The 55,431-nt window shown below is 65.6% G+C and carries 55 protein-coding genes and 1 tRNA gene; 16 read left to right on the top strand and 40 right to left on the bottom strand.

Annotation, left to right across the window (positions count from 1 at the left end; translation table 11 throughout):
- Positions 1 to 428 precede the first annotated feature (428 nt).
- Entirely contained in the window at positions 429 to 743 is a 315-nt protein-coding gene (locus ACO1P8_RS07430; RefSeq protein ID WP_094839506.1) for a hypothetical protein, read from the top strand.
- A gap of 255 nt (positions 744 to 998) precedes the next feature.
- Positions 999 to 2,273 (top strand): hypothetical protein, encoded by a 1,275-nt coding sequence (locus ACO1P8_RS07425; protein WP_486295251.1) that lies wholly within the window; start codon positions 999 to 1,001, stop codon positions 2,271 to 2,273.
- Between the two features lie 310 nt (positions 2,274 to 2,583).
- On the opposite strand, the gene ACO1P8_RS07420 is transcribed toward ACO1P8_RS07425, so the two are convergent.
- The 7 genes from ACO1P8_RS07420 to petA form a co-directional block, all read right to left on the bottom strand.
- The gene (locus ACO1P8_RS07420) at positions 2,584 to 3,342 is read right to left on the bottom strand and encodes a GAF domain-containing protein (RefSeq protein ID WP_486295250.1); all 759 of its coding nucleotides are present in this window, start codon (positions 3,340 to 3,342) and stop codon (positions 2,584 to 2,586) included.
- Between the two features lie 165 nt (positions 3,343 to 3,507).
- Positions 3,508 to 3,583 (bottom strand) — tRNA-Thr (locus ACO1P8_RS07415).
- A gap of 115 nt (positions 3,584 to 3,698) precedes the next feature.
- Positions 3,699 to 4,163 carry a ClpXP protease specificity-enhancing factor gene (locus tag ACO1P8_RS07410; protein WP_486295249.1) on the bottom strand — a complete coding sequence of 155 codons (465 nt, stop codon included), beginning with the start codon at positions 4,161 to 4,163 and terminating at the stop codon, positions 3,699 to 3,701.
- A gap of 10 nt (positions 4,164 to 4,173) precedes the next feature.
- Complete coding sequence (locus ACO1P8_RS07405; protein ID WP_066342981.1) at positions 4,174 to 4,785, bottom strand: glutathione S-transferase N-terminal domain-containing protein; 612 nt, start codon at positions 4,783 to 4,785, stop codon at positions 4,174 to 4,176.
- A 128-nt stretch (positions 4,786 to 4,913) separates the two neighbouring features.
- On the bottom strand, positions 4,914 to 5,768 hold the full coding sequence (locus ACO1P8_RS07400; protein WP_486295248.1) for a cytochrome c1: 855 nt from the start codon (positions 5,766 to 5,768) through the stop codon (positions 4,914 to 4,916).
- Between the two features lie 19 nt (positions 5,769 to 5,787).
- On the bottom strand, positions 5,788 to 7,176 hold the full coding sequence (locus ACO1P8_RS07395; RefSeq protein WP_486295247.1) for a cytochrome b: 1,389 nt from the start codon (positions 7,174 to 7,176) through the stop codon (positions 5,788 to 5,790).
- Between the two features lie 60 nt (positions 7,177 to 7,236).
- Positions 7,237 to 7,857, bottom strand: a complete 621-nt coding sequence (gene petA, locus ACO1P8_RS07390; protein ID WP_094839512.1) for a ubiquinol-cytochrome c reductase iron-sulfur subunit — start codon at positions 7,855 to 7,857, stop codon at positions 7,237 to 7,239.
- A 238-nt stretch (positions 7,858 to 8,095) separates the two neighbouring features.
- On the opposite strand from petA, the gene mscL reads away from it, so the two are divergent.
- A complete protein-coding gene (gene mscL, locus ACO1P8_RS07385; protein ID WP_486295246.1) occupies positions 8,096 to 8,554 on the top strand; it encodes a large conductance mechanosensitive channel protein MscL in 459 nt (152 codons plus the stop codon).
- Positions 8,555 to 8,589: 35 nt separating this feature from the next.
- On the opposite strand, the gene ACO1P8_RS07380 is transcribed toward mscL, so the two are convergent.
- A complete protein-coding gene (locus tag ACO1P8_RS07380) occupies positions 8,590 to 9,366 on the bottom strand; it encodes a Nif3-like dinuclear metal center hexameric protein (RefSeq protein WP_486295245.1) in 777 nt (258 codons plus the stop codon).
- Between the two features lie 18 nt (positions 9,367 to 9,384).
- Here ACO1P8_RS07380 and ACO1P8_RS07375 point away from each other — a divergent pair, with 18 nt between their 5' ends.
- On the top strand, positions 9,385 to 10,551 hold the full coding sequence (locus ACO1P8_RS07375; protein WP_486295244.1) for a S1C family serine protease: 1,167 nt from the start codon (positions 9,385 to 9,387) through the stop codon (positions 10,549 to 10,551).
- Here the strand turns inward: ACO1P8_RS07375 and ACO1P8_RS07370 are convergent.
- The 7 genes from ACO1P8_RS07370 to hisI form a co-directional block, all read right to left on the bottom strand.
- The gene (locus tag ACO1P8_RS07370; protein WP_486295243.1) at positions 10,517 to 10,918 is read right to left on the bottom strand and encodes a helix-turn-helix domain-containing protein; all 402 of its coding nucleotides are present in this window, start codon (positions 10,916 to 10,918) and stop codon (positions 10,517 to 10,519) included. The genes ACO1P8_RS07375 and ACO1P8_RS07370 overlap by 35 nt on opposite strands.
- 78 nt (positions 10,919 to 10,996) lie before the next feature.
- A complete protein-coding gene (tatC, locus tag ACO1P8_RS07365) occupies positions 10,997 to 11,731 on the bottom strand; it encodes a twin-arginine translocase subunit TatC (RefSeq protein WP_486295268.1) in 735 nt (244 codons plus the stop codon).
- 44 nt (positions 11,732 to 11,775) lie between these two features.
- Positions 11,776 to 12,591, bottom strand: coding sequence for a Sec-independent protein translocase protein TatB (tatB, locus tag ACO1P8_RS07360; RefSeq protein ID WP_486295242.1), 816 nt, complete (start codon positions 12,589 to 12,591; stop codon positions 11,776 to 11,778).
- A gap of 119 nt (positions 12,592 to 12,710) precedes the next feature.
- Positions 12,711 to 12,944, bottom strand: coding sequence for a Sec-independent protein translocase subunit TatA (gene tatA, locus ACO1P8_RS07355; RefSeq protein ID WP_094839519.1), 234 nt, complete (start codon positions 12,942 to 12,944; stop codon positions 12,711 to 12,713).
- A 15-nt stretch (positions 12,945 to 12,959) separates the two neighbouring features.
- Positions 12,960 to 13,328, bottom strand: a complete 369-nt coding sequence (locus ACO1P8_RS07350; RefSeq protein WP_486295241.1) for a histidine triad nucleotide-binding protein — start codon at positions 13,326 to 13,328, stop codon at positions 12,960 to 12,962.
- Between the two features lie 32 nt (positions 13,329 to 13,360).
- On the bottom strand, positions 13,361 to 13,711 hold the full coding sequence (locus ACO1P8_RS07345; protein WP_094839521.1) for a phosphoribosyl-ATP diphosphatase: 351 nt from the start codon (positions 13,709 to 13,711) through the stop codon (positions 13,361 to 13,363).
- On the bottom strand, positions 13,708 to 14,112 hold the full coding sequence (gene hisI / locus ACO1P8_RS07340; protein ID WP_094839522.1) for a phosphoribosyl-AMP cyclohydrolase: 405 nt from the start codon (positions 14,110 to 14,112) through the stop codon (positions 13,708 to 13,710). The genes ACO1P8_RS07345 and hisI overlap by 4 nt, the downstream gene beginning before the upstream one ends.
- Before the next feature lie 323 nt (positions 14,113 to 14,435).
- Between hisI and ACO1P8_RS07335 the strand changes: the two genes are divergently transcribed.
- Positions 14,436 to 15,389, top strand: a complete 954-nt coding sequence (locus ACO1P8_RS07335) for an IS110 family RNA-guided transposase (protein WP_486295240.1) — start codon at positions 14,436 to 14,438, stop codon at positions 15,387 to 15,389.
- A gap of 78 nt (positions 15,390 to 15,467) precedes the next feature.
- Here the strand turns inward: ACO1P8_RS07335 and hisF are convergent, their stop codons facing one another.
- The 22 genes from hisF to ACO1P8_RS07225 form a co-directional block, all read right to left on the bottom strand.
- Entirely contained in the window at positions 15,468 to 16,271 is an 804-nt protein-coding gene (gene hisF / locus ACO1P8_RS07330; protein ID WP_486295239.1) for an imidazole glycerol phosphate synthase subunit HisF, read from the bottom strand.
- Entirely contained in the window at positions 16,268 to 17,011 is a 744-nt protein-coding gene (gene hisA, locus ACO1P8_RS07325; protein ID WP_094839524.1) for a 1-(5-phosphoribosyl)-5-[(5-phosphoribosylamino)methylideneamino]imidazole-4-carboxamide isomerase, read from the bottom strand. The genes hisF and hisA overlap by 4 nt, the downstream gene beginning before the upstream one ends.
- An 85-nt stretch (positions 17,012 to 17,096) precedes the next feature.
- Entirely contained in the window at positions 17,097 to 17,771 is a 675-nt protein-coding gene (gene hisH, locus ACO1P8_RS07320; protein ID WP_486295238.1) for an imidazole glycerol phosphate synthase subunit HisH, read from the bottom strand.
- A gap of 34 nt (positions 17,772 to 17,805) precedes the next feature.
- Entirely contained in the window at positions 17,806 to 18,393 is a 588-nt protein-coding gene (gene hisB, locus ACO1P8_RS07315; protein ID WP_066631458.1) for an imidazoleglycerol-phosphate dehydratase HisB, read from the bottom strand.
- Positions 18,394 to 18,475: 82 nt separating this feature from the next.
- Positions 18,476 to 19,606, bottom strand: coding sequence for a histidinol-phosphate transaminase (hisC, locus tag ACO1P8_RS07310; protein ID WP_486295237.1), 1,131 nt, complete (start codon positions 19,604 to 19,606; stop codon positions 18,476 to 18,478).
- On the bottom strand, positions 19,603 to 20,907 hold the full coding sequence (gene hisD / locus ACO1P8_RS07305; RefSeq protein ID WP_486295236.1) for a histidinol dehydrogenase: 1,305 nt from the start codon (positions 20,905 to 20,907) through the stop codon (positions 19,603 to 19,605). Before hisD ends, hisC begins: the two co-directional genes overlap by 4 nt.
- An 89-nt stretch (positions 20,908 to 20,996) precedes the next feature.
- Positions 20,997 to 21,692 carry an ATP phosphoribosyltransferase gene (gene hisG, locus ACO1P8_RS07300; protein ID WP_486295235.1) on the bottom strand — a complete coding sequence of 232 codons (696 nt, stop codon included), beginning with the start codon at positions 21,690 to 21,692 and terminating at the stop codon, positions 20,997 to 20,999.
- 24 nt (positions 21,693 to 21,716) lie between these two features.
- Positions 21,717 to 22,979, bottom strand: a complete 1,263-nt coding sequence (gene murA, locus ACO1P8_RS07295) for a UDP-N-acetylglucosamine 1-carboxyvinyltransferase (RefSeq protein WP_486295234.1) — start codon at positions 22,977 to 22,979, stop codon at positions 21,717 to 21,719.
- Entirely contained in the window at positions 22,979 to 23,221 is a 243-nt protein-coding gene (locus tag ACO1P8_RS07290) for a BolA family protein (RefSeq protein ID WP_094839531.1), read from the bottom strand. Before ACO1P8_RS07290 ends, murA begins: the two co-directional genes overlap by 1 nt.
- 342 nt (positions 23,222 to 23,563) lie before the next feature.
- On the bottom strand, positions 23,564 to 24,343 hold the full coding sequence (locus ACO1P8_RS07285; protein WP_486295267.1) for an ABC transporter permease: 780 nt from the start codon (positions 24,341 to 24,343) through the stop codon (positions 23,564 to 23,566).
- A gap of 17 nt (positions 24,344 to 24,360) precedes the next feature.
- A complete protein-coding gene (locus ACO1P8_RS07280; RefSeq protein WP_486295266.1) occupies positions 24,361 to 25,158 on the bottom strand; it encodes an ABC transporter ATP-binding protein in 798 nt (265 codons plus the stop codon).
- 119 nt (positions 25,159 to 25,277) lie between these two features.
- Positions 25,278 to 25,904 carry an MlaC/ttg2D family ABC transporter substrate-binding protein gene (locus ACO1P8_RS07275; RefSeq protein WP_486295233.1) on the bottom strand — a complete coding sequence of 209 codons (627 nt, stop codon included), beginning with the start codon at positions 25,902 to 25,904 and terminating at the stop codon, positions 25,278 to 25,280.
- An 87-nt stretch (positions 25,905 to 25,991) separates the two neighbouring features.
- Positions 25,992 to 26,858: an MlaA family lipoprotein gene (locus ACO1P8_RS07270; protein WP_486295232.1), complete on the bottom strand. Its 867-nt coding sequence runs from the start codon at positions 26,856 to 26,858 to the stop codon at positions 25,992 to 25,994.
- A 112-nt stretch (positions 26,859 to 26,970) separates the two neighbouring features.
- Complete coding sequence (gene mlaD, locus ACO1P8_RS07265) at positions 26,971 to 27,477, bottom strand: outer membrane lipid asymmetry maintenance protein MlaD (protein WP_486295231.1); 507 nt, start codon at positions 27,475 to 27,477, stop codon at positions 26,971 to 26,973.
- Positions 27,478 to 27,549: 72 nt separating this feature from the next.
- Complete coding sequence (gene mlaE / locus ACO1P8_RS07260) at positions 27,550 to 28,350, bottom strand: lipid asymmetry maintenance ABC transporter permease subunit MlaE (RefSeq protein ID WP_486295230.1); 801 nt, start codon at positions 28,348 to 28,350, stop codon at positions 27,550 to 27,552.
- The gene (locus tag ACO1P8_RS07255; RefSeq protein WP_486295229.1) at positions 28,347 to 29,183 is read right to left on the bottom strand and encodes an ABC transporter ATP-binding protein; all 837 of its coding nucleotides are present in this window, start codon (positions 29,181 to 29,183) and stop codon (positions 28,347 to 28,349) included. The genes mlaE and ACO1P8_RS07255 overlap by 4 nt, the downstream gene beginning before the upstream one ends.
- 69 nt (positions 29,184 to 29,252) lie before the next feature.
- Complete coding sequence (locus ACO1P8_RS07250; protein ID WP_486295228.1) at positions 29,253 to 29,783, bottom strand: chromate transporter; 531 nt, start codon at positions 29,781 to 29,783, stop codon at positions 29,253 to 29,255.
- Positions 29,780 to 30,373 carry a chromate transporter gene (locus ACO1P8_RS07245; RefSeq protein WP_486295227.1) on the bottom strand — a complete coding sequence of 198 codons (594 nt, stop codon included), beginning with the start codon at positions 30,371 to 30,373 and terminating at the stop codon, positions 29,780 to 29,782. Before ACO1P8_RS07245 ends, ACO1P8_RS07250 begins: the two co-directional genes overlap by 4 nt.
- 118 nt (positions 30,374 to 30,491) lie before the next feature.
- Complete coding sequence (locus ACO1P8_RS07240; protein ID WP_486295226.1) at positions 30,492 to 31,127, bottom strand: OmpW/AlkL family protein; 636 nt, start codon at positions 31,125 to 31,127, stop codon at positions 30,492 to 30,494.
- Between the two features lie 191 nt (positions 31,128 to 31,318).
- On the bottom strand, positions 31,319 to 32,785 hold the full coding sequence (locus tag ACO1P8_RS07235; protein ID WP_486295225.1) for a glutamate synthase subunit beta: 1,467 nt from the start codon (positions 32,783 to 32,785) through the stop codon (positions 31,319 to 31,321).
- A gap of 9 nt (positions 32,786 to 32,794) precedes the next feature.
- Positions 32,795 to 37,534 carry a glutamate synthase-related protein gene (locus tag ACO1P8_RS07230; protein WP_486295224.1) on the bottom strand — a complete coding sequence of 1,580 codons (4,740 nt, stop codon included), beginning with the start codon at positions 37,532 to 37,534 and terminating at the stop codon, positions 32,795 to 32,797.
- 210 nt (positions 37,535 to 37,744) lie between these two features.
- The gene (locus ACO1P8_RS07225; protein WP_486295223.1) at positions 37,745 to 38,470 is read right to left on the bottom strand and encodes a transposase; all 726 of its coding nucleotides are present in this window, start codon (positions 38,468 to 38,470) and stop codon (positions 37,745 to 37,747) included.
- Between the two features lie 145 nt (positions 38,471 to 38,615).
- Between ACO1P8_RS07225 and ACO1P8_RS07220 the strand changes: the two genes are divergently transcribed.
- The 4 genes from ACO1P8_RS07220 to rpoH all read left to right on the top strand — a co-directional run bounded on the left by ACO1P8_RS07220 (position 38,616) and on the right by rpoH (position 42,445).
- Positions 38,616 to 39,722: an S-(hydroxymethyl)glutathione dehydrogenase/class III alcohol dehydrogenase gene (locus ACO1P8_RS07220; RefSeq protein WP_486295222.1), complete on the top strand. Its 1,107-nt coding sequence runs from the start codon at positions 38,616 to 38,618 to the stop codon at positions 39,720 to 39,722.
- Positions 39,722 to 40,609, top strand: coding sequence for an S-formylglutathione hydrolase (gene fghA, locus ACO1P8_RS07215; protein WP_486295221.1), 888 nt, complete (start codon positions 39,722 to 39,724; stop codon positions 40,607 to 40,609). The genes ACO1P8_RS07220 and fghA overlap by 1 nt, the downstream gene beginning before the upstream one ends.
- Before the next feature lie 48 nt (positions 40,610 to 40,657).
- Positions 40,658 to 41,350: a hypothetical protein gene (locus ACO1P8_RS07210; protein WP_486295220.1), complete on the top strand. Its 693-nt coding sequence runs from the start codon at positions 40,658 to 40,660 to the stop codon at positions 41,348 to 41,350.
- Positions 41,351 to 41,557: 207 nt separating this feature from the next.
- Positions 41,558 to 42,445, top strand: a complete 888-nt coding sequence (gene rpoH, locus ACO1P8_RS07205) for an RNA polymerase sigma factor RpoH (protein WP_486295219.1) — start codon at positions 41,558 to 41,560, stop codon at positions 42,443 to 42,445.
- Between the two features lie 246 nt (positions 42,446 to 42,691).
- Here the strand turns inward: rpoH and ACO1P8_RS07200 are convergent, their stop codons facing one another.
- On the bottom strand, positions 42,692 to 43,540 hold the full coding sequence (locus ACO1P8_RS07200) for a phosphodiesterase (RefSeq protein ID WP_486295265.1): 849 nt from the start codon (positions 43,538 to 43,540) through the stop codon (positions 42,692 to 42,694).
- Positions 43,541 to 43,840: 300 nt separating this feature from the next.
- On the opposite strand from ACO1P8_RS07200, the gene ACO1P8_RS07195 reads away from it, so the two are divergent.
- Complete coding sequence (locus tag ACO1P8_RS07195; RefSeq protein ID WP_486295218.1) at positions 43,841 to 46,351, top strand: cation:proton antiporter; 2,511 nt, start codon at positions 43,841 to 43,843, stop codon at positions 46,349 to 46,351.
- Between the two features lie 81 nt (positions 46,352 to 46,432).
- Here ACO1P8_RS07195 and gntR read toward each other — a convergent pair whose 3' ends face one another.
- Positions 46,433 to 47,413: an HTH-type transcriptional regulator GntR gene (gene gntR, locus ACO1P8_RS07190; RefSeq protein WP_486295217.1), complete on the bottom strand. Its 981-nt coding sequence runs from the start codon at positions 47,411 to 47,413 to the stop codon at positions 46,433 to 46,435.
- Between the two features lie 184 nt (positions 47,414 to 47,597).
- Between gntR and ACO1P8_RS07185 the strand changes: the two genes are divergently transcribed.
- From ACO1P8_RS07185 to ACO1P8_RS07170, 4 genes are all read left to right on the top strand, one after another.
- Positions 47,598 to 48,140, top strand: coding sequence for a TRAP transporter small permease (locus ACO1P8_RS07185; protein ID WP_486295216.1), 543 nt, complete (start codon positions 47,598 to 47,600; stop codon positions 48,138 to 48,140).
- Positions 48,141 to 48,258: 118 nt separating this feature from the next.
- Positions 48,259 to 49,542: a TRAP transporter large permease gene (locus ACO1P8_RS07180; RefSeq protein WP_486295215.1), complete on the top strand. Its 1,284-nt coding sequence runs from the start codon at positions 48,259 to 48,261 to the stop codon at positions 49,540 to 49,542.
- Between the two features lie 38 nt (positions 49,543 to 49,580).
- On the top strand, positions 49,581 to 50,600 hold the full coding sequence (locus tag ACO1P8_RS07175) for a TRAP transporter substrate-binding protein (RefSeq protein ID WP_486295214.1): 1,020 nt from the start codon (positions 49,581 to 49,583) through the stop codon (positions 50,598 to 50,600).
- Between the two features lie 156 nt (positions 50,601 to 50,756).
- Positions 50,757 to 52,538, top strand: a complete 1,782-nt coding sequence (locus ACO1P8_RS07170) for an IlvD/Edd family dehydratase (protein WP_486295213.1) — start codon at positions 50,757 to 50,759, stop codon at positions 52,536 to 52,538.
- 13 nt (positions 52,539 to 52,551) lie between these two features.
- On the opposite strand, the gene ACO1P8_RS07165 is transcribed toward ACO1P8_RS07170, so the two are convergent.
- Positions 52,552 to 53,394, bottom strand: coding sequence for an NUDIX hydrolase (locus ACO1P8_RS07165; RefSeq protein WP_486295212.1), 843 nt, complete (start codon positions 53,392 to 53,394; stop codon positions 52,552 to 52,554).
- Positions 53,395 to 53,769: 375 nt separating this feature from the next.
- On the opposite strand from ACO1P8_RS07165, the gene coxB reads away from it, so the two are divergent.
- The gene (coxB, locus tag ACO1P8_RS07160; protein ID WP_486295211.1) at positions 53,770 to 54,930 is read left to right on the top strand and encodes a cytochrome c oxidase subunit II; all 1,161 of its coding nucleotides are present in this window, start codon (positions 53,770 to 53,772) and stop codon (positions 54,928 to 54,930) included.
- 105 nt (positions 54,931 to 55,035) lie between these two features.
- On the top strand, positions 55,036 to 55,431 hold a 396-nt coding region (locus ACO1P8_RS07155; protein ID WP_486295210.1), incomplete at its 3' end, for a cbb3-type cytochrome c oxidase subunit I.

The raw sequence follows: 55,431 nt of genomic DNA, 5'->3' as shown, positions 1-55,431 counted from the left end.
CTACGGTATATAGCGTTGGTCGGCAACCTTGCCCGCTGCCTCAGGTTCGCATAGACCCTGCGCTTCGCCCGTACTGTTTGCCCGCGGCTGGTTCCGCGGGCTCGCGGTTCGTTTCTCAGCAGCTTCGCCAGTTACCAGGCTAAAACCAGTCCAACCGAACCCTGGTAATCCGGCTTGGCGAACACTTTCCGTGGCGTGCCGGGCCCAGGCCCGCTTTTTGCTCTCGGCCACGGCCTCGATGTTCTCGTCCATACGACTGAGCACATCTGAACCTTATGCAGCAATGATTCGGTCATCAGTTTGGGCCACGATGTCATATCGCGCCCATGGCCGGTTCCCGCTGTGTGCAGCATGTCCGTTCCAGGGCCGCAAGCCCGTGGCTCCGTCCTTGGCGGCATGCTTATCAATTGCTTTGGAAAATAATCACAATGACGATTACGACTCAACCCACTCTCGTGCCCCGCGTCGATCATGCGCTGGACGGCACGCCCATCCACGTCGGCGATATCGTGCATCTGCGTCCCGCCGACGGTTCCGTCATCAAGGCGCGTGTCATCTACAACGCGCCGCTGAACGGCGCCACGACCTACACCACCGATGTGGTGACGCGCGCCGCCGACAACGGCCGCATGCTGAAGCTGCGCTTCCGGTTCCGCCACGAACACGTGCATGGCATCGAGCCGGTGTGCGGCCGCGTGCGCGCACCTGCGCAAGGCACGGCGGTGCAGGCGTCCGCCCGCTAGTACGCCTCGCGCGACGGGCGGCCGGTCCGGCCGCCATGCTCGTGCCCTAGTGCTCCGTCCGCGCTCGCGCGGGTTGGTTAGTTCGTCCGTTTCTCCCCTCCGGCCGGAACCTGCCTACAGGCGTAGAGACCGAAAGGCCTTGCGCACGCGGCTCGACGGCCGCCGCGCTCTGGGCCGCCCGATCCCTCGTGGCGTCATGCAAGGGACGCCATCGCACCATGAGGCCGCGTCCCATCCAGACCAGGAGACGCGAATATGTTCGCCGGCAAACCCGACGGAACCGACCCCTCATACGTTGTTCGTACGGCATCGTCCGCCGAAGCCGCCTTGGGCGTCACCCAAAACGGGCACGCGTTCAAGCCGCAGGCGGGCGATCGCGCGGATGTACATAGCGGCAACGCCCAGCCACGGGCCCGCGCCACGCTGGCGCGCCGCGATACCTTCGGTCCGTTCCGGTTTGGCTGGGGTCTGCGCGGACATCGGCCGGCCGACACCGTGGCCCGGCGGGCCAGCGATGCCAGCCCGGCCTCGCAACGGTCGCCCAGTACCTGCACCACGGGCACCGAGGCATCGGCCGGCGGCACGCCTGCCATCCCGCTGCCCTTGCGTTTCCTGCCGTTGATCCAAGATACGCCGGTGCCTCCGGTGGTCCTGCCCCATGTCCTTGCCCCGGGCAATGCTACGCACAAAGTGCCGGCGCGCGACGCGCCCTGGCCGGCCCCGCGCGCGCCGTCCTGGCCGCAGCGCATGCTATCGGCCGTCGCGTATCGCGTGCGCTACCTGGCCGCGCCTGGAGAACATCGCAAGGCGCTGCGCATGGCACACACCCGGGAAAAAGTGGTCGGCGCAACCTATGTATTCCTGAACGCGATCCAATCCGGCGAGCCGCTGCTCAGGCACTTCGCCGAATTGCGCCGCCAGGTCCGCCGGCTGGACCGGCGCGCAGGCGTGTATTCCGGGATCAGCGATGAGAGCGTGCGTGTGCTGATGGATGCCGCCGATCGCACCGCCAGCGCGCGTCGCCAAGTCAGGGACAACGTCCTGGCGTTTCATCGGGATGAGCTGCTGTACGACGTCGTCGCGGGCGACGAATTCCGTCGCGCGGACGGCATCCTGCTGGTGGTGGAATCCCGCATGGCGACCGGGATTGCTTTGTACGGAGACGCATTGCGCTGTCTTGCCGCCGCCGATATCGCGGAAAACGCCGTATGCGAGTCGATCGGCCAGATACTCGAAACCGTGTTCGCGCGGGAGGCCTCTGCCGGGGATATACGGCCGCGCGAATGGCTGGGCAGCGCGGTGGGCCGGCTGCCCTATCGCACCCTGGTGCGCTTGCACGCCGTGCTTTCCGCGGGCCTGGCTTGCGGCGGCGCGTACCAGGCATTCCAGGACGAATTACTGCGCATCGTAGAAGCCCGGGTCGGCATCCCGCCGCGCGCTTCGGCCGGCGATGCCCATGCCGCCGCTGCCGTGGATCGCACCGTATCCAATCCGGCGGCAAGGTCTTCTACGATGTCTGGTGCCGGCTAGAGGAATCGAACCCCCGACCTTCGCATTATTGAAAGTGGGTAGAAACGCGGGTTCGGCGAATCGCCGGGCAATGAAAAAGGAAGCATTCGCTTCCTTTCGTAATCAAGCCGGGACCATCTTCTTTAATGGTGCCGGCGGACCAGCATCTTCGCGAGCGCCTTGTCTGATTCCGGCGCTTCCGCTCGTAATTGCCCGTTTGCCGAACTCGGTGAGCGTAAGTTCACGGACCCTCATTACGGCGCCCGGTTTTGAAATTACCTTGGACTCTTTAACGAACGTGACTGACGTTTTTTCGCCTTCTGTGTCCATATCAGTACCTCTTCGTGACAAAGTCCCTAATTGCCTTGGTGCCAGCACCTACGATTTCTACTACATCGTTGCGCTCAAATAGCGCACGGTCACTTGAATCTAAGTAGATCACGCCGATAGCATGCTGTCCAGACAGGTCCAGGACCGGCACAGCGATCGCGGAGTAACGGCCCGGCGCAAGTTTGCGAGCGTCCGCCTCTGTATAGCCCCAGTCCCCTACCAATTCGGCGCGCAGCTGTTCTTCCGTTCCAATTTGGCTGGACATCGACATAGGAGTCCTGCTCCGAATGGCCCTGCCCGTTATTCCGGTGTAGACGGGGAACTTGCGCCCAACTCCTTCGCCGCTACCGCCAGCGTAATTGATGATTTGCTCCAGCTCGCGTGGCTGTTCAACGGGCGGGACAACACGATGAAACGTCGCGCGGATATTACCGCCGTATTCGCGTTTGTTGCACCATTCCGTCAGCATGGTATGGACGGTGGATACCGCGGCATAGAGGCCCTCATGAACTACGTCGGGCCCGTCCTTCTTGTCCTCCGCGTGCGCGACCAGCGCACGCACGATCGTCGCGACGATCAACCAAACGCATGCGACAGCGCTGAAGCCGAATATCCACGCGTCGAAGCGCGGGTCGGCCCAACTTTTCGCGGATGCCAGCGCTGCAACCAATATCGCGGGACCATTGAATAAAACTTCACGAGGCCACTTTTTTTGCCAGATGCGCTTTTGTTGCGCTCCTGGAAGATGGTTTGCCTTCATGCGCCCGAGTCTCCTCACGCAACGAGCGTCCTGATCGGTGAAATGTAATAAAACTGCTGGCGAAAGCGAGTCGCCGGGAGTGCGTCGATGGAAGGTAGCGGGTTCGGGTACATCGGTCCGTGCGGGGATCTAAAGGCCCCACGCACTGCAACTGATCGGTTTTGTTGGTGCCGGCTAGAGGAATCGAACCCCCGACCTTCGCATTACAAGTGCGCTGCTCTACCAACTGAGCTAAGCCGGCGAAGGCGACATCCCGGCGCCGCGGGGGCGGGGATGTCGCGAAGACGTGCATTGTATACGCGGCGATGCGCCGCGTCAGATGGGCGCCGGCCGGGCGGGATACCGCCGGCCGTGGCCTATTTCACGATGGTCAGATGCGGACGCGGCGGCGGCGGTTCGTCGTCCTTGCCGCCGTCGGCTTTATCCGACTGCGCGCCCTGGCTGGCGGCATCGTCGCCGTCTGCCGCCATGCCGTCGCGCCCATGCCTGGGTGTCGCGGCTTCTTCGTCGTCCTGCACTTCGAAGCCCATCCCGGCGCCGGTTTCGCGGGCATAGATGGCGCTGACTGCGCCGACCGGCACGGAAACCATTTCGACCACACCATTGAACCGTGCCTGGAACTCGATGTACTCGTTGCCGAGCAACAGCTTGTTCGTCGCCAGATTGCCGATATTGAGCGTGATCTGGCCGTCCCGTACATGGGCGGGCGGAACCATGGTGCGATCGTTCACCTGCACGACGACGTATGGCGTGTAGCCGTTGTCCGTGCACCACTCGTGCAGCGCGCGGATCAGGTACGGTTTGGTTGATGATTCACCCATGGATGCCATCCTAGCGACGCATCACCTTTTCGGAAGGCGTGAGCGCTTCGATATACGCCGGCCGCGAGAAGATGCGTTCGGCGTATTTTTGCAGCGGGGCGGCATTCTTCGGCAGTTCGATGCCGTAATGGTCCAGGCGCCACAGCAGCGGCGCCACCGCCACATCCAGCATGGAAAACTCGTCGCCCAGCATGTACTTGTTCTTCAACAGCATGGGGGCCAACTGGGCCAGGCGGTCGCGGATATTCTGGCGTGCGCGATCCAGGCGCTTCTCGTCGGGCTTGGCGTTGCGGTCTTCCAGGACCGACACGTGCACGAAGAGCTCTTTTTCGAAGTTGTACAGGAACAGGCGGGTGCGCGCGCGCATGACCGGATCCGCCGGCATCAGCTGCGGGTGCGGGAAGCGTTCGTCGATGTATTCGTTGATGATGTTGGACTCGTACAGCACCAGGTCGCGCTCGACCAGGATGGGCACTTGTCCGTACGGGTTCATCACCGAAATGTCTTCCGGCTTGTTGTACAGGTCGATGTCCCGGATTTCAAAGTCCATGCCTTTTTCGAACAATACAAAACGGCAGCGCTGCGAAAACGGGCACGTGGTTCCGGAATAAAGCACCATCATGGCGGTAAGTCCTTGTATGAAAAGCGAAAGGCCAGCGCCGCCAATCTAGCAGGCGCTGGCCCCAATTGCCAGGGGGGGCGGTTACGCCGGGGGCGTACGCGACCCCGGCCCCTGTTGGGTTGTGCCGATTACCTCACGTGTTTCCAATAGGACGCGTTCAGCCGCAACGCGACGACCAGGAACAGGCCCAGAAAGAGCAGTACCCAGACGCCGAGTTCCTTGCGGAACTGGGCCACCGGTTCGGACATCCAGCCCAGGAAGGCCGTCAGGTCGGCGACGTCATTGTCGAACTGGGCCGATTGCGCCGCGTTCGCTGCCTTGAAGGTGGCCGTGAAACTTTCGTTGCCGTGGTACCCGGCCACTTCATCCTTCTTGACGGTCGCGTAGCCCTGCGGGTCGTACACGGTGGTTACGCGCTCCCAGCCGCCTTCCTCGCCCTTGCCTTCGGCATGATGCATGGCGACGGTGGTCAGCTCCCGCGGACCTTGGCGTTCCCACAGGACATGGGGCATGCCCACATTGGGAAATACCAGGTTGTTCCAGCCCGTGGGCCGGCTGGTGTCGCGGTAGAACGAACGCAGATAGGTGTAAATGTAGTCGATTCCGGGGGCGCCTGCAGTCTGGGACTTGGCGCGGGCGATGACGGACAGGTCCGGAGGCGTCACGCCGAACCATTTTTTGGCGTCCTTGGGCGGCATCGCCACCGTCATCAGGTCGCCGACCTTCTGCCCGGTAAACAGCAGATTTTTCTTGATCTGCTCATCCGTCAGGCCGATTTCGGTCAGCTTGTTGTACCGCATCGACCCGGCGGCATGGCAGTTAAGGCAGTAGTTGACGAACAACTTGGCGCCATTTTGCAGTGCCGCCACGTCGTTGACCCGGTTGGGCGCGGCGTCCAGGGGGTATCCGCCTTCCGAGGCCAAGGCGGCGGCGCACGTGAGCATCAACGTCACGGCACCCATCAGCTTCTTGATCATGGTCATTCCGTTATGTGTGCAGGGCTCAATGGGCGTGATAGACGACGCGTTCAGGCACGGGCTTGAAGCTGCCCAGCCGGCTCCACACGGGCATCAGGAAGAAAAACGCCAGGTAATACAGCGTGCCGATCTGAGAGGTCAGGTTCAGCGCCGGATTGGGCGGCTGGGTGCCGATATAGCCCAGCACCAGGAAGTCGACGATGAAGATCCCGTAGACCACCTTGTGCCAGTCCGGACGGTAGCGGATCGACTTGACCGGCGATTGGTCCAGCCACGGCAAGAAGAACAGGATCACCACCGTGCCGCCCATCGTGACCACCCCCCAGAACTTGGCGTCCAGCACACGCAGCAGCACGGCGACGACGACCAGGATGGCCGGCAGCACGATGCGGGCGATACCGCGGCCCTTGCCCTTGAACAGCAGGGCGAGCGCGCCCAGCACGGCGGCACCGGACAGTACCCAGGTGAAGTCGTCGGTCGTCGCCCGCAGCATGGAATAGAACGGGGTGAAGTACCAGACGGGGGCGATGTGCGGAGGCGTCTTCAGGGAATCGGCCGGGATGAAGTTGTTGTATTCCAGGAAGAAGCCGCCCATCTCCGGGCCGAAGAACACGATGGCCGCGAAGACGATCAGAAAGCCCGCGACGCCCACGATGTCGTGCACCGTGTAGTACGGGTGGAACGGCACGCCGTCCAGCGGTCGGCCATAACGATCCTTCGGGCCCTGCTTGATCTCCACGCCGTCGGGGTTGTTCGAGCCGACTTCATGCAGCGCCACCAGGTGCGCCGCTACCAGCCCGATCAGGACCAGCGGGATGGCGATGACGTGGAAGGCAAAGAAACGGTTCAGCGTGGCGTCGGACACCACATAGTCGCCGCGGATCCAGATCGCCAGGTCCGGCCCGATGAAGGGGATTGCCGAGAACAGGTTCACGATGACCTGGGCGCCCCAGTACGACATCTGGCCCCAGGGCAGCAGGTAGCCGAAGAAGGCCTCGCCCATCAGACAGAGGAAGATCGCGACGCCGAACACCCACACCAGTTCACGCGGCTTGCGGTAGGAGCCGTAAAGCAGCCCGCGCAGCATATGCAGGTACACCACGACGAAGAACATCGAGGCCCCGGTGGAGTGCATGTAGCGGATCAGCCAGCCGCCGGGCACTTCGCGCATGATGTATTCCACCGACTGGAACGCGCGTTCCGCATCGGGCTTGTAGTGCATCACCAGGAAGATGCCGGTCACGATCTGCAGAACCAGCACCAACAGCGCCAGGGATCCGAAGAAGTACCAGAAATTGAAATTCTTGGGTGCGTAGTACTCGGAGACATGGGCTTTCCATGTCGCGGTGGCGGGAAAGCGCTTGTCCACCCATCCCATGAAACCAGTCGATTCGACGGTCTTGTCGCCATCCATGAAGCAGCTCCTTTGCTAGTCGTGGCGTATCTGTCTATGCGCGCGCGTGGCGACGCCCTGTCAGGCCTTGTTGTTTTCGTCGACCCCGACAATGATGCGGGTGTCCGATTGGTACGAGTATGGCGGCACTTCGAGGTTGTCGGGCGCGGGCACGTTCTTGAATACGCGGCCGGCCAGGTCGAAACGCGAGCCGTGGCAGGGGCAGAGGAAGCCGTCGACACCGGGGGCGACGTCGTCCTGGCGATTCGGCGAGCAACCCAGGTGGGTGCAGATGCCGACGCAGACGAACAGGTCCGGCTTGCGCGAGCGGTAGCCGTTCTCGGCGAATGCCGGCGTGTAGCCGGGACGCTTGGAATCGGGATCGGCCAGCAGGGAGGGATCTTTCTTCAGCTCTTCGAGCTGCTCCGGCGTGCGGCGCAGGATCCAGACGGGCTTGCCGCGCCATTCCACCGTCATCATCTGGCCCGGCTGCAACTGGCTGACATCCGCTTCCACCGGGGCGCCGGCGGCACGGGCCTTGGCGGAAGGCGCGAATGTGCCGACGAAAGGAACGGCGGTTGCTACACCGGCCACGCCACCCAGGGCACAGGCCGTAGTTACCCAGAAACGTCGCGATGGGTCAGGGGGCAGGTCGATAGGTGCTGCGCCTTCGTCATCGTGATACATCGTAGTCTGACTCATCATCCATCCTTGTTATGCGGCTACTGCGGGTCATACCTGGGCCGTGTAGCGTCCCCCCTCCAGGGGATGTGGATTAAGCACCGGGCCCTGTATCTGGCCTTTTTCGCCCCCCGGCAAACCGGAGGTGTCTTCCCCGCAGCGGCATGCCGCTGCGGTTAATGCTTGATGATACGTAACGTCTTCGCAACCGCGTATTATAGCCTTAGCCCAATGACGGGCGAATCATAGAGGAGCAGCTATGAGTTTTCTGAAAGATTTCCGTAGTTTCGCCGTCAAGGGCAATGCCGTTGACCTCGCCGTGGGGGTGATCATCGGCGCGGCCTTCGGCAGGATCGTGGATTCCCTGGTGAAGGACGTCGTCATGCCGATCGTCAACTTCGTCCTCGGCGGCGCAGTGGATTTCTCCAATAAATTCATCGTGCTGTCGATGCCGCCGTCCTATAACGGGCCCATGACCTACGCCGACCTGACCAAGGCGGGCGCCATCGTGCTTGCCTGGGGCAATTTCATCACCATCGTCATCAACTTCATCCTTCTGGCATTCATCATCTTCTGGATGGTGAAGGCGGTCGCGCGCGCCCGCGCCAGCTTCGAAACCGCGCACGACACCCCGGCTGCGGCTCCGCCGGCGGATGTGCAACTGCTGCAGGAAATCCGCGATCTGTTGAAACAACAACAGCGCGGTCCGATCGCCTGAACGCCGACGGCCGTTTCGCCCGCCGCGGGCGACGATCACACCGGGTTATCGATATCGACGAAATCCACGCGGATGCCGAACCGGTCCGCGATGGCCTGGCCCAGTGCCTGGACGCCATAGCGTTCGGTGGCGTGGTGTCCGGCCGCCAGGAAAGCCACGCCGGTTTCCCGCGACAGATGCACGGTCGGCTCGGAGATCTCGCCGGTGATGTAGGCATCGACGCCGGCATCCACCGCATCGGCCAGCATGCCCTGTGCGCCGCCGGTGCACCAGGCGAGGCGGCGGATGGGGCGTTGCGCGTCGCCGATGGCTTGCGGCGCGCGCCCGAGCCGTTCGGCCGCGCGCGCGGCCAACTGGCCGAAGTGCTCGATGCCGGGTGCGGTGCCCAGCCACACCAGGTCGTCCGGCCCGCAGGTGCGCGGCAGTCCCGCCTCGTCCAGGTCGGGGTCCAGTCCCAGGACGCGCGCCAGCTGCGCGTTATTGCCCAGTTGCGGGTGGGCATCCAGCGGCAGGTGATAGGCGAACAGATTCAGGTCGTGGGCCAGGGCCAGCGCCAGCCGGGTGCGGCGCGGTCCTCGCACCCGCGGGTCTTCGTTTTTCCAGAACCAGCCGTGGTGTACCAGCACGGCATCGGCACCGCGATCGATGGCCGCGCGCAGGAGCGCCTCGGACGCCGTCACCCCGGCGATAATATGGCCGATCGACGCCTTGCCTTCCACTTGCAGCCCATTGGGACTGTAGTCCCGGAACCGGCCTGGCTGCAGGGTCTGGTCCAGCCAAGCGGCCAGTTCACGCGTATCGATACTGTTCATTGCTTTACCTAAGAAATCATGCGTCGACTCTGGCTGATATTCGCCCAGGCCGTCACGGTCAGTCTAGCCATTCTATTCGTGGTCACTACCCTGCGCCCCGATTGGCTGCGCTTGTCCGGCCCCGGCCGGTCTCCTTCGCCGGGAACGCCGGGGCCGGACGTCGCCACGGCACCCGTTGTCCCGCCTCAGGGCGAGCTGACCTTCGCCCCGGCGGTCGCGCGAGCCGCTCCCGCCGTGGTGAACGTTTACACCGCCAAGCACGTCGACGTGCCGCTGATCCCGTTGCCCGACGATCCCGTCATACGGGAGCTTCTCGGCCAATTGCCCAGCGTCAGCCGTCGCCATGAATCCACCAGCCTGGGTTCGGGCGTCATCGTGCAGGAGCGTTATGTCCTGACCAACTACCACGTGGTCGAGGCCGCCGATGCGATCGAGGTCGCGCTGGCGGATGGCCGCGAAACCCGTGCCCAGGTGGTGGGGGCAGACCCGGAAACCGACCTGGCGGTCCTGAAGTTGCCGGAGCACATCGGGACCGTGCCGGTAGCCACGCTCGGCAGCGACGGTTCGCTGAAAGTCGGCGATGTCGTACTGGCCATCGGCAACCCCTTCGGCGTCGGGCAGACGACCACGCAAGGCATCGTCTCCGCCCTGGGGCGCAGCAGCCTGGGGCTGAACACCTACGAGAACTTCATCCAGACCGACGCGGCGATCAATCCGGGGAATTCGGGCGGGGCCCTGATCGACCAGCATGGCAATGTGGTGGGGATCAACACCGCGATCTATTCGCAGTCCGGCGGTTCGCTGGGCATCGGTTTCGCCGTGCCGATCGACACGGCGCGCTCGGTGATGGAGGAAATCATCCACACCGGCTACGTGCGGCGTGGCTGGCTGGGAGTGGAGCCTCAGGACCTGACGCCGGATCTGGCGCGCGCCTTCAAGCTGGGCAATTCGCGCGGTGTGATCATCGCGGGCGTGATGCGCGACGGCCCTGCCGGGCGCGGCGGCCTGCGCGTGGGCGACATCGTGTTGAGCATCGACGGCAACGACGTGCGCAATACGTCTTCGATGCTGGCGATGATCGCCCTGTTGCCGCCGGGGCAGGAGGTAACCTTGTCCGTGTTGCGCGGTGGCCGCGAGAGGGAACTGAAGGTCAAGGTCGGCGTGCGTCCCCAGCGGCCCCGCTAGGCCGATCCGCCAGCATGCGGACCAGGGCGACCACGTGGCGCCGCTCGGCCTCGGACAGCTTGGCCATCAGCATGTGAAGTTCGGCGGCATCGCCGCCGCCTTGCTGATGGAGAGGAGGAGCCGCGCCGCACTCGTGCGGCCGCGGCTGCCGGGCGGCATGCAAGGTGGCGTGCAGGCCGGCTTCGCCTTCGCTCAGCCACAGGACGGTGGTATCCAGCGTCCGCGCAAGGCGAGTCAGCGTGCCCAGTGCCGGCAAGTAGCCGGGGTCGCGTGTCAGGATGCGGTGGATGGAAGTTTGCGGCACGCCGGACAAGCGTGCCAGTTGCCGTTGGCTGCGAATGCCGCGCCAACGCATGAGAGTTCGCAAGCGGTCCGCCATGGTCATCCACGCAATGTACGATTGCGGTTCTGATGACTCAAGGTGAATCGGTCTCGTTCCTGGCGTTTACTGCCGCTCGGTGAGCGCGTTCTCGCTTTCCTTGTCGGGCTTGGTGACCATGCGCGCGCAGATGAGGCCGATCTCGAACAGCAGGCACAAGGGAACGGCCAGCATGAATTGGCTGACCACGTCCGGCGGTGTCACGACGGCGGCGATGATGAAAGCGCCGACGACGACATAGCCACGCGCGCTGCTGAGTTTCTTGACGTCGACGATGCCCGCCTTGACCAGCAGGACCACGGCGACGGGGACCTCGAAGGTGATGCCGAAAGCCAGGAACATGGTCATGACGAAGCTCAGGTAGGCTTCGATATCCGGGGCCGGCGTGATGGACTGCGGCGCGAAGGTCGCGATGAAGTGAAAGACAGTCCTGAAGACGACGAAATAGCAGAATGCCATTCCCGCCAGGAACAGGAAGGTGCTGGAAACGATGAGCGGCAGCGCCAGGCGCTTCTCGTGGCGGTAGAGCCCGGGCGCGACGAAGGCCCAGGCCTGCCACAGCACCACGGGCAGGGAGAGGACGAAGGCCGCCATCAGGGTGACTTTGACGGGCACCATGAATGGCGTGATGACGCCGGTGGCGATCATGCGGGTGCCTTGGGGTAGCGACGCCAGCATGGGCCGGGCGAGCAGATCGTAGATCTTGGCCGCGCCGGGGAAAAAGAACAGGATGACGAAAATAACGCCTATGACGGCTACCGCACGCAGCAGTCGCGTGCGCAGCTCGACCAGGTGAGACATGAAGCTGTCTTCCTGCAGCTCTTCTTCTTGTGGCAGTTCCTGGCTCACGTTGTGCTACCGGTAGGCGTTTGTGATTTGGGCGTCGCGTCGCTGGCTGCGGGCGACGACGGCGGGGTCGATGCCGGGGGCGTCGGTGTGTGAGCCGGTGATGCCGGCGCTGACGATGCGGGGCTGGCGGAGGCGGCCGTCGGCGATGCGGATGGTGTCGCAGCCGACGTGGTTCCGGTCGATGTGGCCGAGGGCGATGCTGGCGGTGCCGGCGTGGCGGGAGCGGATGCCGACGCCGGGATGGACGCGGCGGTGGGGGCCGTGGCCGGAGCTGCGGTCGTAGCCGAAGTGGCCGGGGATGCCGCCGCCGGTACCGACGGAGCGCCGCCCGGTGTGGCACTGTGGGTGGCGGGTTCCGCCGCTGTCGCCGGGGAAGCCCCAGGGGTGGCGTTCGTTTCGATGGCGGGCACCACGGGCGGGGCATCGGCCGTCGAGGGCGTATCGGCCTGGGCTGCCGGCTCGGCCAATGCCGCGGTGGGTGCGCCCTGCATGGAAACCGCGCTGGTGGCCGCCTTGGCGGCTTCGTCCAGCTCCTGCCGCAGCGCCTGCGCAGGTTCGCGCAGGGAAGTTTCGGCATCGCGCAGCGAAGTCTGTACCGATTGCGCGGCCGTTTCCATGTCGGTCTTGAACTTGCGCAGCTCATCCAGCTCGATTTCGCGCCGGATATCGCTTTTTACGTCGTTGACGTAGCGCTGCGCGCGCCCCAGCAGATGTCCTACCGTGCGTGCGACCTTGGGGAGGCGTTCCGGTCCTATGACGATCAGCGCGATGACGCCGATCACCATCAGTTCTGTGAAACTGACATCAAACATACGACGGCCATGAAAAAGAGGAGATGCCCTTTCCGCCCCGGTATGGCACGGCGGCGGGCAGCGGGCGTCGGGCGCAGGCAGGGCGGCCGCCTAAGCCGCCGCCACGCCGCGAGCCGGGATCACGAATGCGTTTTTTCCTTGGCTTGGACGTCGATCGTTTCGCCGGAAACGCGTTGTTGGTGGGCCGGATCCACCGGATCGGCCGGGTCGCCATTGGCGTCCCGCATGCCTTCCTTGAAGCCCTTGACGGCGCCGCCCAGGTCGCTGCCGAAGTTGCGCAGCTTCTTGGTGCCGAAGATCAGTGCCACGATGACCAGAACGATCAGCCAATGCCAGATGCTAAAACTGCCCATGACGGTTCTCCGTGTTCATGCGTTCGGGGCTACGCGGCCTTTCCAAGGACGCGAACCGCCAATAATGTGGAAATGCAGGTGGGGGACTTCCTGTCCGCCTTCCGCGCCGGAATTGGCAAGGAGGCGAAAGCCGCCTTGTTCCCCCGGGTTGCAGCCGTTTTCCAGCGCCAGCCGCGGGGCCAATGCCACCATTCTACCCAACCAGCCGGCGTCCTCCGCGGTTATGTCCTGCATGGACCCGATATGGCGGCGAGTGATGAGCAGCAGGTGGACCGGCGCGGCGGGGTTGATGTCGTGGAAAGCCACGAATTCATCGTCCTCGTAGACCTTCTTCGAGGGGATCTCGCCGCGGCTGATTTTGCAGAAGATGCAGTTGTCGCTCATGGGTCTCGCTCCGTATGTCCGTGGCGGCGCCGTCAGTCGGCGGGCCGGGCGGCTTTCTCCGCCAGCCCCGACAGGCCTTCGCGTCGCGCGAGTTCCGCCAGGACGTCCTCCGGGCGCAGATTGTAATGAGTCAGGGCTACAAGGCAATGAAACCAGAGGTCGGCCGTCTCGCTGACGATGCGTTCGGGCACGCCGTCCTTGGCGGCCATGACCAGTTCCGTGGCTTCTTCGCCGATCTTTTTCAGGAAGGCGTCGGGCGCCTTGGCCAGCAGCTTGGCGGCGTAGGACGTGGCCGGATCGCCGCCCCGGTCGGGACGGCGCGTTGCCAGGGTATCGGCGATGCGCGCCAATACGGCCGTGCTGCGCGGATCGATGTCGCTCATTTGTAGATCAGCTCCGGGTCCTTCAGGACCGGGTCGGTCGTTTCCCAGTGGCGTTCGCCGCCCTGCCCGTCCAGCCGGCGGAAGAAGCAGCTGGCGCGGCCGGTATGGCAGGCGATGCCGCCTTGCTGGTCTACCTTCAGCAGCACCACGTCGCCGTCGCAGTCCAGGCGCAATTCCTTCACCTGCTGCGCGTGCCCGGATTCCTCGCCCTTGCGCCACAGGCGCTGGCGCGAGCGCGACCAATAGACCGCGCGCCCGGTGGCGGCGGTTTCGGCCAGCGATTCGCGGTTCATCCAGGCGACCATCAGGATCTGCCCTGTCTGGGCATCCTGGGCGATGGCGGGTATCAGGCCCTGCGCGTCGAAAACGACGTCAGCCAGCCAAGCGGGTTCGTTGCTCATAAATCCATTATCCATCGTCGCCCCCTCGATGAGGAAGCGCGCAGCGCGTGGGGGGTGGAACAACCCACCACGCCGCTACGCAAAAAACAGGTGCAGCCGACCCGGGACGCCGAGGATCCGGCTTGTATGGTTAGGGGGTGTTGGGGTGGAGGGCCTGAATTACCGGATATCGGGTAGGACCGACTGGCGGAGATTGCCCCCACCCCGCCTTCGAGCGTCGATAAGGAACTGAGCGGTATCTCAGCGCCGATCTTCAAGCAAGCTAACGCCGCTGGCGGGATTCCACCCCAACGAATGTCATTGTTCATTGGAGTAATCCCACTATGCAAGCCCCCTTGAACTTGGTCGGCGTAGACGTCTCCAAAGCCGAATTGGTCATCGCGGTCCACAACCATGACACGGTGCTGAGCGTGGCCAACGAGTGCGCGGCCATCACACAATGGTTGCGCACCTTGGCGCCCGGTTCGTTGCTGGCCATGGAGTCCACCGGCCGATACCATCAACTTCTGGCCAATTTGGCCGACAGCATGGGCCTGAGCGTGTTCGTGCTCAATGCCCGTGACGTGTACTTCTACGCCAAGGCCATCGGGGCGCGCGGCAAGACCGACCACGTGGACGCGCGCCTGATCGCCCGTTTCCTGGCCGAACACCATGCCCGCCTGCATCCTTATCATGCCCCCAGCGCCACCCAGGCTGAACTGGCGCAGTTGATGGCCCAACGATGGACGGCGGTCACCAAACGTACCGCCTTGCGCGAATCCCTTGGGCCGGCCTGCGACACTCTGGCCCACGCCGTTTGCGAATTGGACCAAGCCTTTGCGGGCCTGCTGCGAGCCATTGATGAGCGCATCACCGCCCTTATCAACACCGAGGCCCCGCTGCGCGAGGCTCGCACCTTGCTCCAAAGCATCGTCGGCATCGGACCTCAATCCAGCGCCTTGCTGGCTTGTTTGCTCACGCGTGTGCCCTTCGCTAGCGCCGAGGCCCTGGTCGCCTACAGCGGCCTGGACCCGCGCGCCAATGACTCCGGGCGCAGCAGGGGCCGCAGACGCCTGTCCAAGCGCGGCGACCCGGCTCTGCGTCACCTGATGTACCTGGCGGCGATGTCGGCCAGTCACACCAAAACCTTCAAGACCCTCTACCAGGCACTGCGCGCTCGTGGCCTGAAAACCACCGAAGCGCTGGTCGTGCTCGCGCGCAAGCTCTTGCATATCGCTTTTGCCGTCTGGCGCTCTCAACAGCCTTTCGACCCTCATCGCATCAGCTCCGGCAATTGACCAAAACCATAGAACCTCCGCCGGTCCGCCAGCGTCGCCCCCTTGAGGGGGAAGCGCGCAGCGCTTCGGGGGTGGGCCTCATACCCTCACTTCAATGCCGAGGCCGGCCATGTAGCGCTTGCATTCCTGAACCGTGTGCTGGCCGTAGTGGAAGATGCTGGCGGCCAGGACGGCGTTGGCACGGCCCAGGGTAACGCCTTCGGCCATGTGCCGCAGCGAACCGACACCGCCCGAAGCGATGACGGGCACGGGCACGGCATCGGATACCGCCCGCGTCAGGGCCAGGTCGAAGCCGGATTTGGTGCCGTCCTTGTCCATGCTGGTCAGCAGGATTTCGCCGGCGCCATATTCGGCCATGCGGCGCGCCCATTCGATGGCGTCCAGCCCGGTGGCCTTGCGGCCGCCGTGCGTGAAGACCTCCCAACGATCGGTGCCGTCTTCCGTGCTGACGCGGCGCGCGTCGATCGCGACCACGATGCACTGCGAGCCGTGATAATCCGCGGCCGCGCGCACCAGTTCGGGATCCGCGACGGCCGCGCTGTTGATGCTGACCTTGTCGGCGCCGGCATTCAGCAGGCGCTGGATATCGGCGACCTGGCGCACGCCGCCGCCTACCGTCAGGGGAATGAAGACCTGCGACGCGACCTGCTCGATGATGGGCAGGATCAGGTCGCGGCCGTCGCTGGTGGCGGTGATGTCCAGGAAAGTGAGTTCGTCGGCACCCTGTTCGTTGTAGCGGCGCGCGATCTCCACGGGATCGCCGGCATCGATCAGGTTGACGAAGTTCACGCCCTTGACGACGCGGCCGGCCGTCACATCCAGGCAGGGAATGATGCGCCGCGTCAGCGTGTTGGCGCAGGCGCTCTGGGCGATACCGTTCATGGTTTCGCCAATTCGTCCGCGCGGGTTTGCGCGTCCTGGAAATTCAAGGCGCCTTCGTAGATGCTGCGGCCGAGGATGGCACCTTCGATACCTTCTTCTTCGACCGCGCACAGGGCTTCGATATCCTGGATGCCTGCGATGCCGCCCGAGGCGAAGATCGGGATGCGGACGTGCTGCGCCAGCCGCACGGTGGCGTCGACGTTGACGCCCGATAGCATGCCGTCGCGGCCGATGTCGGTGTAGATGATGGCCTCGCAGCCGTAGTCCTCGAACTTGCTGGCCAGGTCCAGGACGTCATGACGCGTCAGCTTGCTCCAGCCGTCGGTCGCCACCTTGCCGTCGCGGGCGTCCAGGCCGACGATGATGCTGCCGGGGAAGGCGCCGCAGGCGTCATGCAGGAAGCCGGGGTTCTTGACCGCGGCGGTACCGATGATCACATAGGAAATGCCGTTGTCGAGATAGCGCTCGATGGTGTCCAGGTCACGGATGCCCCCGCCGATCTGGACGGGAATGTCGTCGCCGACCGCATCGACGATGGCCTTGATGCTGGCTTCGTTGCGCGGTTTGCCGGCGACGGCCCCGTTCAGGTCGACCAGATGCAGACGGCGTGCGCCCTGTTCCAGCCAGTGGGTGGCCATGGCGGCCGGGTCTTCGGAGAACACCGTTGCATCGTCCAGGTCTCCCTGGCGCAAGCGGACGCAACGCCCGTCTTTGAGGTCGATGGCGGGGATCAGCAGCATAGTGATAACGCGCGTTGGTAAGTCGGTTGTTGGAACGGGTGGGGCAAACCGGCGCGACGGTTGGGTTCGCACCGGGCGTCGGGAATCAGGGGCGCCAATCGACAAAATTCCTGTACAGGCGCAGGCCGTGTTCGGCGCTCTTTTCCGGGTGGAACTGCACCGCGAAAATGTTAGCTGCCGCCACCGCGCAGGTAAAGGAACCGCCGTAATCGGTTTCCCCAACGGTCAGGGCAGGGTCGGCCGGCACGGCGTAGTAACTATGAACGAAATAGAAATGCGTGCCGTCCGGAATGCCTTCCCAGATTGGATGAGAGCGTGTTTGGCGTACTTTGTTCCAGCCCATGTGCGGAACTTTCAGGCGTTCGTCGGCGGCCGCGGTTGTGGCGGGGTCTTCGTAGGCGCCGATCGGCGAGGCGTACTGGGCGCCGCTGAAGCGATGGACCACGCCGGGAAAGATGCCAAGGCAGATGGTCGGGCCTTCTTCGCTGGTGTCGAACAGCATCTGTTCGCCCACGCATACGCCCAGCAGGGGCTTGGTGCGCGCGGCGCGCACCACGGCCTCGCGCAGGCCGGATTCGTTCAGCGTGCGCATGCAGTCCGCCATCGCGCCCTGGCCGGGAAAGACCACGCGGTCCGCCGCGTCGATGTCGGCCACGGTGTTGGAAATACGGATGTCGGCGTCCGGGGCGGCGGCGGCCAGCGCGCGCGCCACGGAGTGGAAGTTGCCCATGCCGTAGTCGACGATAGCGATGGAAGTCACGAGATTTCTGCCTGCGTATTCGTAGGATCGCCGATTACAGCACGCCTTTGGTGGAAGGAACGACGCCCTGGCTGCGCGGATCGCGCTCCATCGCCATGCGCAGCGCGCGGCCACAGGCCTTGAAGACGGTCTCGCACTGGTGATGGGCATTACGGCCGCGCAGATTGTCGATATGCATGGTGATCAGGGCGTGATTGACCAGGCCCTGGAAGAATTCACGCGTCAGGTCGACGTCGAATTCGCCGATGCGGGCACGCGTGAACGGTACATTGAATTCCAGGCCGGGACGGCCGGAGAAATCGACCACCACCCGCGACAGTGCTTCATCCAGCGGGACGTAGGCGTGGCCGTAGCGCAGGATGCCCTTTTTGTCGCCGATGGCCGCGGCGATGGCCTGCCCCAGCGTGATGCCGACATCTTCCACCGTGTGATGCGCGTCGATGTGCAGATCCCCTTCGGCCTTGATGTCCAGGTCGATCAGCCCGTGGCGCGCGATCTGGTCCAGCATGTGGTCCAGGAAGGGTACGCCGGTATCGATGGACTGGCGGCCCGTGCCGTCCAGGTTGACCGCCACGCGGATGCGGGTTTCGTTGGTGTTGCGGGTGATATCTGCGGTGCGCATGGTGGTCTGTCTGTTGCGTCGGTGGCTTGGAGTAAGGCGTTAGGGTCCGGCGCGGTTGATGTAAGCAAAAAAAAGGCGGGCGTCAGCCCAGGATGTCGCGTAGGGCCGCGATCAGCGCGGCGTGTTCGTCGGGCGTGCCCAGCGAGATGCGCAGGCAGTCGCTCAGCGCGGGATCGCCGGGGAAGGCGCGAACCCGTATTTTGCGCGTTTTCAGGGCTTGATGCACGGCGTTGCCGCCCATCTTGCCGGAAAAGCGCGCAAGAAGGAAGTTGGCGGAGGACGGATGGATGGTCACGCCGGGCAGTGCGGCAAGTTCGCGGGCCAGCCCATCGCGCGAAGCGCGCAGGCGGGCAGCCTGCTCATCCAGCACCGCCTTGTGGCGCAGCACGGCCAGCATGACGGCTTCCGTCAGCACGTCGACATTGTAGGGCGGGCGCAGCTTGTCGATCTCGGCGATCCAGGGCGCGGGGCCGGCCAGGTAGCCGAAGCGCAGGCCCGCCAGCCCGATCTTGGAGACGGTGCGCAGCACCACTGCATTGGCGAACCCGGCGGCGCGCGGCATCCAGGTGCCGTCGGCATAGGGTTGGTAGGCTTCGTCGATCACCACCAGCCCAGGGGCCGTGGCGAGGATGGTCTCGATGGCCTCGTCCGCCCAGCGTCCCCCCGTTGGATTGTTCGGAACGGCCAGGAAGACCACCTTGGGCCTGTGCGCGCGGATGGCCGCCAGCATGGCCGGCAGGTCGAGCTCGAATGTCGCCGTCAGGGGCACGCCCACGAAGCGGGCGTGGTGAAAGCGCGCCGACATGTCGAACATCACGAAGGACGGCACGGGTGACAAGACGATATCGCCCGGGCTGCAGCAGGCCTGCACGACCAGGCTGATCAGTTCGTCGGAGCCGTTGCCGAACAGCAGCGCGGCGGCGTCCGGCACGCCGAACGCGGCGCGCACGGCGGTCTCCAGGGCGTCGTGCCGGCCCGCTGGATAGCGGTTCAGCGGCGTGGCCCGTGCCGCGGCGGCGATGGCGTCGCGCACGACATCGGGCAGCCCGTAGGGATTCTCCATTGCATCCAGCTTGATGCCGTCGTCTTCATGCCCGACGGCATAGGCCGAGAGGGCCAGAATATCGGGCCGGATGGTCGTGGCCGCCCGTTCGGCCGCCGTGAGCGCCCGCCCGTCCGTGGCCGGGCGGCGGCCGGGCTCGGCGGTATTCATGCCTTGTCGAGCCGGTATTGGGCGCTGGCGGCGTGCGCCTGCAGCCCTTCGCCCAAGGCCAGGTCGGCCGCGATACGACCCAGCGTCTGAGCGCCCTGCCGCGAAACCTGTATCAGGCTGGAGCGCTTCTGAAAATCGTAGACGCCCAGGGGCGACGAAAAGCGCGCCGTGCGGGAGGTCGGCAGCACATGGTTGGGCCCGGCGCAGTAATCGCCGAGCGATTCGGACGCGTAGCGGCCCATGAAGATCGCGCCGGCGTGGCGGATGCGTTCCACCCACTTTTCAGGGTCATCCGTGGAGATTTCCAGGTGCTCGGGCGCGATGTCGTTGGCGATGTCGCAGGCTTCCTCCAGGCTGCGCACCTGGATCAGGGCACCGCGCTTGCCCAGGCTTTCGCGCAGGATGTCGGCGCGGGGCATGCCGGGAAGCTGGCGGTCGATGGAGGCGGCGACTTCGTCCAGATAGGCGGCGTCCGGGCACAGCAGGATGGCTTGCGCCAGTTCGTCGTGCTCGGCCTGGGAGAACAGGTCCATGGCGATCCAGTCCGCCGGCGTCCGTCCGTCGCAGATGACCAGGATTTCGCTGGGACCGGCGATCATGTCGATGCCCACGGTGCCGAACACGCGGCGCTTGGCGGCCGCGACATAGGCGTTGCCGGGGCCGACGATTTTGTCCACGGCGGGAATCGTGGCCGTGCCGTAGGCCAGCGCCCCGATCGCCTGGGCACCGCCGATGGCAAAGGCGCGGTCCACGCCGGCGATGGCGGCCGCGGCCAGCACCATCGGGTTGCGCAGGCCGTCCGGCGTGGGCGTGACCATGATGAGTTCCGCCACGCCGGCCACCTTCGCGGGTATGGCGTTCATCAGCACCGACGATGGATAGGCCGCCTTGCCGCCAGGCACGTACAGCCCGACGCGGTCCAGGGGAGTGACCTTCTGCCCCAGCATCGTGCCGTCGGTCTCGGTGTAGGTCCAGGTCTGGGCGCGCTGTTTTTCATGATAGACCCGCACACGCTGCGCGGCGGCCTCCAGGCCCTGGCGCTGGGCCGCCGGCAGCGATTGCAGGGCGGCCTGCCAGCTGTCGCGCGGGATTTCCAGCGCCTGCGCGGTGGCGACATCCACGCGATCGAACCGCCGGGTGTATTCGAGCAGCGCATCATCGCCCCGATGCCGCACGGCCGCCAGGATATCGGCCGCGGCGCGGTCGATGGATTCATCCTGGGAGGCCTCGAAGGCCAGCAGGGAAGACAGGGCGGACGCGAAACCGGGATCGCGGGAATCGAGGCGGTTGATGGTGGTCATGGAATACCCCCTTCGGGGCGTATAAGGCCGCGGACCGGGCGGATGGCGGCGAAACGGGACAGGGCGCGGATGCGCGGATCAAGCGTCTATCATGCCACACGCGCGGCGCTGGCCCGCTCGAAGGCGTCCAGCAGGGGCTGCAGGCGCGCGCCGCGTGTTTTCAACGCCGCCTGGTTGACGACCAGCCGCGAGGAAATCGGCATGATGTCTTCCACGGCCACGAGGTTGTTGGCGCGCAGCGTGCCGCCGGAAGAGACCAGGTCGACGATGGCGTCGGCCAGGCCGACCAGGGGCGCGAGCTCCATAGAGCCGTACAGCTTGATCAGGTCCACGTAGACGCCCTTGGCGGCGAAGTGCTCGCGCGCGGCCTGGACGTATTTGGTGGCGACGCGCAGGCGCGCGCCCTGGCGCACGGCGCTCTGGTAGTCGAAGCCCGCCGGGACGGCGACGCACAGCCGGCACTTGGCGATGTTCAGGTCGATCGGCTGGTACAGGCCGCCCGGGTGCGCGGCGGCGTGTTCGATCAGTACGTCCTTGCCGGCGATGCCCAGGTCCGCCGCGCCGTACTGGACGTAGGTGGGTACGTCAGAGGCGCGCACGATGATCAGGCGCAGGCCGGGATCGCTGGTCGGGATGATCAGCTTGCGCGAGTGTTCGGGGTTTTCCGTGACTTCGACGCCGGCTTCGGCCAGCAGGGGCATGGTTTCTTCGAAGATGCGGCCCTTGGACAGCGCCAGCGTGAGCGGCGCGGGATCGGCGGTGGCGCGGGTATCGGGCTGGTTCATATCAGTCGTCCATTGCTCTGTGCGTCACTCGCGTCCGGAGACGCGCTCGATGTGCGCGCCCAGCTCGCGCAGCTTGCATTCCATCTGCTGGTAGCCGCGGTCCAGGTGGTAGATGCGGTCGATAACGGTCTCGCCATCGGCGACCAGGCCGCCGATGACCAGGCTGGCGGAGGCGCGCAGGTCCGTCGCCATGACGGTGGCGCCCGACAGGCGAGGCACGCCCCGCACCACGGCGGTGTGGCCATCGATATCGATGTCGGCGCCCATGCGGATCAGTTCCTGCACGTGCATGTAGCGGTTTTCGAAGATGTTCTCGACGATCACGCCGGTGCCTTCGGCGACGGTGTCCAGCGCCATGAACTGGGCCTGCATGTCGGTCGCGAAGCCGGGATACTCGTGGGTGCGCGCGCTGACCGCCCGGGGGCGCCCGCGCATCGATGCGCGTATCCAGTCGGCGCCGTATTCCAGCGACAACCCGGCCTCGGCCAGCTTGTCGAGCGTCGCGCCCATGTGCGACGCATCGGCGGCGCGCAAAGTGATTTCACCGCCGGTGGCGGCGACCGCGCACAGGAAGGTGCCGGCCTCGATGCGGTCGGGAATGACGCGGTGCGTGGCGCCATGCAGCCGATCCACGCCTTCGATGACGATACGGTCGGTACCATGGCCCTGGATCTGCGCACCCATTTTGATGAGCAGTTCGGCCAGATCGACGATTTCGGGCTCGCGCGCGGCGTTCTCGAGCACCGTGCGGCCCTGTGCCAGCGTGGCCGCCATCATCAGGTTTTCCGTGCCGGTGACGGTGACCATGTCGGTGCGGATGGAGGCTCCTTTCAGCCGCCTGGCCCGCGCAACCACGAAACCGTGTTCCAGCTTGATGTCGGCCCCGAGCGCGGCCAGACCCTTGATGTGCTGGTCGACCGGGCGCTGGCCGATGGAGCAGCCGCCGGGCAGGCTGACGCGCGCTTCGCCGAAACGCGCCAGCAGCGGCCCCAGGACAAGGATGGAGGCGCGCATGGTCTTGACCAGCTCGTAGGGCGCTTCCAGTTTGTCGACCTGATCGGCGCGGATCGTCACGCCGCCGTGGGGCTGGCGTTCGGCGTGCGTGCCCACGTGGCCCAGCAGGCGCAGCATGGTGGCAATGTCGTTGAGCTCCGGAACGTTTTCCAGCGCCAGCGTGTCCGCCGTCAGCAGGCCGGCGCACAGGATGGGCAGCGCCGAGTTCTTGGCGCCGGATACGGTGATTTCGCCGTGCAGCGGACCGCCGCCGGTGATGCGCAGCTTGTCCATCAGCGTCCCGCCTTGTATTCGGCGGGCGTCAGGGTGCGCATGGACAGCGCGTGGATCTCGGCCTTCATGCGGTCGCCGAGCGCGGCATAGACTAGCTGGTGGCGGGCGATCGGACGCTTGCCTTCGAAGGCGCTGCTGACGATGACCGCATCGAAATGCGATCCGTCGCCCTGTACGTCGATATGTTCACAGTCCAGTCCGCCGGCAATGTACTGGCGGACTTGTTCGGGCGTCGGCAACATGTTTTCAGTAATCCCTTGTGCTCTGCGCCACCTGCGACGCAAAAAACGAATAAAGCGCGATAGGCGGTCCCGCGAACCCGGCTCCACCGTCCTGCCCGCGCCGCTCCCCGCAAACGGAAGCGCACACCCCTTCGAAGATGAAACCATCCACCCCACCTCCACGCAAGAAACAGGTGCGGCCAAGCGGGGACGCCGAGGATCCGGCTTCGCCGGTCCTCCAGCGTCGCCCCCCGGAGGGGGGAAGCGCGCAGCGCTTCAGGGGGCGAGCTTTCCTTCCGGTCCTCTGGCGTCGCCCCCTTGAGGGGGAAGCGCGCAGCGCTTCGGGGGTGGGCCTCATACCTTCTAGTTCCTCAGCTTGTAGCCGCTGGCCAGCAGGCGTGCGGCGTAGGTGCCCAGTGCCAGGAAGACGCAGGTGACCACGGCCAGGCTGCGCCAGGGCGACACATCGGACACCGAAAAGAACCCGTAGCGGAAGCCGTCGATGGTATAGAAGATGGGATTCCAGTGCGATACGCCCTGCCAGAACGGTGGCAGGGTATGGATGGAATAAAACACGCCCGACAGGAAGGTCGCCGGCATGATCAGGAAATTCTGGAACGCCGCGAGCTGGTCGAATTTCTCGGAGAACAGCCCGGCAATGATGCCCAGGCTGCCCATGATGCCGCACGCCAGGACGGCGAACGCCAGCACCCACAGTGGATGCGCCGGCGTGAGCGGGATGAAGAACAGCGCCACGATCCACACGCACAGGCCCACCGCCAGACCGCGCGCGATGGCCGCGATCACGTAGGCGAAGTAGATGTCCCGATGCGACAACGGCGGCAGCAGGATGAACACCAGGTTGCCCGTGATGCGGCTCTGGATCAGCGAGGACGATGGGTTGGCGAAGGCGTTCTGCAGCATGCTCATCATCATCAGGCCCGGGATCAGGAATGATGTGTAAGGCACCGTGCCGTAGACGTGGACCCGATCCTGCAGAACCTGCGCGAATACCAGCAGATAGAGCAAGGCCGTGATGACGGGGGCCGCGATGGTCTGGAAGCTGACCTTCCAGAAGCGCATGAGCTCCTTGCGCAGCAGCGTGGGAAAACCGGAGCCCGCCGCGACCTGGGCATCCAGCATGGGGCGTGTGGCGGAGCTCACGAGACCACCTCCGTCAATTGTGTGTCGTCCTCGTGGTGCATGATGCGCACGAACGCGTCTTCCAGGTCCACGCCCCCCACGCGCGCCAGCAGCGCCGGCGTGGTGTCCAGCGCGACGATGCGGCCGGCCTTGAGCATGGCGATGCGGCCGCACAGCGCTTCGGCCTCTTCGAGGTAGTGCGTGGTCAGCATGATGGTGTGGCCAGCCTTGTTCAGCCGCGAGATGAATTCCCACAGGGTACGGCGCAGGTCGACGTCCACGCCGGCGGTGGGCTCGTCCAGCACGATGACGGGCGGCCGGTGCACAAGCGCCTGCGCCACCAGCACGCGGCGCTTCATGCCGCCGGACAGCGCGCGCATGTTGGCGTCGGCCTTGTCGGACAGGCCGAGGTTGAACAGGATCTCGTCGATCCAGTCGTCGTTCTTGCGCAGCCCGAAATAGCCGGACTGGATGCGCAGCGTCTCGCGCACCGTAAAAAAGGGGTCGTAGACGAGTTCCTGCGGCACTACCCCCAGGGCGCGGCGCGCCTGGCGGAAGTCGGCCTGCACGTCATGGCCGCACACGCTGGCGCGGCCCGCGCTGGGAATGGCCAGCCCGGCCAATAGGGAAATCAGGGTGGTCTTGCCTGCCCCGTTGGGGCCCAGCAGGCCGAAGAATTCGCCGGGCTGGATGTCCAGGCTGACGTCGCGGAGCGCCTGGAACCCCGGCGTGGAGGGGCGGCCCAGCCACTTTTTCCAGGCGGGCTGGCGAGCGGCGTAGGTTTTGGAGACGTTCTCGAGACGGACGGCGGACATGATGCGGGGGAACAGCCCGGAAAAGAGCCAATCCTCCATTATAAGGCGCTGCCCGGGTTTTCCCGGGCATGGCCCCTGGCCGCGCAGGGTCGTCCCGGCGCGGCCGTGCCGCAGGCTTGCTACTGCGCGTTGCGCTGGTTCAGCGCCTTGATCAGGCCGTCGATGCCGTTCTGGTTGATTTCCTGCGCGAACTGGTTGCGGTAGTTCTGGATCAGCCAGATGCCTTCGACATTGAGGTCATAGATCTTCCAGCCCGCGGGGGTTTGCTCCAGGCGGTAATCCACGCCGACCGATTGTCCGTTGGATTGGTTGATGGTGCTGCGCACGACCGCGTCGTTGCCGTCGATGGTGGAGCCGGTCACCTTGATACTGGTGCTGTTATCCACCCGCGTCAGCGCGCCGCTGTAGGTGCGTACCAGCGTGCCTTTGAAGGCTTCCGCCAGCGCGGTCTTTTGCTGGGGCGAAGCCTGGCGCCAGTAGCGCCCGGCCGCCAGGCGGGTGGTCTTTTCGAAGTCGACGTAGGGCAGGATGTACTGGTTGACCACTTCGTTGACGCGGCGCAGGTCGCCGTTCTTGACGCCGCCGTCGGTCTTCAGGACCTGCAGCGTCTGGTTGGCGGCGTCCTGCACCACTTTTTCCGGTGAGGCCTGGGGGTTGGACTGGGCATGGGCCGACCAGGCCAGGGCGAGCCCGAGCAGGCCGCTCAGGCAAAGGCGTTGCAATAGCGAAAGGGGATAGAACCGCATGCTTGCTCCTTCTGAATTCCGTGTAAGGAAGCTCCGCCGGACAGGCGCGTCGGTGCCTGTCCGGCGGAACGTCCGCTGCATTCTTTCTTACTGGCGCTTGGGCGCGGGAGTCGTACTGCCCCCGCCCGCACCGCCTATGCCCGGGGCGGCGGGCGCCGGCGTGGCGCCGCTGTCCGTGCCGGCGGGTTTCGTGGCGCTGCCGTTGGCGGCATCGTCGCCTTCGTCGTCGTAGTTCGGCAGGTTGCTGGTGTCGCCCGCTTTGCGGCCCAGTACCATTGCCGCGCGCCGCTGCAGGTAGGCATCGCGCACGAAGCTGTAGGGGTCCAGGGCCACGCGGTCCACGGTGTCCGTGGCGTCCAGCAGGCTGGCGCGGCGGTCGACCACCCACAGGCCATACAGGGAATTGCGCACGGGCACATTGTCGATGGCGCCGACGCTGGTCCACTGGTTGCCGACAAAGTCGCCGGCCAGGCCCGCGGTGTCCCGGATGGTGCTGGAGCCCCAGAAAGGCAGTACGACATATGGACCCTGGCCTATGCCCCATACGCCCAGCGTGGTGCCGAAATCGTTCGGAATGCGTTTCGCGCCGTTGGCGGTGGCCACATCGAAGCAGCCGCCCACGCCCATGGTGGTATTGAACAGGAAGCGGCCGAAGGTATTGATGGCGTCCAGGCCGCGGCCTTGCAGCATGCTGTTGGCCGCGGCCCAGATGTCCGCGACGTTGTTGAACATATTGTGTATGCAGCTTTGCACCGGCTGCGGCGTGATCTTGGTGTAGCCCACGGCGATGGGCTTGAGCACGGCCCGGTCCACCTTGTCATTGAAGGTGTACACGCCCCGGTTGAACCCTTCCCATGGATCGCGCGGGTCGGGGTTCTGCACGGTGGCGCAGCCGGCCAGGCCGGCGCCCGCCGCCGCCAGGGCGAAAATGCGAGTCAGTGTGTTCTTGTTCATCTCGTCGTCTTTCTGGAGAAACAGCCTGTTGGCCGATCGCCCGCGTGCGGCGGCGCTTCCCCTCTTCCCCAGGGCGCCATCCGTGCGTGCGTCGGAGTATGAAATCTTCCGGTCAATGAGGTTGAGGTTGCGCCGCGGGGGCGTTGGCGGCCGGAGCCGACCCCTGTTTTTCCGCCGTGCCGTAAAGGAATTGGCTGATCAGGTTTTCCAGAACGACCGCGCTTTGGGTATACCGGATTTTGTCGCCATTCGCAAAGTTCGCATCATCGCCGCCCGCTGTCAGGCCGATGTATTGCTCACCCAGCAGCCCGGCCGTCAGGATGGAGGCCGAGGAGTCCTTCGGGAACTTGAAATCCGCGTCCATGCTGAGCGTGACCACGGCCTGGAAGCTTTTATCGTCGAAGCGGATGTGGCTGACGCGGCCGACGACCACGCCGGCGCTCTTGACCGCGGCGCGCTCCTTCAGGCCGCCGATGTTGTCGAACTGCGCGGTCAGGTCATACGTAGGGGCGAAGGAGAAGGCGCTGAGGTTGCCGGCGCGCAAGGCCAGGAATACCAGGGCCGCGGCACCGAGCAGCACGAACAAGCCTACCCAGAAATCGGTTTTTTGACGTGACATGAAGAATCCGTATCAGTGGTCCATTGCTGTTTGCCCCACCCGCGTCGCAGGGGTGAGGCATGGCGCGATCATCTAATTGCCAAACATCAGTGCGGTCAACAGGAAATCCAGGGCCAGCACCGCCAGCGATCCGACGACCACGGTTCGGGTGGTGGCGCGGGCCACGCCTTCGGGCGTGGGACGGGCCTGCCAGCCCTCGTACAGGGCGACCAGCGTGACGGCGACGCCGAACACGATACTTTTCAGCACCCCGTTGGCGACATCCTTCCACACATCCACCCCGCTTTGCATCTGGGACCAGAAGGCGCCCGTGTCCACTCCGATGAGCACCACGCCGACCAGCCAGCCGCCCATGATGCCGACCATCGAGAACACCGCCGCCAGAATGGGCATGGCGATGATGCCGCCCCACAACCGGGGCACCAGCACGCGGCGCATCGGGTCCACCGCCATGACTTCCATGGCCGCCAGTTGTTCGCCCGCCTTCATCAGGCCGATTTCCGCGGTCAGCGACGTCCCCGCCCGGCCGGCGAACAGCAATGCCGTTACGACCGGGCCGAGTTCGCGCACCAGCGACAGGGCGACCAGCAGGCCCAGGGATTCCTCCGACCCGTAGCGGCGCAGGGTGTAGTAGCCCTGCAAGCCCAGGACGAAACCGACGAACATACCCGACACCGCGATGATGATGAGGGAATAGTTGCCGATGAAATGCACTTGTTGCGACACCAGGCGCGGACGGCGCAGCGCGATGCCGCTCTTGGCCAACAACGCGCCGAAAAAACGGGTGAAGTAGCCGATGCCGCTTACGGTATCGGTGACCCATCCGCCCAGGCGGCCGATGGGTCCCGCCGGAGCGGAGCTGGATTCGCTCATGGCCTGCGTCCTTCTTGTCGGGCCAGCCAGCGGTCGAAGGCCGGCGTGTCGGGATAATGAAAGGCGACCGGACCGTCCGGTTCGCCGCGCAGGAACTGGCGCACGTAGGGATCGTCGGATGCCGAGAGCGCGTCGGGGCGTCCCGACGCTGCCAGCCGGCCCCGGCCCACGAGATAGACCTGGTCCGCGATGGCGAAGGATTCATGGACGTCGTGCGTGATCAGTACGGAAGCGCACTTCAGGCGATCCGACAGATCGCGGATCAGCCGCGCGGTGATGCCCATGGAAATCGGGTCCAGTCCGGCGAAGGGTTCGTCGTAGAGTATCAGTTCCGGCTCCAGGACGATCGCCCGGGCCAGCGCCACGCGCCGCGCCATGCCGCCGGAGATCTCGGATACCTTCAGGTGCGCGGCCGCGCGCAGGCCGACGGCATGGAGTTTGTCCAGGACGCGTTGCAGGATCTCGGCTTCGCCGTAGCGGGTGTGCTCGCGCAGCGGGAACGCGACGTTTTCGAAAACGTCCAGGTCGGTGAACAGCGCGCCTTGCTGGAAGAGCACGCCCATGCGCTTGCGCAGGCTTTCCAGTTCGGCCGGCGTGACTTTGCCCATATCGTGGCCGAACACCTCGACCTTGCCCGCGCGCGCCTGCAACTGGCCAGTGGCCGCGCGCAGCATGGTGGTCTTGCCGGAGCCCGAGCCACCCATGACCGCGACCACCTGGCCGGACGCGACCGTCATGGAAATGCCCTGCAATACCGTGAAATCCCCGTATCCCAGGGAAACGTCGGTGAACTGCAGCGCTTGTACGGTACGGGCGTCTGGATCAGTCGGCATACGGCGGCAAGTTGGGTGGGGGCGGTCCGTCCCCACGGCCTTGCATTGTAGCTCGACGGTAATCCGGTCCTAGCGCAGCGCGACCAGGAAGACCAGCGCGCCGCCGCCCAGCAGCAGAAACGGACTGACCCGGGTGCGCAGCAGCAGCAGGGTCGAGGCGATGGCGACCGCCCAGGCCCAGGCGCCGCCTTCGGCCGCGCGCAGGATGGTGCAGGAGGCGGCCAGGATCATTCCTGCCGCCACGGGCGCCAGCCCGGTCTCGATCGCCCGGATCCAGAGGCGGCCGTTGTAGCGCTGCCAGACGCGGGCCAGGGCGTAGATCAGGACGGTGCTGGGCACGAAGATGGCGAAGGAAGCCACCAGCGCGCCCAGGATGCCGCGCACCTGCCAGCCGACCAGGGTGACCAGCAGCGACCCCGGCCCCGGCGTAATGCGCGACAGGGCGAACAGATCCAGGAATTGGCCGTCGTTCATCCAGCCGTAGACATCCACCGCCTGGCGGTGGATGTCCGCCACGACGCTTTGTCCCCCGCCTACCGTCAGGAAAGACAAAGGGGCGAAGACGGTGAACAGGTCCCACAGCGCCGAGCTGCCCGTCATGGCTGTTCCCCGCCGCGGCGCAGGCGCAGATAGGCCAGCAGGATGGACACCGGCGCCATCAGGCCCACCACCCACAGCAGCGGCAGGCCTGCGATGAAAATGGTGCCGAAGACCACCACCATGACAAGGATGGGCAGCGGGCCGGTGGCGGCCCGGTAGGCCGCGCGCAGGCCCATTTGCAGGGACAGCCCGACCGCGGCGGCGGCAATGCCGGCCAGGACGACGTGCACGGTGGGGGAATGGGAGAGTTCGGCGAACAGGGCCGCCAGGATGATGGCGGCCGTCATCGGCGGCACGATCATGCCCAGGGCGGCCATGAAGGCGCCGCGCCCGCCGCGCAGGCGAAAGCCGATCCAGATCGACAGGTTCACCACATTGACCCCGGGGAATGCCTGGGCCAGCGCCAGTCCGCTCAGGAATTCCGCTTCGGAAAGCCAGCGCCGCGCCTGGACGAATTCGCGCAGCATCCAGCCGCTCAGGCCGCCACCGAAGCTGGTCAGCCCGATCTTGGCGAATGCCGTAAAGATCTGGCCGAGCGTCGGCACGTGCGCGGGCGAGTCGGGGGCGGGAGACGTGGCGGACGGGCGCACGATGAGGTGGTCGGTTGCGGGATTGCCGCCATGTTACCTGGGGCAGTTGTCTCCACACTTAACGGCAGGGGGCGCCGTGAACTAAATCATGCGGTGCCGGGGCCGGGGCGTGCCGCCGCTAGAAGCGGTAACCCACGCCGACGGTGGCGACCCAGGGATCGATACGTGCCGTGCCGATGCGCTGCCCGTCCAGCTTCACCTTGGACGAGATATCGATGTAGCGGATATCGGCATTCATGAACCAGCGTTCGCTGAGCTTGACGTCCACGCCGAGCTGGGCGGCGACGCCCCACGAATCCTGCAGTTTCAGGTCCGAGCCGCTGATCGCGCCTTCGCTCTTCGTATCGAAGAAATGGGTGTAGTTCACGCCGACGCCGACATAAGGCTGCACCGTGCTGTCGGGCAGGAAGTGCCATTGAAGGCTGAGAGTGGGCGGCAACTGCTTGGTGGTACCGATCTTGCCCAGGCCGCTGCTGCCCCGGATGTCGTGCTGGAACGGCCAGGCGCCCAGCAATTCAATGCCGACATGGCGGGTCGCCATGTAGGTGAGGGTGAAACTGGGGCGCACGCTGTTGCCGACGTCCAGGTCGACGCTGCCATCCAGTACGCTGCCGTTTCCGGATTTGGGACGCACCTGCGTCGCGCCGACCTTGAACAGCACATCGCCGGCTTCGTGCGCGTGCGCGGGCAGGGCGCAGGCGGCGAGCAGGACGGCAAGGACGGCGGCGCGCGGGCGCGCGATGAGGGCGGGCATGTTGATTCTCCATGTCATCGGTAGGGGAATCGACAGGGTCCCTCAAGGAGGGCGTAGTGCATTTGACGCCGGTCAAACGGCGGATGAGCAGGCGCAATCCGTGCGATGGGCAGCCGCACGCCGCGCCATCGAGCCGCGGTGGCACAAAGAAAAAGCCCGCGCGGGCGGCGCGGGCCTGGGGGAGTGCGGGATCAGCGCGGCAGTTCGCTGTCGCCCATCAGGAAGGCATCGACGGCGCGCGCGCACTGGCGGCCTTCGCGTATGGCCCAGACCACCAGGGATTGGCCTCGGCGCATGTCGCCGGCGGCGAAGACCTTTTCCACGCTGGTACGGTAGTCGTCGGTATTGGCGCGTACATTGCCGCGCGTATCGCGATCCACGTTGAACGCATCCAGCACCTGCTGGCGTGGGGAAACGAAGCCCATGGCCAGTAGCACCAGATCGGCCTTGATCTCGAATTCCGATCCGTCCACTTCGCGCATTTTCATCTGCCCGGTGGCTTCGTCCTTGACCCACTCCACGCGGGCGCCGATGAGCTTGCGCACCACGCCTTTCTCGCCCACCAGGGATTTGGTCGTGACTGCCCAGTCGCGTTCGCAGCCTTCCTCGTGCGAGGACGAGGTGCGCAGCTTGGCCGGCCAGTACGGCCAGGTCAGCGACTTGTTTTCCGATTCCGGCGGCTGCGGCATCAGTTCGAATTGCGTCACCGAGGCGGCGCCGTGCCGGTTGCTGGTGCCCACGCAGTCCGAACCGGTATCGCCGCCGCCGATCACCACCACATGCTTGCCCTTGGCCAGCGTCTGATTGCTCAGGCGGTCGCCCGCCACGGCCTTGTTCTGCTGGCGCAGGAAATCCATGGCGAAGTACACGCCTTGCAGTTCGCGCCCCGGCACCGGCAGGTCGCGCGGGGCTTCCGCGCCGCCCGCCATGACGACCGCGTCGAATTCCTCGCGCAGCGATTCGGGCGTGCGGGCGGTCAGGCCGTCCGCGGCCGGGTCGCCGGCGTTGCCGATGTAGGTAGACGGGCAGAACTCCACCCCTTCCGCTTCCATCTGGGCGATGCGGCGATCGATCTGCGATTTTTCCAGCTTGAAGTCCGGGATGCCGTAGCGCAGCAGCCCGCCGATGCGGTCGCTTTTCTCGAAAACGGTCACGGCATGGCCGGCGCGGGCCAGTTGCTGGGCGCAGGCCAGGCCCGCGGGGCCGGAGCCGAGCACGGCAACCTTCTTGCCCGTCTTGCGCGACGGCGGCTGCGGCACCACCCAGCCTTCTTCCCAGCCCTTGTCGATGATGGCGTGCTCGATGGACTTGATGCCCACGGCGTCGTTGTTGATGTTCAAGGTACAGGCTGCCTCGCAGGGCGCGGGGCAGATGCGGCCGGTGAACTCCGGGAAGTTATTGGTGGAATGCAGCACGTCCAGCGCCTTGCGCCATTCCTGCCGGTACACCAGGTCGTTCCAGTCCGGGATGATGTTGTTGACCGGGCAGCCGTTATTGCAGAACGGGATGCCGCAGTCCATGCAGCGCGCGGCCTGCACCTTGGACGCGTTGTCGTCCAGGCGCAGCACGAATTCGCGCCAGGTCTTCAGGCGCGCCGCCGGCGGCTCATAGGCCTCCTGCAGGCGCTGGTATTCGAGAAATCCGGTGATTTTGCCCATGGTCTTTCCTCAAGCGGCCATTTTTTGCGGGTTGGCCGCACGCCACATTTCGCCCAGTGCGCGGCGGTAATCGGTCGGCATGACCTTGACGAACTTGCCGCGCGAGGCTTCCCAGTTACCCAGGATGTCGCGCGCCTGGAAGCTGCCCGTATAGCGGAAGTGGTCTTCGATCAGGCGCCGCAGGATGCTTTCGTCGGTCTCGCGTTCGCCGCCGCGCTTGGCGCTGTGCCAGGTGTCGATGTTGTCCATGTTCTGCTGTTCGGCGTGCGACAGCACGGCTTCCAGCTCCACCATGGACAGATTGCAGCGGTCGCGGAAGCTGCCGTCCGGATCCCACACGTATGCCACCCCGCCGGACATGCCGGCCGCGAAGTTGCGTCCCGTGGCGCCCAGCACCACGACCGTGCCGCCCGTCATGTATTCGCAGCCGTGGTCGCCGGTGCCTTCCACCACTGCCGCGGCGCCGGAATTGCGCACCGCGAAGCGTTCTCCGGCCACGCCGTTGAAGTAGGCTTCGCCCGCCAGCGCGCCGTACAGCACGGTGTTGCCGGCGATGATGTGGTCGGGCCCGAAGCCGCGGAAGTCGTTGGGCGATCGCACCACGATGCGGCCGCCGGACAGGCCCTTGCCGACGTAATCGTTGGCTTCGCCCACCAGGTCCAGCGTGATGCCGTGGGCCAGGAAGGCGCCGAAGCTCTGGCCCGCCGTGCCGTTGCACTGGATGTGGATCGTATCGTCCGGCAAGCCCTCATGGCCGTAGCGCGACGCCACCGCCCCGGACAGCATGGCGCCGATGGTGCGGTTGCGGTTGCGCACCGGCACGATGAAGGAGACTTTCTCCCCGCGCTCCAGCGCCGGCTTGCTGCGGTCGATCAACTGGTGGTCCAGCGCCGCGGCCAGGCCGTGGTCCTGGTTTTCGGTCTGGCGCACCGGGCCTTCGGACGGCGCCTGGTAGAACACGCGGTTGAAGTCCAGTCCGCGCGCCTTCCAGTGTTCGATGCCGATGCGGGTATCCAGCAGGTCGCTGCGGCCGATCAGTTCGTCGAACTTGCGGATGCCCAGCTGGGCCATGATCTCGCGCACTTCCTCGGCAACGAAGAAGAAATAGTTGACGACGTGTTCGGGCTTGCCCTGGAACTTCTTGCGCAGGACGGGGTCCTGCGTGGCTACGCCCACCGGGCAGGTGTTCAGATGGCATTTGCGCATCATGATGCAGCCTTCGACGACCAGCGGCGCCGTGGCGAAGCCGAATTCGTCGGCGCCCAGCAGCGCGCCGATGACGACGTCGCGTCCGGTCTTCATCTGGCCGTCGGCCTGCACGCGGATGCGGCTGCGCAGGCGGTTCAGCACCAAAGTCTGCTGCGTTTCCGCCAGGCCCAGTTCCCACGGCGTGCCGACCTGCTTGATCGAGGATACCGGCGAAGCGCCCGTGCCGCCGTCATGGCCGGCGATGACGACGTGGTCCGCCTTGGCCTTGGCCACGCCCGCCGCGACCGTACCGACGCCTACTTCGGACACCAGCTTGACCGAGACCGACGCCCGCGAGTTGACGTTCTTCAGGTCGTGGATCAGCTGCGCCAGGTCTTCGATGGAATAGATATCGTGGTGCGGCGGCGGCGAAATCAGGCCCACGCCCGGCACCGAGTAGCGCAGCTTGGCGATGTATTCCGACACCTTGTGGCCCGGCAACTGGCCGCCTTCGCCCGGCTTGGCCCCTTGCGCCATCTTGATCTGGATCTGGTCGGCGCTGCTCAGGTATTCGGCGCTGACACCGAAGCGGCCCGAGGCCACCTGCTTGATGCGCGAGCGCAGCGAATCGCCCGCCTTCAAGGGAACGTCCGCCTCGATGCGGTCGCCGCCCAGGATGGAGGCCAGGGTATCGCCGTTCTTGACCGGGCTCTTGCCGTCGCGCATTTCGGCGCGATAGCGCATTTCGTCCTCGCCGCCCTCGCCCGTGTTGGATTTGCCGCCGATGCGGTTCATCGCGACGGCCAGCACGGAGTGCGCTTCGGTGGAGATCGAGCCCAGCGACATGGCGCCCGTCGCAAAGCGCTTGACGATGTCCTTGGCGGATTCGACTTCTTCCAGCGGGATCGCGCGGGTCGGATCGAAGCGGAACTCGAACAGGCCGCGCAACGTCATGTGGCGGCGGCTCTGGTCGTTGATGATCTGCGCGTATTCCTTGTAGGTGCGGTAATTGTTGGCGCGCGTGGCGTGCTGCAGCTTGGCGATGGAGTCGGGCGTCCACATGTGCTCTTCGCCGCGTACGCGATAGGCGTATTCCCCGCCCGCGTCCAGGTCGTTGGCCAGCACCGGGTCCTGGCTGAAGGCCGCGCGATGCAGGCGCAGGGCTTCCTCGGCGACTTCGAAGATGCCGATGCCTTCGACCGTGCTGGCGGTGCCGGTGAAGTACTTGTCCACCAGTGCGCTCTGCAGGCCGACGGCTTCGAAGATCTGCGCGCCGGTGTAGGACATATAGGTCGAGATGCCCATCTTGGACATGACCTTGTTCAGGCCTTTGCCGATGGCCTTGATGTAGTTCTTGACGGCTTTTTCGGGATCGGCCATCTTTTCCAGCGATTCCAGCGCCAGATAGGGATGGATGGCCTCGGCGCCGTAGCCGCCCAGCAGCGCGAAGTGGTGCACTTCGCGCGCCGAGCCGGTTTCCACCACCAGGCCGGCGTTGGTGCGCAGGCCGGCGCGGATCAGGTGCTGGTGGATGGCCGACGTGGCCAGCAGCGCGGGGATGGCCACGCGCTCGGCGTCCACGCGGCGGTCCGACACGATCAGGATGTTGTGGCCGCTGCGCACCGCGTCGACCGCGCGCGCGCACAGCGCCGCCACGCGGGCTTCAATGCCTTCGCGGCCCCAGGCGGCGGGATAGGTGATGTCCAGTTCCAGGCTGCGGAACTTGTGCCCGGTGACCTGTTCGATGTCGCGGATCTGCGCCATGGCGGCGAAATCCAGCACCGGCTGGGACACTTCCAGGCGCAGCGGCGGATTGACGTTATTGATGTCCAGCAGGTTGGGCTTGGGTCCGATGAACGACACCAGCGACATCCCCAGTTGCTCGCGGATGGGGTCGATCGGCGGGTTGGTGACCTGTGCAAACAGCTGGCGGAAGTAGTTGTAGAGCGGCGTGCCGGGGTTCGACAGCACCGCCAGGGGTGCGTCGTTGCCCATGGAGCCGATGGCCTCCTCGCCCGAGGTCGCCATGGGTTCGAGGATGAACTTGTAGTCTTCCTGCGTCCAGCCGAAGGCCTGCTGGCGGTCCAGCAGGGATGCGGCCGGCGCCGGCGGGCTGGCGGGCTGGCGGGGGGCGGGCAGCGATTCCAGCTTGATGCGCAGGCGCTCGATCCACTGGCGGTAGGGCCACGAGTTGGCCAGTTGCGACTTGATTTCGACGTCGTCGATGATGCGGCCCTGTTCCAGGTCGATCAGGAACATCTTGCCGGGTTGCAGGCGCCACTTCTTGACGATGCGGTTTTCCGGGATGGGCAGCGTGCCGGCTTCCGAAGCCATGATGACCATATCGTCATCGGTGACCAGGTAGCGCGCCGGACGCAGGCCGTTGCGGTCCAGCGTGGCGCCGATCTGGCGGCCGTCGGTGAACGCCACGGCGGCCGGGCCGTCCCACGGCTCCATCATGGCGGCATGGTATTCGTAGAAGGCGCGGCGGCTTTCGTCCATCTGCGTATGCTGTTCCCAGGCCTCCGGGATCATCATCATCATGGCGTGGGCCAGGGAATAGCCGGAATTCACCAGCAGTTCCAGGCAGTTGTCGAACGTGGCCGTATCCGACTGGCCTTCGTAGACGATGGGGTACAGCTTGGGCAGGTCATCGCCCAGCACGGCCGACTGCATCATGCCTTCGCGCGCACGCAGCCAGTTGAAGTTGCCCTTGACCGTATTGATTTCGCCGTTGTGCGCGATCATGCGGTAGGGGTGGGCCAGCGGCCAGGCCGGGAAGGTGTTGGTCGAGAAGCGCTGGTGCACCAGCGCCAGCGCCGAGATCGTGCGGGTATCGGCCAGGTCGCGGTAGTAGCGCCCCACCTGGTCGGCCAGCAGCAGGCCCTTGTAGACGACGGTACGCACCGACGCCGAAGGCACGAAATATTCCTTGCCGTGGGCAAGGCGCATATTCTGGATGGCGTGGCTGGCGGTTTTGCGGATCACATAGAGCTTGCGTTCCAGCGCGTCCGGCACCATGACGTCGGCGCCGCGGCCGATGAACAGCTGGCGGATCACGGGTTCCAGGTCGCGCACGGCGGGCGACATGGGCATGTCCACATCCACGGGCACGTCGCGCCAGCCGAGCACGACCTGGCCTTCGGCGCGCACGGCGCGTTCCAGTTCCTGCTCACAGGCCAGGCGGGAGGCGGTTTCCTTGGGCAGGAAAACCATGGCGACGCCGTATTCGCCCGGAGGCGGAAGCATGACGCCGCCCTGTGCCAGGTCCTCGCGGTACAGGGCATCGGGAATCTGGATCAGGATGCCGGCGCCGTCGCCCATCAGCTTGTCCGCGCCCACCGCGCCCCGGTGGTCGAGGTTTTCCAGGATCTTCAGGCCCTGCTGGATGATCGCGTGGCTTTTGCGGCCCTTGATATGGGCGACGAAGCCCACGCCGCAGGCGTCATGCTCGTTGCGCGGATCGTAGAGGCCTTGGGCGGCGGGCAAGCCGATGCGCGTGGCGTCGATGGGACGCGCCGGCGCGGCGCGACAGGCGTCGGAAGAGGTCGGTACGGTCATGAAGCGCTCCAGGGCCGGGGCCGCTAGAAAAAGTAGGGATCGCCACATTTTGTTGCGGCGCAAACGGCGAAGATACCAGGGGACTTGCTCTGCCCGCAAGAAAAACAAAAGGGGTTCGTCCCTAATAAATACCGGAGCCCGGATCTGACGCCTAAAAACAGGGACGGATAAAAAAGAAGCGCAAAGACCCGCTGGGATGGGGGGCCCTTTTCAGGACCCGGTGGACTCGGTTTCCGCCGCGGGGGGCGTGGGCTTCTTGCGCGGACGGCCGCGCTGGCCGGGAGTGACGCGCCGGCTGGCGGTGTGCGCCAGCATGGCGATGAACTCGCTGCCTCCGAGCGCCCATTGCCCCTGCACGGCCTGGTCGATGCGCTGGATCTGTTCCCGGGTCAGTCCTTCCTGCAGGCGCTTGCGGTAGTTCGCCTGGCGGTCGAAGGGCGTGTTGCCGCAGGACCAGTAGTCCGCGTGGTCCGACATCCAGCCCACCTGCGGCTGGCCGGAACCGGTATGGCCGGCGGCGGAGGACCAGGGCCAGAGCTCCGCATCGTGGGTGGCGCCGCTGCGTACCGGATAGGTTTCCAGCCATATCAGGGCCGGCAGCACCCAGGCGCCCGGCTCTACCAGCGCGGAGCGGTAGCGGCCGGCGAATACCCGGCCGCCGCGCAGGCGCGCGGCCAGGTTGCGCCCCAAGGTCTGCATCAGCCGCGGCAACCCTTCGCCGTCCACCGGCGTGGCCAGCAGCAGGATGCGATCCGTGGCCAATACCCAACCGTGCAGCGCCACGCGGTTGCGCGTGGCGGTTTCGCCCAGCCACGTCGCCACTTGGTTCAGCGTATCGGCAGGCGCCGGCTGCGAGGGCGCAGCCAGGGCATTGATGAAGTTGGCCTGCACGAGTTGAGGCAGTCCGGGGGCGTACAGTCGGGGCAGGCGAGCCATAGTGATGTCAGGACCGAGACATGCAGGGAACGGGACGTTCGCGCAGGAAAATAAATGGTACCGCGTAAACGGCCCCGCGCAACAGTAAGGTTACCCCGGTAACGCGTTAACATTTCCGTACCGATACGCATCAGCTGGAGCCACCATGAAGACCAAAGCCGCCATCGCCTGGAAAGCCGGCGCCCCCCTGACCATCGAGCACGTCGACCTGGAAGGCCCGAAAGCGGGCGAAGTCCTGGTGGAAATCAAGGCGACCGGTATCTGCCATACCGACTACTACACGCTTTCCGGCGCGGACCCGGAAGGCCTGTTCCCCGCCATCCTGGGGCACGAGGGCGCCGGCGTGGTGCTGGAGGCCGGCCCCGGCGTGACCAGCCTTAAGCCGGGCGATCACGTCATTCCGCTGTACACGCCGGAATGCCGCCAGTGCAAGTTCTGCCTGTCCCGTAAAACCAACCTGTGCCAGGCGATCCGGGCGACCCAGGGCAAGGGCTTGATGCCGGACGGCACCTCGCGCTTCTCGCTGGGCGGCAAGCCCATCTACCATTACATGGGCACGTCCACCTTCGCCAACCACATCGTCGTGCCGGAAATCGCGCTGGCCAGGATCCGCGACGATGCACCGTTCGACAAGGTTTGCTATATCGGTTGCGGCGTGACCACCGGCGTCGGTGCCGTGGTCTACACCGCCAAGGTAGAGGCCGGCGCGAACGTGGTGGTCTTCGGCCTGGGCGGCATCGGGCTGAACGTCATCCAGGGCGCGCGTATGGTGGGCGCGGACAAGATCATCGGCGTCGACATCAATCCGCGCCGCGAAGCGCTGGCGCGCAAGTTCGGCATGACGCATTTCGTCAACCCGTCCGAGGTCGAAAACGTTGTCGATCACCTGATCCAGCTGACCGACGGCGGTGCCGACTATTCCTTCGAGTGCGTGGGCAATACCAAACTGATGCGGCAGGCCCTGGAGTGCTGCCACAAGGGCTGGGGCAAATCCGTCATCATCGGCGTGGCCGCGGCAGGCGAGGAAATCTCCACCCGTCCGTTCCAGCTCGTTACCGGCCGGGAATGGAAGGGCTCGGCCTTCGGCGGCGCGCGCGGCCGCACCGACGTCCCCAAGATCGTCGATTGGTATATGGAAGGCAAGCTCAATATCGACGACCTGATCACCCATACCCTTCCGCTGGAGAACATCAACGACGGCTTCGACCTGATGAAGCGCGGCGAGTCGATCCGCTCCGTGGTGCTCTACTGATGGCCGGGCTGGAACTCCTGGCGCAGCATCGCTGCTGCGCCGGCTGGCAGCGCATCTACCGGCACGAATCGGCGGTCATCGGCCTGCCCATGCGCTTTTCCGTCTATGCGCCCCCGCAGGCGGACGCCGGTCCGGTGCCGGCGGTCTTTTATCTTGCCGGGCTGGAGTGCAATGAGGAAACTTTCATGATCAAGGCCGGTGCCCAGCGGTGGGCGGCCCGCCATGGCCTGATGCTGATCGCGCCGGACACCAGCCCGCGCGGCGCCGGCGTGCCAGGCGAAGAGCAGGATTGGGACCTGGGAACGGGCGCCGGCTTCTACCTGGACGCCACCCAGGCGCCCTGGCAACAGCATTACCGGATGGAAAGCTATATCACGCAGGAGCTGTACGGCCTGGCGACCGGCCAGCTGGGCGCGGCTCCGGGGCGTATCGGCATCTTCGGCCATTCCATGGGCGGCCACGGCGCCCTGGTGCTGGCGCTGCGCCATCCCGGCCTGTTCCGTTCCGTATCCGCGTTCGCGCCGATCGCCGCGCCCAGCCGCTGCCCCTGGGGCCAGAAGGCCTTCTCGAATTATCTGGGGACGGATAGTCGACTGTGGGCCGCCTACGACGCCAGCGAGCTGATGGCCGCGGCGCGCCTGCCCTATCCCGCCGGCATCCTGGTCGACCAGGGCCTGGCAGACCGCTTCCTGGTCCCGCAACTGTATCCGGAGGCTTTCGAAGCCGCCTGCGCCCAGGCCGGCCAGCCCTTGCAGTTGCGGCGGCATGAGCACTACGACCACGGCTATTATTTCATTTCAACCTTCATGGAAGACCACATTCGCTTCCATGCCGAGCGCCTGCAGGGCGGCGCCACGGGCGAGGTCCTGGCCGACGGCCGGGCTTGACGCGCTCTATATACTGGAAATGTCTGCGGGTTTTTCGCGAGGATCGCATTGATCGAAGGCGTCGCTCCATCCGTATGGATCGCGGTGGTCACCATTGCCGCCCTGCTGATCGGCTTTGGCTTGTTCCTGGGCAAGGGCGGTCCCCGCGACGCACAGGGGCGGCGCCGGTTCCGCCTGCGGCCGGTGCGCCGCCTGTTCGGCTTGCTGGTCCTGGCGCTTGCCTGCGTATCCGGCATGTTCGCCGCAACGCTGTATCAGTTCTTCCGCCTGACTGCGGACGAACCGGTGGCGCGGATTACGCTGCACGAACGTGCGCCGCGGCAGTTCGTCGCGACGGCACAGTTGCCTGGCAGCAAGGCGCCGGAGGATTTCCCCCTGCGCGGCGACGAGTGGCAGATCGATGCCCGCGTGGTGCGCTGGCGCCTGCCGGCCTTGCTGGCCGGGGTGCCGCCGCTGTACCGGCTGGAGCGCCTGTCCGGCCGGTATGCCGACCCGGCGGCGGATCAGTCCGAGCCGCGCACGGTTTATGCGCTGGGTCCGCCAGGCATGCCGGACCTGGGGCGACTGAAACAGCGCTTCCCCGGCTGGCTGCCCTTCGTGGACGTCCAGTATGGCAGCGCCGCGTACATGCCCATGTTCGACGGCGCCAATTACCGGGTGTTCATGGACCCGCGCGGCGGCCTGTTCATCCGTCCGGACGACGCCGCCACCGCGGACGCGCTGAAGCAGCGCGGCTGGTAATGCGCCCGTGTGGCCGGCGGATGGTGCGGCGGGCCAATGGGTGTCCCCGTTTTCGCTCCAGCGTCATACCGATGGCCGGGCCGGGGTTTTCCACGTTGAATACTGAACTTCGGACGCAGACGGTGGTCGAATTAGCACTCCCTATTCCAGAGTGCTAACATCACACGAATGCGTTCTACCACTAGCCGTTTCCTGGAGCACAACACCATGAAACAACCGAGTTCCTCGTTGGCCGTACCCGGCAACACGCTTACGCTGGCCATCGCCAATCCTGGCGCGCTGGGAACCATTGACGCATATATCGCGGCCGTCAACCGCCTGCCGGTGCTGACCGCCGATCAGGAAGTCTCCCTGGGCCGCCGCCTGCGCGACACGGACGACCTGGACGCCGCGCGCGAGCTGGTGCTGTCGCACCTGCGCCTTGTGGTGTCCATCGCGCGCCAGTACCTGGGCTACGGCCTGCCGCATGCCGACCTGATCCAGGAAGGCAACGTCGGCCTGATGAAGGCGGTCAAGCGCTTCGATCCCGAACGGGGCGTGCGCCTGGTTTCCTTCGCGGTGCACTGGATCAAGGCCGAAATCCATGAGTACATCGTGCGCAACTGGCGTCTTGTGAAAGTCGCCACGACCAAGGCGCAGCGCAAGCTGTTCTACAATCTGCGCAGCATGCGGCCCGACGGCAAGAGGCTGGATTCGGACCAGGTGAACGAAATCGCCCGCGAGCTGAACGTGCGCCCGGAAGATGTCAGCGAAATGGAAGTCCGGCTGTCCGGCCGCGACATGGCGCTGGAATCGCAGGACGATGACGAGGACGCCTTCGCGCCTATCGCGTATCTGTCCGACGAAGGCCGGCAGGAGCCCACGCGCGTGCTGGAACGCAAGGCCATGGACGAGCTGCAGAGCACCGGCCTGCAGGACGCGCTGGAGGCCCTGGACGCCCGTTCGCGCCACATTGTGCAGGCCCGCTGGCTGCAGGACGACGGCGGCGCCACGCTGCACGAACTGGCCCAGGAATACGGGATCTCCGCCGAGCGCGTGCGCCAGATCGAGGCGGCTGCCCTGAAGAAGATGCGCGGCAGCCTGCAGCCCGCCTAATCAGGCAGGGGTGGTTCGGTTAAATCTTGATACACCTCGCCGCGGGAAATCCTCGGGATGGGCGAAACTTTCTTATCGCCCCCCAGCCTAACCCTCCGTAGACCATGCGCCTGGAGCCCTCCAGGCCACCGTCTGCTCACCTGTCTCGGCTTCTCCTCTTTCCCCTCCCCTATGAGACAGGTGTTTGGCGGGGCACCCACAAGCGGTGCCCCGTTTTTTATGCGCGCATGTCGGCAGCCCGGGCGTTCAGGGGATCATCGATCCGTTGGCCACGGCCGGAATACCCGCGGTATCGCGCGTCGCGCCGTAGACGGCCGCAGTGTCCTCGGGCTCGTTCCATTCCTGTACCAGGCTGCGCCATAGCGCGGCGTCCAGCCGGCGCACCCCGGTCGCGACCGAACCGTCCGGATACAGCTTGAGCCAGCGATAGCCCGGAGGCTGCGGGTCCAGGCGGTGGCGGCCCTCGCGGATGGCGAACTGGAAGCAGGTCGAGGGGGTGGCGAGCATGCGGACATTGCCGCGCCGGCGGTCGAATTCCTGATGTACGTGGCCCCACAGCAGCACGCGCGCATTGCCCCAGCGCGCCAGCTGGCGGAACAGTTGCGGCGCATTGTCCAGCATCATCGGGTCGCGCCATTCGGCGCTGACCTGCACCGCGTTGTGATGCATGGCCACCAGCGCCGGCCGTCCTTGCGCAGTCGCCAGGCCATGATCGAGAAGTTCGAGCTGCTCGCGTTCCAGATGCCCGGCGTTCGAACCGTCGGCACGCGAGTCGAGCAGGATGACCCGCCATGCGCCGACATCGGCAATCGGATCGGTCCACGGCCCCAGTGCGCGCCTGAGTTCGGCGGGCGCATCATGGTTGCCCGGCAGGCAGCGCACCGGAATGCCCAAGGGCGATACCGCGTCGGCGAAGCGGCGGTAGGACAGCTCGCTGCCGTCGTGGGACAGGTCGCCGGTGGCCAGCAGCAGGTCCGCATCGCCATGATCTCGGCGAATGGCGGCCAGGACCGCGCGCAGGCTGGCGTCGGTGTCCACACCCAGCATGAGGCCGGGGGCCGCGAACAGATGCGGATCGGTGAGCTGGAGCGCCACGACGGGGTTGCTGCTGTCGGCGTCCTCGTGGCGGGATCGGCCGGCGTTCGATGGAAATGCAGGGGAAGGCTTGAGGATGGTGTGCAACGGCGGCTCCGGTGAATGCTTCCTGGTCCCGACGGCATTCGCTCCGCGGCGTCTGCGGATGCCGTCGCGGCGGTGCGGATGCCGCCAACGTTAGCGAAAATACGCGCCGCCGGGCATCCACCAAATCGTGCCGCCCGTAACGAAACGTGCATCGATGCAAAACCAGCTATCCTCTCCGTTGAATGAACACAATGCCCCGGGGATAAGAAATAGATGGACGTAGGGTTGCTGGTTTTCGGCTTGGCGGCGTTGCTGACGCTGGTTTGCTTCATGCCGCCGCTGGCCGGGCGGCTGAAGCTGCCTTACTCGGTGCTGCTCGCCATTGTGGGCTGTCTTCTCGGCATCGTTATCCATATCCATGGCTGGGCGCCGCCGGTGCTTGCCGGCATGCTGGACTCCCTGGAAAAGTTCGAGATTTCCTCGGAAACTTTCCTTACCGTTTTCCTTCCCGTCCTGCTTTTCGAAACCGCGTTGTCGATGAACGTCAGACGCCTGATGGATGACCTCGGGCCCATCCTGATGATGGCCATCGTCGCGGTCTTCCTTTCCACGGTGGTCGTCGGCATTACGCTGAATGCACTGTCTTCGTATGGCCTGGTGGTTTGCCTGTTGTTGGGCGCCATCGTCGCGACGACGGATCCGGCTGCCGTCGTCGGCATCTTTCGCGAAGTCGGCGCGCCCAAGCGGCTGACCACGCTGGTAGAGGGCGAAAGCCTGTTCAACGATGCCGCGTCCATTGCCTTGTACTCCGTGCTGGTGGGCGTGCTGGCGGGCCACCGCGAAATGTCCGCCGGGCACGTGCTGCTGGATTTCCTCGTCAGCTTCCTCGGCGGCGGATTGGCAGGCTACGCCATGGGCCGCATGGCCTGCATGCTGTTCGCCGTGCTGCGCGGTTTCCCCACGGCCGAGATCACCCTGACGCTGACGCTTGCCTACCTGACGTTTTTCGTCTGCGACCATTATCTGCACGTGTCGGGCGTGGTGGCGACCGTGATCGCCGGGCTGGTGGTGGGCTCGACCGGGCGCACGCGCATGGCGCCGACCACCTTCGAACATCTGACCAGCGCCTGGGAGCAATTCGGCTTCTGGGCGAATTCGCTGATCTTCCTGTTCGCCGCCATGCTGATTCCGCGCCTGATGGCGGATGCCACGCTGGTCGACATCGGCCTGATCCTGGTGCTGTTCGTTGCCGCGCTGGCCGCGCGCGCGGTAGCGGTCTTCGGCCTTGTGCCGCTGCTTGGACTGACGCGGCTGGGTACGCGCGTCAACCGCGCGTACAAGACCGTCATGCTGTGGGGCGGGTTGCGTGGCGCGGTATCCCTGGCCCTGGCCCTGGCCGTGACCGAGCGCGACGACATGCCCTACGAGGCGCGGCAGTTCGTGGCCGTGGCGACGACGGGTTTCGTGCTGATGACGCTGTTCATCAACGGCGTCAGCCTGCGCCCGCTGATCCGCATGCTCAGGCTGAACGAACTGTCGCGGCACGAGGCCACCCTGCGCGACCAGGCGCTGGCCGTGGCGCTGGGCGACCTGCAGGAAAAAACCGACGAGGTCGCCACCGCCGAACACATCGGGCCGGAGGTGCGCGAGCGCATCCACGCGGTTTTCGATCGGACGCTGGGGCAATTGCGCGATGCCGAAGTGCGCCACATGAGCGTGGCCGAGCGTGTGGACATCGGCTTGGCCACGCTGGCGCGGCGCGAAGAAGAAATGTTCTTCGACATCCTGAAGGCGCAGATCGTCGATTGGCGCATGGCGGAATCCCTGCTGGCGCGCGCGGAACGGCTGGAGGACGCCGTGCGCGCTGGCGGCGTGGTCGGCTTCGAGAACGCCATCGCCGCCGACGTGCGGTATTCGCGATCTTTCCGCGCCGCGCTGCGGCTGCATTACCTGTTCGGCTTCCAGCGCTGGCTGGCGCGCGAGCTGGCGCAGCGTTTCGCGTCCCTGATGTGCAAGCGATCGGTGGCGCAGCGGGTGATCCTGTTCGCCGGGCAGCAGTTAAAGGTCATGCTGGGCGAGGAGGCCACGCAGCGCATCGTGGCGGCGCACCAGCGCCGGCTCGATGCCATCGAAAACGCCTTGCAGGCGCTGAACCTGCAATACCCATCCTACGCTTTGTGGCTGCAGGAAAGCTACCTGGGCAGGGTGGCGCGCCAGCTCGAGCGCATGCGCTACCGCGACATGCTCGACCAGTTCCTGATCAGCGGGGAGGTCTATGCCGACCTGACCGGCCAGCTGGAACAGCGCTGGGCGCACATCGACCGGCACCCGCCACTGGATATCGAGCTGGGCGCGGCGGAGCTCATCAAGCGGGTGCCCCTGTTCGAGAACCTCAGCGCCGAGTCGCTGCGCGCGATCTCGCGGCTGTTGAGGCCGCGCCTGGCGCTGCCCGACCAGCCCGTACTGAAGGACCGCGCGGGCGAGGAAATGTGCTTCGTCGCCTCGGGCGCGGTGGCGGTCCATCTGCCGGACAACACTACCGTCGAGCTGGGTAGCGGCGAATTCTTCGGCGAACTCGCCTTGCTGGGCGAGCAATCCCTGGTGCCGGATGTGACCTCGCTGGGCTACAGCAAGCTGCTGATGATGTCCGCGCGTGATTTCCGTGCCTTGCTGGCACGCGACGCGGACCTGCGGGAACGTATCGAAAAAGTGGCGCGGCAGCGCTTGCGCGCGATCGAGGTCTGGAAACAGTTTTCGTCCGCGCCGCCGACGACGGCGGCCTGACCCGGAGCGCAGCGCGGGATTTGGCCCGACCTGGGAACGCGCGGCCAGGCGCCTCGATCCCGCGCAAGGTCTCCGTGCGGCCTAAGTGGTTTCCCGCCGCACCAGGCGGAATCCCAGATCCAGATGCCGCTGGGGGTTGGGCCGTCCTTCCAGTGCGTTCATCAGCAGCGTCGCGGCTGATTTCCCTATCTCATAGCGTGGCGTGGCGATGGTGGAAAGCGGTGGCGTCGTCCATGCCGTGCCGGTCAGGTCATGGAAGCCGATCAATCCCACGCGGCCCGGCACCTCGACACCAAGCCGGCCGCACTGGAACACCGCGCCCTGCGCCAGATCGTCATTGCAGAAGAACAGGCCATCGCATTCCGGATGTTCCCGCAGCATCGTGTCCAGCAGTTCCGCGCCCAGGCTCAGCGAGGACTTGCTGGGCGTCATGATTTCCAGCGCCGGGTCGTATACGCCCGCGTCGCGCAGTGCCTGCCGGCAGCCTTCGCAGCGGCGCAGCGAACGGGGATCGAGCTGGGCGCCGATGATGCCGATATGGCGATAGCCCTGGTCGAACAAATGGCGGCCCGCCGCGTAGCCGGAATCGAACTGCGAAAACCCGACGCTCAGGCCATCTTCGCCTTGCAGCGTCTCGATGGTGTGGACCGTGGGGATCTTCAAGGTGTCCAGCAGCCGCCAGACGCCGGGCTGGTGGTCGATACCGGTCAGGATCAGCCCGTCGGGCGAATGCTGCAGATAGGTGCGCAGCAGCGCTTCCTCCGCTTCGGCGGAATAGCCGGTCAACCCGATATGCATGTGGTGCGCATGGGCGTCCAGGACTTCCTTGATGCCCGCCAGGATGTCGACGAAAACGATATTGCTGAGCGAGGGGATCAGGACGACCACCGTGCGCGAGCGGGCGGAAGCCAGCGCGCTGGCCGCGTGATTGGGAACGTAGCCCAACCGGTCGCAGGCCTCCTGGATGCGTGTGCGCAATGACGGCTGCACTTTGTCCGGCGTGCGCAGGGCGCGGGATACCGTGATGGCGCTGACGCCCGCCATGCGGGCGACGTCGGCCATGGTGACACCGTTGTGGCGCGAGCTGCGTGACTTGCGGACCGTCATGGCTTGGTAGAGGCGAAAGGCCGTAGTCTGACCGAAACAAACCCTTGGGACAAACCCGGCATGGGGTTGGCAAACATCGCATGATAGCGCTAACATTCCGCTTCGCATCGACCGCAACGCAAAAAGACAGGAGACAACGATGCAGAGCAATCCCCCGTCGGGGCCGGGCCGTGGCCGTCTTGGCCGCGCACTCGATCTGGTATTCGCCATCCAGCGCTGGCTGATGGTGGCCTGCCTGGTGGTCATGGTCGTACTGCTGTTCGGCAACGTCGCCCTGCGCTACCTGTTCAATTCCGGCATCAATGTCTCCGACGAGTTGTCGCGGCTGGCCTTCGTGTGGCTGATCTTCATCGGGTCGGTGCTGGCGGTGCGCGACCATACCCATATGGGCGTGACGATGCTGGTAGAGCGCTTCGGCCGCGGCGCGCGGCGGGTTACCCATCTGTTCTGCCAGGCGTTGATCCTGGCTGTGCTGTGCATGCTGATCAAGGGCAGCTGGGAGCAGACCGTCATCGGCATGGCCACGCGCCTGCCTGTGACGAGCCTGCCTGCCGGCGTGTTCAACATCGCCTGCCTGTACGCGGCCATCGCCATGGCACTGCTGACGCTGGCCGACATCGTACTGACGCTGGGCGGCGCCGAACCGGCGCTGGATGCCAGCGCGGTGGACCCCCTCAGCTGAGACCCGCTTCCATGGCCTGCTCCGTCCACGCAGCGCGGGCACGGCCGGCGGCTGGCGCACACCGGGCCGCTTCCGCTCCAGCCGCGGCCCCTGCCGCCACCCTTATCCGTCTCACGCCATGATTCTTACCGTCTTCCTGATCGTGCTTCTGGGCCTGCTTATGCTGGGCATGCCGATCGCCTTCGCGCTGATGATCAGTGCGGTGCCGATGATGTTCCAGCTGGACTTCGTCGATCCGCAGATCCTTGCCCAGAATATGCTGGGCGGCGCCAACAGCTTCACGCTGATGGCCGTGCCGCTGTTCATGCTGGCGGGCGAACTGATGAACGAGGGCGGGATTTCCCGCCGCATCGTCAACCTGGCGGCGATGTTCGTCGGACATATCCGCGGCGGTCTCGGCTATGTGGCGATTTTCGCCAGCGTGCTGCTGGCGGCGCTATCGGGTTCGGCGGTGGCCGATGCCGCCGCGCTGGGCTCCCTGTTGATCCCGATGCTGCGCGAAAAAGGCTACGAAGCCGGCGACGCCGCGGGATTGATCTCGGCGGGCGGCATTATCGCGCCCATTATTCCGCCGTCGATTTCCTTCATCATCTACGGCGTGGCGACCAATGTGTCCATCACCAAGCTGTTCTTCGCCGGCATCGCGCCCGGCCTGCTGATGGCACTGACGCTGATCGCCATCTGGTCATGGACGGCCCGGCGCAACGGCGGACACGTGCTTCCCACGCCGCGCCAGCCGTGGCGGGCGCGCATGCGCGCGCTGCGCCAGTCGATATGGGCGCTCTTCCTGCCGGTGATCATCATCGGCGGCCTGCGCGGCGGCATCTTTACGCCGACCGAGGCCGCCGTCGTGGCCGCCGTGTATGCGCTGCTGATCAGCCTGTTCGTCTATCGGGAAATCGGCCTCAAGGACCTGGGTCCGATCTTCATGCGGGCCGCCAGCACCACCGCCATCGTCATGTTCCTGGTGGCAGCCGCCATGGTGTCGTCCTACATGATTACGCTGGCCGACATGCCGGCGGACCTGGTCGCGCTGCTGGAACCCTTGCTCGCGCACCCCAAGTGGCTGATGTTCGCGCTGTTGATCGTGCTGACGCTGGTCGGCACCGCGATGGACCTGACGCCGACCATCCTGATCCTGGCGCCGGTGCTGATGCCGGTGGTCACCAAGGCGGGCATCGACCCGGTGTACTTCGGCGTCATGTTCGTCATGGTTGGCTGCGTCGGGCTGCTGACGCCGCCGGTGGGCACCGTGCTGAACGTCGTGGCCGGCGTGGCGCGCATCCGCATGGAGACAATCATCCGCGGCGCATGGCGCTATGTCGTGGCGTATACCGTGCTGCTCGTGCTGATGGTGATCTTTCCGGAGCTGATCACCGTGCCGGCGAAGTGGATTCATTAGCGACACCCCAGAAGCGATAAACCCCAAGGAGACTCACCATGCTTACCTCGATGAAGAAACTGGCCATCGCGCTGGCCGCCGTGTCGGCCTGCGCGACGGCGGGCCTGGCTCACGCCCAGGACGTTAAGACCCGCATTATCCGTTTCGGTTACGGCCTGAACGACGACAGCGTCCAGGGACGCGCCGCGCGCCATCTGGCGGAAGAGCTGGGCAAGATCAGCGGCGGCAAGCTGAAGATGCGTACCTACGGCTCCGCCAACCTGGGGTCGGACGAACAGATGCAGGCCGCGCTGGTCGGCGGTTCGCAGGAGATGATGGTGGGTTCCACCGCGCCGCTGGCGACCATGGTCAAGGAATTCGGCGTCTTCGATCTGCCCTTCCTGTTCAACGACGGCAAGGAAGCGGACGCGGTGCTGGACGGCCCCTTCGGCGAAAAGCTGCTGAAGATGCTGGACGACAAGGGCCTGGTCGGTCTGGTGTACTGGGAAAACGGCTTTCGCAACGTGACGAATTCCAAGCATCCCATCGCCAAGGCGGAAGACATGCAGGGCATCAAGCTGCGCGTGATGCAGAACCAGATCGCGCTGGGCGTATTCGGCGCGCTGGGCGCCAATGCCGTCCCCATGCCGTTCTCGGAACTGTTCACCGCCCTGGAGACGCGCACCGTCGACGGCCAGGAGAACCCGGTCACCACCATCCAGAGCAGCAAGTTCTACGAGGTGCAGCCCTACCTGAGCCTGACCCGCCATGTGTACACCCCGTGGGTGGTGCTGGCGTCCAAGAAATGGTGGAACACGCTGTCGCCCGACGAGCAAAAGCTGATCCGCCAGGCGGCCGTGTCTTCGCGCGACTTCGAACGCAAGGACAGCCGCGCCGATTCCACCAAGGCCATGAAGGTGCTGAAGGATGCCGGCATGAAGATCAACACCGTGTCGCCGGAAGAGCTGCAGCGTATGCGTGAAAAGGCCCAGCCCGTCGTCGACAAGTACACGCAGGAACTGGGACCGGATCTGGTCAAGCAGCTGCAGGAAGAGATCGCCAAGGCCCGCAAGGGCTAAGGCACGATCGCGGCCCGGCGAAATTTGCGGGCCGCGGTTCGTTGTTGCAAGCCCCCGGCCCGCCGACATGGGCCGGGCGTTCGCGGCACGCGTTGCCACGGACGAAACGGGCCGGCCGTTCCGGCCAGCCCCGCGAACATTGATACGAGATTCACCATGCCTGACACTCCCCGCCGACTGCGCAGCCAGAAATGGTTCGACGATCCATCCCATGCCGACATGACGGCAATCTACGTCGAGCGCTATCTGAATTACGGCCTGACCCGCGCCGAATTGCAGTCGGGGCGTCCCATTATCGGCATCGCGCAGACCGGCAGCGACCTGGCGCCATGCAACCGCCACCATCTGGAGCTGTCCCAGCGTACCAAGGCGGCCATCCGCGATGCGGGCGGCATTCCGATGGAATTCCCGGTGCATCCCCTGGCCGAGCAGGGGCGCCGCCCCACGGCCGCGCTGGACCGCAACCTCGCCTACCTGGGGCTGGTGGAAATCCTGCATGGCTATCCCCTGGATGGCGTGGTGCTGACGACCGGCTGCGACAAGACCACGCCGGCCTGCCTGATGGCGGCCGCCACCGTCGACATTCCGGCGATCGTGCTGTCCGGCGGCCCCATGCTGGACGGCTGGCACGAAGGCAAGCGCGTCGGCTCCGGCACGGTGATCTGGCATGCCCGCAACCTGATGGCCGCCGGCAAGATCGACTATGAAGGCTTCATGACCCTGGCCACGGCGTCGTCGCCGTCGGTGGGCCATTGCAATACCATGGGCACGGCGCTATCCATGAATTCGCTCGCCGAGGCACTGGGCATGTCCTTGCCCACCTGCGCGAGCATTCCGGCGCCGTACCGCGAACGCGGGCAGATGGCCTACGCCACGGGCCTGCGCATCGTCGACATGGTGCGCGAGGACCTGCGGCCTTCGCGCATCCTGACGCGCCGCGCTTTCGAAAACGCCATCGTCGTGGCGTCCGCGCTGGGGGCGTCCAGCAATTGCCCGCCCCACCTGATCGCCATCGCGCGCCATATGGGCGTGGATCTGACGCTGGACGACTGGCAGCGCCTGGGCGAAGACGTGCCCCTGCTGGTCAACTGCGTGCCGGCCGGCGAATACCTGGGCGAGAATTTCCACCGTGCCGGCGGCGTGCCCGCCGTGCAGCACGAGCTGCTGGCGGCGGGCCGCCTGCACGGCGACTGCCTGACCGTATCGGGCCGGACGGTTGCAGACATCGCGGGCGGCGCCGTCACTACCGATCGCGACGTGATCCGCACCTGCGAAGCGCCCTTGAAGCAGCGCGCCGGCTTCATCGTGCTGTCGGGCAATTTCTTCGACAGCGCCATCATGAAAATGTCGGTCGTGGGCGAGGATTTCCGCAAGGCCTATCTGTCGGCGCCGGGTGACGAAAACGCCTTCGAGGCGCGCGCCATCGTGTTCGATGGCCCGGAGGACTACCACGCGCGCATCGACGACCCGGACCTGAACATCGATGAACATTGCATGCTGGTCATACGCGGTGCCGGACCGATCGGCTATCCCGGTGGCGCGGAGGTCGTCAATATGGCACCGCCCGCGCGCCTGATCCAGCAGGGCATCGATTCGTTGCCCTGCATGGGCGACGGCCGCCAGAGCGGCACGTCGGCAAGTCCGTCGATCCTGAACATGTCGCCGGAAGCAGCGGCGGGCGGCGGCCTGGCGCTACTGCGCACGGGCGATCGCATCCGCGTGGACCTGAACGCCCGCACCGTGACGCTGGAAGTCGACCCCGCGGAACTCGAAGCGCGCCGCGGCGGCCCGGCCTTCCAGATACCGCCGCCGCAGACGCCCTGGCAGGAAATCTTCCGCGGCATGACCGGCCAGCTGTCGACCGGCATGTGCCTGGAGCCGGCCACCCTCTATTTGAAAGTGGTGGAGCAGCGGGGCGATCCGCGACATTCGCATTGACTGCCGTCCTGGACTACGAGGCGCTCGATCGGACCGCTTTGCCTCCGGCGATATCGCTGATCACGACCAGCGCCGCTTCCAATGTGAATTCGCCGTTCGCGGCCATGGCGCGCGCCTGTTCCGGCGTCACGGTGGCGAACTCCATCACCTCGCCGTCGCGGTTCGCGGGCCGCACATCGTCGGCCAGCACGCAGCGGCTGACCAGCAGATCTTCCACCTGGTAGCCTTCCGGCAGGCGCCGGTGCATGCGCAGCACGGTCCGCAGGGGATCGCGGCCGCGTACGTCGTCCGGTGCCAGGCCGGCTTCTTCCCCGCATTCCCGGATCAGCGCCAGGTCCGGCGATTCGCCGCTGGCGACCAGGCCGCCTACCAGCGTGTCCCACATGCCCGGGTCGGTCGACTTGTTCAAGGCGCGGCGCGCCACCCACAGCCGGCCGTCCGCGGTCCAGGCATTCAGGTGCACGGCGCGCGTCAGGATGCCGAGCGGCCTGACCGCGGCGCGTTCGATGGCTCCCAGGCACAGGCCGGATTCGTCGTGGATATCCAGCAATTCGTCGCGCCAGCCGCGCAGGCAGTCAGCTTGCCGCAAGGCGAGGGCCACGGCCGCCAGCAGGGCGTCCAGCCCGGCCCCGGGCCGCATGCCGTCGCCCAGGCGCAGGCTGTCGGCCTCGATCCGCACGCCGGCCTGCCCGCGCAGCGCATCGCAGGCCGCCAGGGTTGCCTGGCCGCAACGGTGGCCGGCGATATGCAGCTGGCGGGACGATGGCGGGATGGCCTCCTGCGCGCGGTCGCGCAGCAAGGCATACAGGTCGTCCGGCAAGGACGGATGGGGCGAAGACAGGGATGTGTGCGGCATGGCGGGATTTTAGGGGCTTATCCCTGGGCGGCAACATGGCCGCGGACCGGCGCCGGACATGGCCGTAACGCGCGCCGCGAACCGCGCCGGACCCTGGTCCGAACCATGGGCAGGAAGCTTGCGGACGGCCGCCGCGGCCGCGTGCCGGGCCGGACCGGGCGGCCCTCTTGCCCTGCATATCGATACGGGGGGAGGCGCGCTCCGCTATAATCCGGCGGTTTCTTTGTGATTCGAGCAGAACCGACGCGGGTCGGCAGTGGTTTTTATGCCCGTCTCGAAATCTGCCGTCCAATAATCACGCGTTTTCCCGTGTAGGTACCGGCAGCACCCTGCCACATCGGCACGGCCCTGGACGCGTCATGATAGAGGGTCAGCATGAAGAAGTGGAGAGGGATACTGGGAACGTGTGCAATGCTGGCAAGCGGCATTGCCTGTGCCCAGGTCAAGGATATGCCCGGAGGCCCCAGGGTCGACCAGCTAAACCTGCACGAAGGCGTTACGCAGATCGCCCATGATGTGATGTGGCTGCACTGGATGATGCTCATCATCTGTGTGGTCATTTTCATCGGCGTCTTCGGCGTCATGTTCTATTCGATCTGGGCGCATCGCAAATCGCGCGGATACCAGCCGGCCACCTTCCACGAGCACGTCGGCGTGGAAGTCGCCTGGACCGTCATCCCTTTCTTCATCGTTATCGCCATGGCCTTGCCGGCCACCAAAGCGGTGGTGGCCATGAAGGACACGTCCAGCCCCGACCTGACCGTCAAGGTCACGGGCTATCAATGGAAGTGGGGCTACGAGTACGTCGACGGCCCCGCCACCGGCGTCAAGTTCCTGTCCACGCTGTCCACGCCGCGCGCGCAGATCGAAGGCCGCGAGCCCAAGGGCGAGTTCTACCTGATGGAGGTGGACAACCCCCTGGTAGTGCCCGTGGACCAGAAGGTGCGCGTGGTGCTGACCGCCGGTGACGTCATCCACTCCTGGATGGTGCCGGACTTCGGCGTCAAGCAGGATGCGATCCCCGGCTTCCTGCGCGATACCTGGTTCCGCGCGGAAAAGGTGGGAACCTACCGCGGCCAGTGCGCCGAACTGTGCGGCAAGGACCACGCCTTCATGCCCATCGTGGTCGAGGTCAAGTCCAAGGAAGATTTCGCCAAGTGGGCCGACGAGCAGAAGAAGAAACTCGCTTCCGCCGCCGACGATCCGAACAAGCAATGGACCGAAGGCGAACTGGTCGCGCGCGGCGAAAAAGTCTTCGGCGCCAATTGCGCTGTCTGCCACCAGGCCAACGGCAAGGGCGTTCCGGGCTCCTTCCCCGCGCTGGACGGCGACCCCGTCGTGCTGGGCCCGCAGGCGGAACAGATCAAGACCGTGCTGCACGGCCGTCCCGGTACGCCGATGCCGGCCTTCATGAACCAGCTCAACGACGTGGAAGTCGCCGCGGTCATCACCTATACCCGCCATGCCTGGGGCAATGCGGGCAAGGGCCAGGATCCGACCGTCCAGCCGTCCACCGTCAAGTCGTCGCCGCACTAGCGCCGTGCCCGGACAGCCGTCCGGGCACGATCGCCCTCGTCAGATACCGAATACCTCAGCCTGGCCGTGGAACGGCCGGGCAACATGCAGGAAGGAGTTGAGACTATGAGCAGCGTCACTGTAGACCACGTCGAGCCGGGCCACGGGCACGGCCACGGTCACGATGACCACCACCATGCCATCCCCACCGGATGGCGGCGCTGGCTGTTCGCCACCAATCACAAGGATATCGGGACGATGTATCTCATCTTCTCGTTCCTGATGTTGCTGGAAGGCGGCACGCTGGCATTGCTGCTGCGCACGGAATTGTTCGAGCCGGGCCTGCAGTTTTTCCGTCCCGAGCTGTTCAACCAGTTCACCACCATGCACGGCCTGATCATGGTGTTCGGCGCCATCATGCCGGCTTTCGTGGGCTTCGCGAACTGGATGATCCCGATGCAGATCGGCGCATCGGACATGGCCTTCGCGCGCATGAACAACTTCAGCTTCTGGATCCTGCCG

The organism is Bordetella sp. (assembly GCF_057362025.1).
This window is presented reverse-complemented; position numbering and strand designations above follow the sequence as displayed.

Bases quoted from the DNA above. Each gene is read 5' to 3' on its own strand.
- ACO1P8_RS07430 (WP_094839506.1), top strand. From the start codon at position 429: ATGACGATTACGACTCAACCCACTCTCGTGCCCCGCGTCGATCATGCG.
- ACO1P8_RS07425 (WP_486295251.1), top strand. From the start codon at position 999: ATGTTCGCCGGCAAACCCGACGGAACCGACCCCTCATACGTTGTTCGT.
- ACO1P8_RS07420 (WP_486295250.1), bottom strand. From the start codon at position 3,342: ATGAAGGCAAACCATCTTCCAGGAGCGCAACAAAAGCGCATCTGGCAA.
- ACO1P8_RS07410 (WP_486295249.1), bottom strand. From the start codon at position 4,163: ATGGGTGAATCATCAACCAAACCGTACCTGATCCGCGCGCTGCACGAG.
- ACO1P8_RS07405 (WP_066342981.1), bottom strand. From the start codon at position 4,785: ATGATGGTGCTTTATTCCGGAACCACGTGCCCGTTTTCGCAGCGCTGC.
- ACO1P8_RS07400 (WP_486295248.1), bottom strand. From the start codon at position 5,768: ATGACCATGATCAAGAAGCTGATGGGTGCCGTGACGTTGATGCTCACG.
- ACO1P8_RS07395 (WP_486295247.1), bottom strand. From the start codon at position 7,176: ATGGATGGCGACAAGACCGTCGAATCGACTGGTTTCATGGGATGGGTG.
- petA (WP_094839512.1), bottom strand. From the start codon at position 7,857: ATGAGTCAGACTACGATGTATCACGATGACGAAGGCGCAGCACCTATC.
- mscL (WP_486295246.1), top strand. From the start codon at position 8,096: ATGAGTTTTCTGAAAGATTTCCGTAGTTTCGCCGTCAAGGGCAATGCC.
- ACO1P8_RS07380 (WP_486295245.1), bottom strand. From the start codon at position 9,366: ATGAACAGTATCGATACGCGTGAACTGGCCGCTTGGCTGGACCAGACC.
- ACO1P8_RS07375 (WP_486295244.1), top strand. From the start codon at position 9,385: ATGCGTCGACTCTGGCTGATATTCGCCCAGGCCGTCACGGTCAGTCTA.
- tatC (WP_486295268.1), bottom strand. From the start codon at position 11,731: ATGTCTCACCTGGTCGAGCTGCGCACGCGACTGCTGCGTGCGGTAGCC.
- tatB (WP_486295242.1), bottom strand. From the start codon at position 12,591: ATGTTTGATGTCAGTTTCACAGAACTGATGGTGATCGGCGTCATCGCG.
- tatA (WP_094839519.1), bottom strand. From the start codon at position 12,944: ATGGGCAGTTTTAGCATCTGGCATTGGCTGATCGTTCTGGTCATCGTG.
- ACO1P8_RS07350 (WP_486295241.1), bottom strand. From the start codon at position 13,328: ATGAGCGACAACTGCATCTTCTGCAAAATCAGCCGCGGCGAGATCCCC.
- ACO1P8_RS07345 (WP_094839521.1), bottom strand. From the start codon at position 13,711: ATGAGCGACATCGATCCGCGCAGCACGGCCGTATTGGCGCGCATCGCC.
- hisI (WP_094839522.1), bottom strand. From the start codon at position 14,112: ATGAGCAACGAACCCGCTTGGCTGGCTGACGTCGTTTTCGACGCGCAG.
- ACO1P8_RS07335 (WP_486295240.1), top strand. From the start codon at position 14,436: ATGCAAGCCCCCTTGAACTTGGTCGGCGTAGACGTCTCCAAAGCCGAA.
- hisF (WP_486295239.1), bottom strand. From the start codon at position 16,271: ATGAACGGTATCGCCCAGAGCGCCTGCGCCAACACGCTGACGCGGCGC.
- hisA (WP_094839524.1), bottom strand. From the start codon at position 17,011: ATGCTGCTGATCCCCGCCATCGACCTCAAAGACGGGCGTTGCGTCCGC.
- hisB (WP_066631458.1), bottom strand. From the start codon at position 18,393: ATGCGCACCGCAGATATCACCCGCAACACCAACGAAACCCGCATCCGC.
- hisC (WP_486295237.1), bottom strand. From the start codon at position 19,606: ATGAATACCGCCGAGCCCGGCCGCCGCCCGGCCACGGACGGGCGGGCG.
- hisD (WP_486295236.1), bottom strand. From the start codon at position 20,907: ATGACCACCATCAACCGCCTCGATTCCCGCGATCCCGGTTTCGCGTCC.
- hisG (WP_486295235.1), bottom strand. From the start codon at position 21,692: ATGAACCAGCCCGATACCCGCGCCACCGCCGATCCCGCGCCGCTCACG.
- murA (WP_486295234.1), bottom strand. From the start codon at position 22,979: ATGGACAAGCTGCGCATCACCGGCGGCGGTCCGCTGCACGGCGAAATC.
- ACO1P8_RS07290 (WP_094839531.1), bottom strand. From the start codon at position 23,221: ATGTTGCCGACGCCCGAACAAGTCCGCCAGTACATTGCCGGCGGACTG.
- ACO1P8_RS07285 (WP_486295267.1), bottom strand. From the start codon at position 24,343: ATGCTGGATGCCCAGGTCGCGGCGGGCTCCGGTTTTCCCACGCTGCTG.
- ACO1P8_RS07280 (WP_486295266.1), bottom strand. From the start codon at position 25,158: ATGTCCGCCGTCCGTCTCGAGAACGTCTCCAAAACCTACGCCGCTCGC.
- ACO1P8_RS07275 (WP_486295233.1), bottom strand. From the start codon at position 25,904: ATGCGGTTCTATCCCCTTTCGCTATTGCAACGCCTTTGCCTGAGCGGC.
- ACO1P8_RS07270 (WP_486295232.1), bottom strand. From the start codon at position 26,858: ATGAACAAGAACACACTGACTCGCATTTTCGCCCTGGCGGCGGCGGGC.
- mlaD (WP_486295231.1), bottom strand. From the start codon at position 27,477: ATGTCACGTCAAAAAACCGATTTCTGGGTAGGCTTGTTCGTGCTGCTC.
- mlaE (WP_486295230.1), bottom strand. From the start codon at position 28,350: ATGAGCGAATCCAGCTCCGCTCCGGCGGGACCCATCGGCCGCCTGGGC.
- ACO1P8_RS07255 (WP_486295229.1), bottom strand. From the start codon at position 29,183: ATGCCGACTGATCCAGACGCCCGTACCGTACAAGCGCTGCAGTTCACC.
- ACO1P8_RS07250 (WP_486295228.1), bottom strand. From the start codon at position 29,783: ATGACGGGCAGCTCGGCGCTGTGGGACCTGTTCACCGTCTTCGCCCCT.
- ACO1P8_RS07240 (WP_486295226.1), bottom strand. From the start codon at position 31,127: ATGCCCGCCCTCATCGCGCGCCCGCGCGCCGCCGTCCTTGCCGTCCTG.
- ACO1P8_RS07235 (WP_486295225.1), bottom strand. From the start codon at position 32,785: ATGGGCAAAATCACCGGATTTCTCGAATACCAGCGCCTGCAGGAGGCC.
- ACO1P8_RS07230 (WP_486295224.1), bottom strand. From the start codon at position 37,534: ATGACCGTACCGACCTCTTCCGACGCCTGTCGCGCCGCGCCGGCGCGT.
- ACO1P8_RS07225 (WP_486295223.1), bottom strand. From the start codon at position 38,470: ATGGCTCGCCTGCCCCGACTGTACGCCCCCGGACTGCCTCAACTCGTG.
- ACO1P8_RS07220 (WP_486295222.1), top strand. From the start codon at position 38,616: ATGAAGACCAAAGCCGCCATCGCCTGGAAAGCCGGCGCCCCCCTGACC.
- fghA (WP_486295221.1), top strand. From the start codon at position 39,722: ATGGCCGGGCTGGAACTCCTGGCGCAGCATCGCTGCTGCGCCGGCTGG.
- rpoH (WP_486295219.1), top strand. From the start codon at position 41,558: ATGAAACAACCGAGTTCCTCGTTGGCCGTACCCGGCAACACGCTTACG.
- ACO1P8_RS07195 (WP_486295218.1), top strand. From the start codon at position 43,841: ATGGACGTAGGGTTGCTGGTTTTCGGCTTGGCGGCGTTGCTGACGCTG.
- gntR (WP_486295217.1), bottom strand. From the start codon at position 47,413: ATGGCCGACGTCGCCCGCATGGCGGGCGTCAGCGCCATCACGGTATCC.
- ACO1P8_RS07185 (WP_486295216.1), top strand. From the start codon at position 47,598: ATGCAGAGCAATCCCCCGTCGGGGCCGGGCCGTGGCCGTCTTGGCCGC.
- ACO1P8_RS07180 (WP_486295215.1), top strand. From the start codon at position 48,259: ATGATTCTTACCGTCTTCCTGATCGTGCTTCTGGGCCTGCTTATGCTG.
- ACO1P8_RS07175 (WP_486295214.1), top strand. From the start codon at position 49,581: ATGCTTACCTCGATGAAGAAACTGGCCATCGCGCTGGCCGCCGTGTCG.
- ACO1P8_RS07170 (WP_486295213.1), top strand. From the start codon at position 50,757: ATGCCTGACACTCCCCGCCGACTGCGCAGCCAGAAATGGTTCGACGAT.
- ACO1P8_RS07165 (WP_486295212.1), bottom strand. From the start codon at position 53,394: ATGCCGCACACATCCCTGTCTTCGCCCCATCCGTCCTTGCCGGACGAC.
- coxB (WP_486295211.1), top strand. From the start codon at position 53,770: ATGAAGAAGTGGAGAGGGATACTGGGAACGTGTGCAATGCTGGCAAGC.